The organism is Halomonas sp. EF61, from assembly GCF_040147045.1.
GTDB classification, from domain to species: Bacteria; Pseudomonadota; Gammaproteobacteria; order Pseudomonadales; family Halomonadaceae; genus Halomonas; species Halomonas litopenaei.
The window spans coordinates 803,317-860,368 of sequence record NZ_JAMSHM010000001.1; the positions used below are offsets into that span (position 1 = coordinate 803,317).

Annotated in this window: 50 protein-coding genes (2 of these 50 running past the window's edge); 26 read left to right on the forward strand and 24 right to left on the reverse strand. The window is 65.4% G+C overall.

The genetic code is table 11. The features are described from left to right. The 8 genes from NFI08_RS03535 to NFI08_RS03570 form a co-directional block, all read left to right on the forward strand. A protein-coding gene (locus NFI08_RS03535) for an ATP-binding protein (protein ID WP_349587253.1) crosses the window boundary here: on the forward strand, positions 1 to 1,643 show its 3' portion. It extends 1,354 nt beyond the left edge of the window; the window shows 1,643 of its 2,997 coding nt (coding positions 1,355-2,997); its start codon lies beyond the left edge, outside the window; the stop codon is at positions 1,641 to 1,643. After that, positions 1,621 to 3,015, forward strand: a complete 1,395-nt coding sequence (locus tag NFI08_RS03540) for a sigma-54-dependent transcriptional regulator (RefSeq protein WP_108448695.1) — start codon at positions 1,621 to 1,623, stop codon at positions 3,013 to 3,015. Before NFI08_RS03535 ends, NFI08_RS03540 begins: the two co-directional genes overlap by 23 nt. Before the next feature lie 1,122 nt (positions 3,016 to 4,137). Further along, a complete protein-coding gene (gene pcnB, locus NFI08_RS03545) occupies positions 4,138 to 5,544 on the forward strand; it encodes a polynucleotide adenylyltransferase PcnB (protein ID WP_045993295.1) in 1,407 nt (468 codons plus the stop codon). A 5-nt stretch (positions 5,545 to 5,549) separates the two neighbouring features. Continuing rightward, the gene (gene folK, locus NFI08_RS03550) at positions 5,550 to 6,068 is read left to right on the forward strand and encodes a 2-amino-4-hydroxy-6-hydroxymethyldihydropteridine diphosphokinase (RefSeq protein WP_045993296.1); all 519 of its coding nucleotides are present in this window, start codon (positions 5,550 to 5,552) and stop codon (positions 6,066 to 6,068) included. A 205-nt stretch (positions 6,069 to 6,273) separates the two neighbouring features. Beyond that, positions 6,274 to 7,065, forward strand: a complete 792-nt coding sequence (gene panB / locus NFI08_RS03555) for a 3-methyl-2-oxobutanoate hydroxymethyltransferase (RefSeq protein WP_045993297.1) — start codon at positions 6,274 to 6,276, stop codon at positions 7,063 to 7,065. Positions 7,066 to 7,075: 10 nt separating this feature from the next. Next, on the forward strand, positions 7,076 to 7,924 hold the full coding sequence (gene panC, locus NFI08_RS03560; RefSeq protein ID WP_349587258.1) for a pantoate--beta-alanine ligase: 849 nt from the start codon (positions 7,076 to 7,078) through the stop codon (positions 7,922 to 7,924). 11 nt (positions 7,925 to 7,935) lie between these two features. Next, positions 7,936 to 8,316, forward strand: coding sequence for an aspartate 1-decarboxylase (panD, locus tag NFI08_RS03565; protein WP_045993299.1), 381 nt, complete (start codon positions 7,936 to 7,938; stop codon positions 8,314 to 8,316). Between the two features lie 41 nt (positions 8,317 to 8,357). Then, on the forward strand, positions 8,358 to 8,732 hold the full coding sequence (locus tag NFI08_RS03570; protein ID WP_045993300.1) for a translation initiation factor Sui1: 375 nt from the start codon (positions 8,358 to 8,360) through the stop codon (positions 8,730 to 8,732). 35 nt (positions 8,733 to 8,767) lie between these two features. On the opposite strand, the gene NFI08_RS03575 is transcribed toward NFI08_RS03570, so the two are convergent. Further along, the gene (locus tag NFI08_RS03575; RefSeq protein ID WP_349587261.1) at positions 8,768 to 9,652 is read right to left on the reverse strand and encodes an NAD-dependent protein deacetylase; all 885 of its coding nucleotides are present in this window, start codon (positions 9,650 to 9,652) and stop codon (positions 8,768 to 8,770) included. Positions 9,653 to 9,817: 165 nt separating this feature from the next. On the opposite strand from NFI08_RS03575, the gene NFI08_RS03580 reads away from it, so the two are divergent. Next, positions 9,818 to 10,735 (forward strand): nuclease-related domain-containing protein, encoded by a 918-nt coding sequence (locus NFI08_RS03580; protein ID WP_045993302.1) that lies wholly within the window; start codon positions 9,818 to 9,820, stop codon positions 10,733 to 10,735. On the opposite strand, the gene NFI08_RS03585 is transcribed toward NFI08_RS03580, so the two are convergent. After that, positions 10,732 to 11,475 (reverse strand): ribonuclease T2 family protein, encoded by a 744-nt coding sequence (locus NFI08_RS03585; protein WP_287164032.1) that lies wholly within the window; start codon positions 11,473 to 11,475, stop codon positions 10,732 to 10,734. The genes NFI08_RS03580 and NFI08_RS03585 overlap by 4 nt on opposite strands. A 151-nt stretch (positions 11,476 to 11,626) precedes the next feature. Between NFI08_RS03585 and NFI08_RS03590 the strand changes: the two genes are divergently transcribed. Further along, on the forward strand, positions 11,627 to 12,406 hold the full coding sequence (locus NFI08_RS03590) for an ATP-grasp domain-containing protein (protein ID WP_349587265.1): 780 nt from the start codon (positions 11,627 to 11,629) through the stop codon (positions 12,404 to 12,406). Positions 12,407 to 12,522: 116 nt separating this feature from the next. On the opposite strand, the gene NFI08_RS03595 is transcribed toward NFI08_RS03590, so the two are convergent. The 7 genes from NFI08_RS03595 to NFI08_RS03625 all read right to left on the reverse strand — a co-directional run bounded on the left by NFI08_RS03595 (position 12,523) and on the right by NFI08_RS03625 (position 21,436). Next, on the reverse strand, positions 12,523 to 14,241 hold the full coding sequence (locus tag NFI08_RS03595) for a BCCT family transporter (RefSeq protein WP_045992375.1): 1,719 nt from the start codon (positions 14,239 to 14,241) through the stop codon (positions 12,523 to 12,525). A 260-nt stretch (positions 14,242 to 14,501) separates the two neighbouring features. After that, a complete protein-coding gene (locus NFI08_RS03600) occupies positions 14,502 to 15,839 on the reverse strand; it encodes a deoxyguanosinetriphosphate triphosphohydrolase (RefSeq protein WP_213229398.1) in 1,338 nt (445 codons plus the stop codon). A 173-nt stretch (positions 15,840 to 16,012) separates the two neighbouring features. Continuing rightward, positions 16,013 to 17,509, reverse strand: coding sequence for a tripartite tricarboxylate transporter permease (locus NFI08_RS03605; protein ID WP_213229396.1), 1,497 nt, complete (start codon positions 17,507 to 17,509; stop codon positions 16,013 to 16,015). Positions 17,510 to 17,511: 2 nt separating this feature from the next. Further along, positions 17,512 to 17,991, reverse strand: coding sequence for a tripartite tricarboxylate transporter TctB family protein (locus NFI08_RS03610; RefSeq protein WP_045992378.1), 480 nt, complete (start codon positions 17,989 to 17,991; stop codon positions 17,512 to 17,514). A gap of 5 nt (positions 17,992 to 17,996) precedes the next feature. Next, positions 17,997 to 18,983 carry a Bug family tripartite tricarboxylate transporter substrate binding protein gene (locus NFI08_RS03615; protein WP_222516398.1) on the reverse strand — a complete coding sequence of 329 codons (987 nt, stop codon included), beginning with the start codon at positions 18,981 to 18,983 and terminating at the stop codon, positions 17,997 to 17,999. 175 nt (positions 18,984 to 19,158) lie between these two features. Continuing rightward, complete coding sequence (locus NFI08_RS03620) at positions 19,159 to 20,412, reverse strand: CaiB/BaiF CoA transferase family protein (RefSeq protein WP_306169170.1); 1,254 nt, start codon at positions 20,410 to 20,412, stop codon at positions 19,159 to 19,161. 67 nt (positions 20,413 to 20,479) lie between these two features. Then, positions 20,480 to 21,436, reverse strand: coding sequence for a hydroxymethylglutaryl-CoA lyase (locus NFI08_RS03625; RefSeq protein ID WP_253554310.1), 957 nt, complete (start codon positions 21,434 to 21,436; stop codon positions 20,480 to 20,482). A gap of 301 nt (positions 21,437 to 21,737) precedes the next feature. Between NFI08_RS03625 and NFI08_RS03630 the strand changes: the two genes are divergently transcribed. Then, complete coding sequence (locus tag NFI08_RS03630; protein ID WP_348814967.1) at positions 21,738 to 23,321, forward strand: peptide MFS transporter; 1,584 nt, start codon at positions 21,738 to 21,740, stop codon at positions 23,319 to 23,321. Positions 23,322 to 23,323: 2 nt separating this feature from the next. Continuing rightward, positions 23,324 to 25,141, forward strand: coding sequence for an aminopeptidase P family protein (locus NFI08_RS03635; protein WP_108132164.1), 1,818 nt, complete (start codon positions 23,324 to 23,326; stop codon positions 25,139 to 25,141). A gap of 78 nt (positions 25,142 to 25,219) precedes the next feature. On the opposite strand, the gene NFI08_RS03640 is transcribed toward NFI08_RS03635, so the two are convergent. From NFI08_RS03640 to glnA, 5 genes are all read right to left on the reverse strand, one after another. Further along, positions 25,220 to 26,188 (reverse strand): hypothetical protein, encoded by a 969-nt coding sequence (locus NFI08_RS03640; RefSeq protein ID WP_222516396.1) that lies wholly within the window; start codon positions 26,186 to 26,188, stop codon positions 25,220 to 25,222. Positions 26,189 to 26,356: 168 nt separating this feature from the next. After that, positions 26,357 to 27,772, reverse strand: coding sequence for a nitrogen regulation protein NR(I) (gene ntrC, locus NFI08_RS03645; RefSeq protein ID WP_045992383.1), 1,416 nt, complete (start codon positions 27,770 to 27,772; stop codon positions 26,357 to 26,359). Then, complete coding sequence (gene glnL, locus NFI08_RS03650) at positions 27,765 to 28,814, reverse strand: nitrogen regulation protein NR(II) (protein WP_222516395.1); 1,050 nt, start codon at positions 28,812 to 28,814, stop codon at positions 27,765 to 27,767. The genes ntrC and glnL overlap by 8 nt, the downstream gene beginning before the upstream one ends. Before the next feature lie 299 nt (positions 28,815 to 29,113). After that, on the reverse strand, positions 29,114 to 29,689 hold the full coding sequence (locus tag NFI08_RS03655; protein WP_349587277.1) for a DUF4124 domain-containing protein: 576 nt from the start codon (positions 29,687 to 29,689) through the stop codon (positions 29,114 to 29,116). 230 nt (positions 29,690 to 29,919) lie between these two features. Beyond that, on the reverse strand, positions 29,920 to 31,326 hold the full coding sequence (gene glnA / locus NFI08_RS03660; RefSeq protein WP_045992386.1) for a glutamate--ammonia ligase: 1,407 nt from the start codon (positions 31,324 to 31,326) through the stop codon (positions 29,920 to 29,922). A 514-nt stretch (positions 31,327 to 31,840) separates the two neighbouring features. Between glnA and NFI08_RS03665 the strand changes: the two genes are divergently transcribed. The 9 genes from NFI08_RS03665 (at position 31,841) to NFI08_RS03705 (ending at position 41,963) form a co-directional block, all read left to right on the forward strand. Beyond that, positions 31,841 to 32,371 (forward strand): glycosyltransferase family 2 protein, encoded by a 531-nt coding sequence (locus tag NFI08_RS03665; protein ID WP_045992387.1) that lies wholly within the window; start codon positions 31,841 to 31,843, stop codon positions 32,369 to 32,371. Between the two features lie 166 nt (positions 32,372 to 32,537). Then, a complete protein-coding gene (typA, locus tag NFI08_RS03670; RefSeq protein ID WP_197037093.1) occupies positions 32,538 to 34,364 on the forward strand; it encodes a translational GTPase TypA in 1,827 nt (608 codons plus the stop codon). A 304-nt stretch (positions 34,365 to 34,668) separates the two neighbouring features. Continuing rightward, complete coding sequence (locus NFI08_RS03675; RefSeq protein ID WP_222516393.1) at positions 34,669 to 35,931, forward strand: glutamate carboxypeptidase; 1,263 nt, start codon at positions 34,669 to 34,671, stop codon at positions 35,929 to 35,931. A gap of 89 nt (positions 35,932 to 36,020) precedes the next feature. Beyond that, entirely contained in the window at positions 36,021 to 36,326 is a 306-nt protein-coding gene (locus NFI08_RS03680) for a hypothetical protein (protein ID WP_108132161.1), read from the forward strand. A 170-nt stretch (positions 36,327 to 36,496) separates the two neighbouring features. Continuing rightward, complete coding sequence (locus NFI08_RS03685) at positions 36,497 to 37,942, forward strand: sodium-dependent transporter (protein WP_045992390.1); 1,446 nt, start codon at positions 36,497 to 36,499, stop codon at positions 37,940 to 37,942. A gap of 88 nt (positions 37,943 to 38,030) precedes the next feature. Continuing rightward, a complete protein-coding gene (locus NFI08_RS03690) occupies positions 38,031 to 38,801 on the forward strand; it encodes an ABC transporter ATP-binding protein (RefSeq protein ID WP_045992391.1) in 771 nt (256 codons plus the stop codon). 108 nt (positions 38,802 to 38,909) lie between these two features. Beyond that, positions 38,910 to 39,614: an ABC transporter ATP-binding protein gene (locus tag NFI08_RS03695; RefSeq protein ID WP_045992392.1), complete on the forward strand. Its 705-nt coding sequence runs from the start codon at positions 38,910 to 38,912 to the stop codon at positions 39,612 to 39,614. 28 nt (positions 39,615 to 39,642) lie between these two features. Beyond that, entirely contained in the window at positions 39,643 to 40,647 is a 1,005-nt protein-coding gene (locus NFI08_RS03700) for a branched-chain amino acid ABC transporter permease (RefSeq protein ID WP_045992393.1), read from the forward strand. Further along, positions 40,647 to 41,963: a branched-chain amino acid ABC transporter permease gene (locus tag NFI08_RS03705; RefSeq protein WP_045992394.1), complete on the forward strand. Its 1,317-nt coding sequence runs from the start codon at positions 40,647 to 40,649 to the stop codon at positions 41,961 to 41,963. The genes NFI08_RS03700 and NFI08_RS03705 overlap by 1 nt, the downstream gene beginning before the upstream one ends. 312 nt (positions 41,964 to 42,275) lie before the next feature. Here the strand turns inward: NFI08_RS03705 and NFI08_RS03710 are convergent, their stop codons facing one another. Continuing rightward, a complete protein-coding gene (locus NFI08_RS03710; RefSeq protein ID WP_045992395.1) occupies positions 42,276 to 43,481 on the reverse strand; it encodes an ABC transporter substrate-binding protein in 1,206 nt (401 codons plus the stop codon). 251 nt (positions 43,482 to 43,732) lie between these two features. Between NFI08_RS03710 and NFI08_RS03715 the strand changes: the two genes are divergently transcribed. Both NFI08_RS03715 and NFI08_RS03720 read left to right on the forward strand, forming a co-directional pair. Next, positions 43,733 to 44,506, forward strand: coding sequence for a dienelactone hydrolase family protein (locus tag NFI08_RS03715; RefSeq protein ID WP_222568742.1), 774 nt, complete (start codon positions 43,733 to 43,735; stop codon positions 44,504 to 44,506). Between the two features lie 238 nt (positions 44,507 to 44,744). Beyond that, complete coding sequence (locus tag NFI08_RS03720) at positions 44,745 to 45,998, forward strand: dicarboxylate/amino acid:cation symporter (RefSeq protein ID WP_045992397.1); 1,254 nt, start codon at positions 44,745 to 44,747, stop codon at positions 45,996 to 45,998. Between the two features lie 87 nt (positions 45,999 to 46,085). Here NFI08_RS03720 and NFI08_RS03725 read toward each other — a convergent pair whose 3' ends face one another. Further along, entirely contained in the window at positions 46,086 to 46,319 is a 234-nt protein-coding gene (locus NFI08_RS03725; RefSeq protein ID WP_045992398.1) for a hypothetical protein, read from the reverse strand. A 274-nt stretch (positions 46,320 to 46,593) separates the two neighbouring features. Between NFI08_RS03725 and NFI08_RS03730 the strand changes: the two genes are divergently transcribed. After that, positions 46,594 to 47,763 carry a C45 family autoproteolytic acyltransferase/hydrolase gene (locus NFI08_RS03730; protein WP_349587289.1) on the forward strand — a complete coding sequence of 390 codons (1,170 nt, stop codon included), beginning with the start codon at positions 46,594 to 46,596 and terminating at the stop codon, positions 47,761 to 47,763. Here NFI08_RS03730 and NFI08_RS03735 read toward each other — a convergent pair. From NFI08_RS03735 to NFI08_RS03770, 8 genes are all read right to left on the reverse strand, one after another. After that, the gene (locus tag NFI08_RS03735) at positions 47,734 to 48,012 is read right to left on the reverse strand and encodes a hypothetical protein (RefSeq protein WP_045992400.1); all 279 of its coding nucleotides are present in this window, start codon (positions 48,010 to 48,012) and stop codon (positions 47,734 to 47,736) included. The genes NFI08_RS03730 and NFI08_RS03735 overlap by 30 nt on opposite strands. Before the next feature lie 154 nt (positions 48,013 to 48,166). Next, entirely contained in the window at positions 48,167 to 48,889 is a 723-nt protein-coding gene (locus NFI08_RS03740) for a GntR family transcriptional regulator (protein WP_108132156.1), read from the reverse strand. A 73-nt stretch (positions 48,890 to 48,962) separates the two neighbouring features. Then, positions 48,963 to 50,162 carry a serine hydrolase domain-containing protein gene (locus NFI08_RS03745; RefSeq protein ID WP_349587293.1) on the reverse strand — a complete coding sequence of 400 codons (1,200 nt, stop codon included), beginning with the start codon at positions 50,160 to 50,162 and terminating at the stop codon, positions 48,963 to 48,965. A gap of 61 nt (positions 50,163 to 50,223) precedes the next feature. Further along, entirely contained in the window at positions 50,224 to 50,967 is a 744-nt protein-coding gene (locus NFI08_RS03750) for an aspartate/glutamate racemase family protein (RefSeq protein WP_045992402.1), read from the reverse strand. A gap of 157 nt (positions 50,968 to 51,124) precedes the next feature. Continuing rightward, on the reverse strand, positions 51,125 to 52,405 hold the full coding sequence (locus NFI08_RS03755) for a TRAP transporter large permease (RefSeq protein ID WP_349587296.1): 1,281 nt from the start codon (positions 52,403 to 52,405) through the stop codon (positions 51,125 to 51,127). Beyond that, entirely contained in the window at positions 52,402 to 52,977 is a 576-nt protein-coding gene (locus NFI08_RS03760; protein ID WP_052704322.1) for a TRAP transporter small permease, read from the reverse strand. The genes NFI08_RS03755 and NFI08_RS03760 overlap by 4 nt, the downstream gene beginning before the upstream one ends. Further along, positions 52,974 to 53,969: a TRAP transporter substrate-binding protein gene (locus NFI08_RS03765; protein WP_349587300.1), complete on the reverse strand. Its 996-nt coding sequence runs from the start codon at positions 53,967 to 53,969 to the stop codon at positions 52,974 to 52,976. The genes NFI08_RS03760 and NFI08_RS03765 overlap by 4 nt, the downstream gene beginning before the upstream one ends. Before the next feature lie 478 nt (positions 53,970 to 54,447). Next, complete coding sequence (locus tag NFI08_RS03770) at positions 54,448 to 55,155, reverse strand: GntR family transcriptional regulator (RefSeq protein WP_349587303.1); 708 nt, start codon at positions 55,153 to 55,155, stop codon at positions 54,448 to 54,450. Positions 55,156 to 55,591: 436 nt separating this feature from the next. Here NFI08_RS03770 and NFI08_RS03775 point away from each other — a divergent pair, with 436 nt between their 5' ends. Then, a complete protein-coding gene (locus NFI08_RS03775; protein ID WP_108132154.1) occupies positions 55,592 to 56,326 on the forward strand; it encodes a maleate cis-trans isomerase family protein in 735 nt (244 codons plus the stop codon). A gap of 76 nt (positions 56,327 to 56,402) precedes the next feature. Next, on the forward strand, positions 56,403 to 57,052 hold the 5' portion of the coding sequence (locus tag NFI08_RS03780; RefSeq protein ID WP_108132153.1) for a TRAP transporter substrate-binding protein. It continues 424 nt past the right edge of the window; the window shows 650 of its 1,074 coding nt (coding positions 1-650); its start codon is at positions 56,403 to 56,405; the stop codon falls past the right edge of the window.

Consider the following 57,052-nt stretch of genomic DNA (forward strand, 5'->3'; position numbering starts at 1 on the left):
CGCCGCTGCTTGCGCCGCTGGACGCCTTGCTCGGGCTCCTGGGCGACGAGGCTGCCACCGACTCGCCCGCCTGGTATCCGGTCGCCCTGGTATCGCTTGGCGTCAATGGCCTGAGCCTGATTCTGGTGTCGCTGATCACCCCCACCTCCGCCGGAGAACGAGCGGCCGCCGAGGCCTGCTCGGTGGATGCGGTCATCCGCCCCAAGCGCCTGCCGCTGAATCTGGCCGACGGGGATGACGTCAGGCGGCGCCTGGCCATGGCGCTGGGCGACGAGGTCGCCGAGCGCGAGGTGACCCGGGCGCTGGCAAGCCTGCATCAGTCTGCCAAGGATGCCAGGCCCTACGCGCTGCGGCGTCTGCGCGACCGTATCCAGGCCAACCTGTCCGGTCTGATGGGCCCATCGGTCGCCCAGGACATCGTCGATCACTACCTGCCCTATCGGCGCGACGGGCGAGCGCCGAAGGAAGATATCCACTTCGTCGAAAGCCGCCTGGAGGCCTACCGATCTCGCCTCACTGGCCTCGCGCGTGAACTCGACGAGCTGCGACGCCACCATCGCCGCATGCTGACTCGACTGCCGGTGGGGCTATGTGCCTTCGGTGACGACGGCGAGGTATTGATGTGGAACGACGCCCTGGCCGAGCTCAGCGAGATTTCCGGCGAGGAGATCATTGGCGCCCATCGCCAGGCCCTGCCTGCGCCCTGGGCCGAGCTGCTCGGGACCATTCTGGAAAGCGACAAGGACCACCTCTACCAGGAAGCCGTGGAGCTGCCCCGGGGGTTGCGTTACGTCAGCCTGCTCAAGGCCAGCCTGGTGGACGAGCCTGCGGCAGACGCCGCTGGTGGCACGGTCATCCTGGTCGAGGACCACAGCGAGATGAAATGGCTGGAGAACGAACTCATCCACGCGGCTCGCCTCGCCTCCATCGGCCAGATGTCCGCCGGCGTGGCCCACGAGATTGGCAACCCCATCACCGGCATCTCATCGCTGGCCCAGAACCTGCGCTATGACACCACGGATCCCCACGTGCTCGAGACCGCCGAACAGATCCAGACACTGACCAAGCGCGTGTCGCGTATCGTTGGCTCACTGGTGGGCTTTGCCCACGGCGGTCGCCACGTCACCGGCAGCGACTTCGCGCCGGTATCGGCCAGGCATCTGGCCGACCAGGCGCTGCACTTGCTCAAGCTGGCCCGCAAGAGCGACGATGTTCGCTACGACAATCGCTGTCCGGCGCGGCTCGACATCACGGGAGACGAGCAGCGCCTGCTGCAGGTATTGATCAACCTGCTGAGCAATGCTCGTGACGCCAGCCCGGCCAACGGCCTGGTGGTCATCGACGCCGGCGAGGAGGGTGAGCGTCACTGGCTGTCGGTCACCGACCAGGGGCCCGGCATCGATCCCAGCGTGCGCGAAAACCTGTTCGAGCCCTTCACCACCACCAAGCCGCCAAGCCAAGGTACCGGTCTTGGTCTCGCCCTGGTGGTAAGCATCGTGGCCGAGCACCAGGGCAAGGTCGAGGTGGAGTCTCCCCTGCCGGGGCAGGCCGGTGGCACCAGAATTCAGGTATGGTTACCTTCTCCCGATGTCCATCGACCTGCCGGGGATATGCCGATCCATGAGCCGAATCCTGATCGTTGAAGACGAAGCCATCATCCGCAGCGCCCTGCGCCGCCTGCTCGAACGCCACGACCACCGCGTGTGCGAATGCGAGTCGGTGGAGCAGGCATGCGGGCAGGGCTTTGGCGAGTACGACCTGATCATCAGCGACCTGCGCCTGCCCGGTGCTCCCGGCACCGACCTGATCAAGGCCGCCGCCCCCTGCCCGGTACTGATCATGACCAGCTACGCCAGCATGCGCTCGGCGGTCGATGCGCTGAAACTCGGCGCGGTGGACTACGTCGCCAAGCCGTTTGATCATGATGAACTGCTGGAAACCGTGGCTCGAGTACTGCACCGCCAGGCCAGTCAGCGCAGCACGCCGCCCGCCATCGCCGACGAGGGTGGACGGCGCCACACCATGATCGGCAACTGCCCGGCGATGCAGGCGGTCTACACCCGTATCCGCAAGACCGCCCCGGCAGACGTGACGGTACTGATCCAGGGCGAATCCGGCACCGGCAAGGAGCTGGTGGCCAAGGCCCTGCACCAGCAGAGCCGCCGTGCCGAGGCGCCGCTGGTCTGCGTCAACTGTGCAGCCATCCCCGAGACGCTGATCGAATCTGAGCTGTTCGGTCATGAGAAGGGCGCCTTTACCGGGGCCAGCGCCATGCGCACCGGACTGGTCGAGGCCGCCGACGGCGGCACCCTGTTCCTCGACGAGATCGGCGAATTGCCGCTGGACGCCCAGGCCCGATTGCTGCGGGTGCTGCAGGAAGGCGAGATACGCCGCATCGGTTCGGTGGAGACGCGCCACGTCGACGTTCGGCTGATCGCTGCCACCCACCGTGACCTGCGCGCCCTGTCACGCAGCGGAGACTTCCGTCTCGATCTCTACTACCGCTTGAACGTCATGCAGATCGACCTGCCTCCGCTGCGCGAGCGCGAGGACGACATTCTCGAGATTGCCGACGTGCTGCTGGCCAAGGCCTGCAAGCGCCACGCCCGCGACGGTCTGCACCTGTCTCGCGCCGCACGGCGGGACATCGCCGACTACCCCTGGCCAGGCAACGTCAGGGAGCTGGAAAATGCCCTGGAGCGTGGCGTGATCCTCGCCGAAGGCCAGTTGATCCATCCGGACGACCTGGGCCTGGCAACGGTGCCGGTAACGCGACCGCCCAGTCCCCCCAAGGAGGCGGCCACGTCACTGGAGGCGCCCGCCTCCGAAAGATCCGACACGGCTACCGAGGACGACCTGTCGCTGGAAGACTACTTCCAGCACTTCGTACTCGAACATCAGGACCAGATGAGCGAGACGGAGCTGGCCAACAAGCTGGGAATTTCACGCAAGTGCCTGTGGGAGCGCCGCCAGCGTCTGGGTATCCCGCGCAAGAAGGCGGCGCGGCGCCACTGACGCGAGACCACAGGCTCAACACCCAGGGGCCCTGGCCCCGCGCTTCGCCCCGGCCTCCCTTGGGCCCCTCACCTTGCCCTCCCTTCGACTCACCCCTCGACTCACCCCTCGGCTCGCCCTTGCCTGCCGCTTCCTGCCATGCCCCCTGCTTTGGTTCATTCGACCATGGTGCAAGTGTCTGTAGCGATCAATACAGGCATTGTAGGCCCTGCACGCCAGCTACCTCTTGATGCACCGGTTGTTACCATCCCACACAGGGGAGTGCGCCAAAATGGGTAGCCCGAGGTAACACAAATGACCCGGCGGCTTGCTTCGAACCAACGACAATGAAGCAAGCGGCTGATAAAAAAGAAAAAAATCAAAGTAGGCACGACAACTGCAGTAAGTCTGGGCAAGAACAACAAATTCCGGCGATCGTGGGCAGCCAACAACAATAACCTGCACCGCCACGATCGAATCCGCCGCCCCAACAACAACAACGCTTCCAGGTGAAGCAGGCGGATTGGGCACTAGGCACCGCAGCCTTGACAACAACAATACGGACCTGCGGAGCTATCACTCGTCGAACAACAACAAGACGACGAGGCCCGGAGTACCAGGACGCGACGCGCCAACGATGACCGACCAACAAGAACAACAGGGTCGTCAGAGCGCACTCCCGGCAACAATGCCAATAATCCGGGAGGAGGCATGATCCCATGCCGTCGTGGTTGGACTATTGTTTTGAATACGAGACGGTCGCCGTCAGGAGCGCCAATAACAACAACATCATTGCTTGCCTGAAACTCCTTGGTGACTGTGGTGCGTATTCAAGGCGATGCGCCATCACGAAGAAAAATTAGCAGCACGGACGCTGCATCCTGCTTTGATGGGGAGGCCCTTGGCCTCCCCTTCTGCTGTCTGGCCTCCGAGCGTCAAGCCAGTCGTTGCCCCGCCAGACGAGACAGCCCCCAAGGGCTCAATCGCCATGGGCAACCGGACCTTTTGCGCCTCTTCGCAGCACGAACACTGCGCCGACTGTCGTCCTTGACACCCGAGCGGCTTTGTCCACTGCGCTTTGCAAGGCCGGGAGCGTCCGCTACACTCATCACCTTTCCGTACCCCGCGAGTCCAAATCGCCGCATGATCAAAGGATTTACCCGCTTTCTACAGAGCCCAGGCGAGCACTTGAAGTCGCTGTTCGGCGCTCAGGAAGCCGCCGCAGGACCGCCGATGCCCCGCGTACTCACACGCGACGAACACCCCGTGTCCCGTCGCCAGTTCAGCGAAGCCTCCCTCAAGGTGCTCTACCGCCTGCACAACGCCGGCTACGAAGCCTATCTGGTCGGAGGCTGCCTGCGTGACTCCCTGCTCGGGATCGCTCCCAAGGATTTCGACGTGGCCACCGACGCCACGCCGGAGCAGGTCAAGCAGCTGTTTCGCAATTCACGCATCATCGGCCGTCGCTTCCGTATCGTGCACGTGCGTTTCGGCCGCGAGGTCATCGAGGTCACCACCTTCCGTGGCAAGCCCCGTGACGACCACGGCGAGCATGTCGCCTCCCAGTCCGATGACGGCCTGCTGCTGCGCGACAACGTCTGGGGCAATATCGAGGAAGACGCGCTGCGTCGCGACTTCACCGTCAACGCCCTGTACTACAGCATTGCCGACTTCAGCCTGCATGACTTCGCCGGCGGGGTCGACGACATCGAGTCGCGTACCCTGCGCCTGATCGGCGACCCGGAGACCCGCTACCGCGAGGACCCGGTGCGCATGCTCAGGGCCATCCGCTTCGCCGCCAAGCTCGACTTCGATATCGCCCCGGATACCGAGGCGCCGATCGCCGAGATGGCGCCGCTGCTGTTGCAGATTCCTCCGGCGCGGCTATTCGACGAGATCCTCAAGCTGTTCCTGTCCGGCGAGGGTCTGACCACCTTCCGTCTGCTGCGGGACTATGGCCTGTTCGCGATGCTGTTCCCCGAAGCCGACGAGTGCATGGCCGAGCTACCCTGGGCCGAGCCGCTGATCGAGCAGGCACTGGAAAGCACCGACCGTCGCATTCGCGAGGATCGCCCGGTCACGCCCGCCTTCCTGCTGGCCGCCTTCATGTGGGGGCCGGTGCAGCTGCGCCAGCGTGATCTCGAGGCCGACGGTATGCCTCCCGTTCCGGCCCTGCAGACCGCCGCCCAGCAGGTCATCAGCCGCGAGCTGCAGCACGTATCACTGCCCAAGCGCTTCAGCATGCCGATGCGAGACATCTGGGACCTACAGCAGCGTCTGCCGCTACGTCGTGGCAAGCGTGCCTTCCAGACCCGTGACCATCCGCGCTTCCGTGCCGCCTACGACTTCCTGCTGCTGCGCGAGGCCGCCGGCGAACTCGAACCGGGACTGGGTGACTGGTGGACCGCCTTTCAGGAAGCCGACGAGCACGAACAGCGCCGTCTGCTGGGCAAGGTAGGCGCCGACCCTGCCGGCACCGCCGCCCCGCGCAAGCGCCGTCGCCGGCGGCGCAAGCCGCGCCCGCAACAACCGCCGCAGTCGGACGAGTGAACCAGGTGGGGCGCCATACCCAGGCCTTTATCGGCCTCGGCAGCAATCTCGACGCCCCCCGTCGTCAGGTCGAGCAGGCTCTCGAGGAGCTCGACCGGCTGCCGTTGACGCGTCGAGTCGCGGCCTCTCGGCTGTACGCCAGCCGCCCGGTCGGTCCCCAGGACCAGCCCGACTACGTCAACGCCGTGGCCGAACTCCACACCCGGCTGTCGCCGCTGGCCCTGCTCGACCAACTGCAGGCGCTGGAGCAACGTCATCGACGCGTACGCCAGCGCCACTGGGGGCCCCGCACCCTGGATCTCGACCTGTTGTGGATGGGCAACGCCGAGTGGCGCCACCCGCGCCTCACGCTGCCACACCCGGAATTGGTAAACCGCGCCTTCGTGGTACTGCCGCTGGCCGAGATCGCCACAGACCTCAGATTGCCCGACGGTCAGACCCTGGCATCGCTGGCCGAGCGCTGGAACGGCGCCCTCACCTCGGGTGATCTATCCCCATTGAACGCCACCGAGGCCGTTCGCTGAGCACCTGGAGCCCAGGTGGCCCGAAGCCTCCAGGCACTCACTAGACGCCGATCGACCTCTACCACTTTGGTCGCTGTTACCTTGAACCCTGCTCTGCCTTGGTCAACGTTACCTATCGACACAGATTCACCCATCGGTAACAATCCGCGGTGATCACTCTGGGGCGGTCATAGAAGTCGCCCCACCGCCAACACGAGAACACGCCATGACTTCCGTCACCCTGAGCTCGCTGAAGGCTCGCAAGCGCGCCGGTGAACCCTTCAGCTGCCTGACCGCCTATGACGCCTCCTTTGCCGCCGCCGCCGGGCGCGCCGGCATCGACGTGCTGCTGGTCGGGGATTCCCTTGGCATGGTCCTGCAGGGGCACGACAGCACCCTGCCGGTCACCATGGACGACATCCTCTACCACACCCGCTGCGTGGCACGCGGCAAGGGCGACAGCCTGCTGATGGTCGATCTGCCATTCATGGGCAATCCTAGTCGCGAGCGCCTGCTGGACAACGCCGCCGCGCTGATGAGGGCCGGCGCCGAGCTGGTCAAGGTCGAGGGTGAGGGCTGGATGGCCGATGACATCCGTGAACTCACCCGTCGCGGGGTGCCCGTCTGCGCCCATCTGGGGCTGACCCCCCAGACCGTGCATCAGCTCGGTGGCTACAAGGTCCAGGGACGCGAGGCCGAAGCCGCCAGCCGTATCCTCGAGGACGCCCGAGCGCTGGTCGAGGCCGGCGCCTCGGTGATCCTGCTGGAGTGCGTGCCGGCGAGTCTCGGTCGTGCCGTCAGTGAAGCTCTGGAAGTGCCGGTGATCGGTATCGGCGCCGGCCCCGACACCGACGGCCAGATCCTGGTGATGCACGACGTGCTCGGCGTGACCCACGGGCGGACCCCGCGCTTCGTCAAGAACTTCCTGGCCGAAGCCGAGGACATCGAAGGCGCCTTCCGTCGCTACCACGAAGCGGTGCTGGCGCGGGAGTTCCCGGCTGCCGAGCACTGCTTCTAGGAGGTCTGCGATGCACGTCCATTCCGCCATCGCCAAGCTTCGCGAAGCGCTCGCGCCTCACCGCCGCAGTGGTGCCCGCATCGGCCTGGTGCCGACCATGGGCAACCTTCACCAGGGCCACCTGGCGCTAGTGGAAGCGGCCCGCGAGCGCTGTGACCTGGTGGTCGCCTCGATCTTTGTCAATCCGCTGCAGTTCGGCCCCAGCGAAGACCTGGACAACTATCCGCGCACCCTCGAGGCGGACCTGGCCAAGCTCGAGGCCGCTGGCTGCGACATGGTGTTCACCCCGACCCCGGCGACCATGTACCCCGACGGCCTCGACGGCCAGACCCTGGTGCGGGTACCCGAGGTCAGCGAAGGCCTGTGTGGCGGCGCCCGACCCGGCCACTTCGACGGCGTCTCGACCGTGGTCAGCATGCTGTTCCATATCGTCCAGCCGGACGTCGCCTGCTTCGGCGAAAAGGACTACCAGCAACTGGCGGTCATTCGCCGCATGGTCCACGACATGCACATGCCGATCGAGATCATCGGGGTGCCCACGGTGCGCGAGGCCTCGGGACTGGCGCTATCGTCGCGCAACGGCTACCTGAGCGAGGCCGAGCACGCCACCGCCGCCGAACTGCAGGCCACCCTGGTGACGCTTGCGCGCAGCCTCGAGGCCGGCGCCGACATCGACGCCACCCTTAAAGAGGGACGCGCGCGCCTGGCCTCCCACGGCTTTGCTCCCGACTATCTGGAGCTGCGCGCCCGTGACCTCGGCGCGGTGACCGCCACCACCCGTGACGCCATCCTGCTGGTGGCCGCCCGTCTCGGCGCCACGCGACTGATCGACAACCTCACTGTGACGCTACCTCGATAGGAGCCCCCTAGATGTACACCATCATGCTCAAGGCCAAGCTGCACATGGCTCGCGTGACCCACGCCGTGCTCAACTACGAAGGCTCCTGCGCCATCGACGGTGAACTGCTCGACCTCGCCGGTATCCGCGAAAACGAACAGATCCAGATCTACAACGTCGAGAACGGCCAGCGCTTCACCACCTATGCCATCCGTGCCGAGGAAGGCTCCAAGGTGATTTCGGTCAACGGCGCCGCTGCCCACCTGGCAAGCGAAGGCCAGCGCGTGATCATCTGCAGCTACGCCCACTACAGCGACAGCGAACTCGACCAGCACAAGCCCTCCCTGGTCTACCTCCAGGAAGGCAACGAGATCAGCCACACCAGCAACGCCATCCCGGTCCAGCTGGCCTGATCCGACCGCACCATCGCACCACCCGACAGGAGCGCACCACCATGGCATCGCTGAAGGAACAACTCGGCTCGCTCGTCTACTCCACCGAACACGGCGACATCTGCCCGGACTGCCGTGAACCGAAGGACGCCTGCCGCTGCGACGAGATCCAGGACCAGGCGCGCCTGGCCAGCCTGGATGGGGTGGTGCGAATCCGCCGGGAAACCAGCGGACGCAAGGGCAAGGGCGTCACCACCATCGACGGCGTGCCGCTTGCCGACAAGGAGTTGAAGGCCCTGGCCAAGGAGCTGAAGAAGCGCTGCGGCACCGGTGGCGCGCTGAAGGACGGCGTCATCGAGATCCAGGGCGACCATCGCCAGGTGTTGAAAGACGCCCTGGAGAAGAAAGGCTACAGGGTCAAGCTGGCCGGAGGCTGAGCTCTGGCTCGTCTAAGAAGTGGCTGGGGCGGCGCCTAGCCCAGATCCCGCACCAGCGCTTCCAGCGCCTGATCCGCCGGGGCCTCGAGCTTGACGTCGAACAGTTCATCGGCGCGGGTGCGCCCCAGATTGATGCAGGCCACCGGGCGTCCCACCTTCACGCTTTCGCGCACGAAGCGAAAGCCGGAATAGACCATCAGCGAACTGCCGACCACCAGCAGGGCGTCGCTGTCCTCGAGCAGCCCTCGGGCGCTGGCCAGCGTCGCCGCTGGCACGTTGTCGCCGAAGAACACCACATCGGGCTTCCAGATACCGTCGCCACAGCGGCCACAGGAGGGCACCCGAAAGCTCGAGAAGTCCGCCTCCAGGTCCGCATCGCCATCCGGCGCAGGCCGCACCGGAGACGTTTGCGCCACCCACTGCGGATTGCAGCGTGCCAGCTCATCGTGCAGGGCATGGCGCATCTGGCGCGCACCCCAGCTCATGCACACCACCAGATCCGCCCTGCCGTGCAGATCGATGACCCGCCGGGTCCCCGCGCGCTGGTGCAGACCATCGACGTTCTGGGTGATCACCCCGGAGACCTTGCCGCGCCGTTCGAGCTCGGCGATGGCCCGGTGCGCCGCGTTGGGGCTGGCCTCATTGAGCACACGAAAGCCGATCATCGCCCGCGCCCAGTAGCGCTGACGCGAGGCGTGGCGAGACATGAAGTCGCGATGGTCGATCGGCGGCGAACGCTTCCACTCGCCCTGGGCGTCGCGATAGTCGGGGATACCGCTGGCGGTGCTGATGCCGGCGCCACTAAGCACCGCGATGCGCCGGTGACGACAGACGAGAGCGTACAGCGCATCCATCGCCGACGCTGACGCGTCTCGGTTGACGCAAGTTCGAGCCTCGCTACCGCCGCCGACATTCGTCATTGCTCCTCCCCTTGTGACCGCGCACCAACACCCGGGGCAGGCCCGTCAGCCCAGCCCCCAAGGCCAAGACTACCCCCGGGCGATCGATAAGACCAAGGGCGCCATGGCCCAACAGGCACGTCGTTGTCTACAATGGACGGGATTCTTCACGGGCAAGGAGTGCCGATGGCCTGGCTGGACTACCTGCTGCCGCTGTTCTTTCTGTTCCCCCTCGCGGCGGCCGCCACGGTGGTGGTGGCACTCCGAAGCCTGCACGACGCGCGAGTACGCTCGCCGTTCGACGCCCATCCACTGCGTGAGCCTGGGCAGGCCCTGCGCGATCGGCTGGATCGCGCCTTCGCCACCCTGTTCCTCAACGCCGCCCTCGGCCCCGTACTGGTGCTGACCCCACTGGTCTACGGCATGGGCAGGATGCTGTTCTCGCGCCACCAGAACTGGATCGAATGGGCGCTCTACGGTGTGCTGTGCACACTGCTGGCGATCGTGGTCAGCTTCCGACTGATGCGTGACTACCAGCGTATCCGTCGACTGAAGCTGGGGCTCGCCTGCGAACTGGCCGTGGGCCAGGAGCTCGAACGCCTGATTCGTCCCGAAGCCCACCCCTACTTCGTGTTCCACGACGTACCCGCCGACACCTTCGTGATCGACCACGTGGCGATCACCCCCCACGCCGTCTTCGTCATCGAGACCCGTGCCCGCACCCCGGCCATCAGTCCCGCCGGCGAGACCGAGGACACCGTGGTGGTCGAACACGAGCGCCTGCGCTTTCCCGGCTGGATGGAGCGACGCCCCCAGCGCAAGGCCCGCCAGGCCACCCGCTGGGTCGCTTCCTGGCTATGTCGCGAACTGGGGCAGCCGGTGCCGGTCAAGGGCATCCTTGCCCTGCCCGGCTGGAAGATCGAACGTGAGGTCCCCGACGACGATCTTGCCGTGGTCAGCGGCGAAGGCCTGGCCGCCCATCTGACCGACGCCTGCCCTGGTATCGCACCGATGGATCCGACGCTGCACGACCGGGTCATCGAGGCCTTGAACCGGCGAACACTGACGCGGGAACTTGGCCACCTGGAAGGCCCGTCCATCTAGAAGCGGCGCAGCTCGATCCGGCTGGGGCAGCGTCCATGATCCACCGGTGCGAAACTCTTTCTGGCCGGAAAGTCATCGATATGCTCCGCCTCCAGGCCGATGCGCACCTCGGTGAGCAGTCGGTTGCCCGAGCCCCCGCACTGCAGCGACAGGGAGCTGCCGGTACCCCGGCCGAAAGCCTCCTCGAAGGCCGCGATCAGCGCATTGCGCCTGACCGTCGAGCCTCGATTGTCGCGCATGAAGTCCCCCAGGGCCCCGGCGTTGACGATCTCGGTCAGCGCCAGGGCACCGTCGAAGAAGTCATCATCGCTGATCGACAGGCAGGCACCGTGCTTGGCGTACTCGTAACGGTCGAGGCAGCTGGCCCTGCCGGGCATGGCGTCGTCGAGCTCCTGTTCAAGCGATGAGCCGATATCAATGGCAGGCCCTGCCTGGCAGAAATCGCCCGCTGGCCTCGGGCGTTCAAGAAAGCAGCCCTGGCGGCGCCACTCGCTGACACTGACGCCCTGTGAGATCAGCCTGACGGGGCGTGACGGCCACAGCCCGTGGATCACGAAGCCATCGTCGGCCCCGACCATCAGCGACGGATCCCGGCACTCTCGTGGCGGCTGACGACGGCTGGCGCAGAACCCGGGATGCCAGGTCAGCGCCAGCACATAATGATCGAAGTGCTCTCGCTCGAGATCCTCCAGTGCCTCACGCTGCTCCTGCGGCTCGTGGGCCTGGGCGCCAGCGTTCATGGTGAGGGCCAGCAGCACCGCAGCCAGCGCACGCCATGGTTGCCGTCGACGGGCTCCCCGGTCCCCCTGTCGCCTTGCAATCGGCGACCACAGTTGGCAAGGTGCGCCGCCTCGCTTCAATCCTCTTTCGTCTTTCTCGGATGACTGTCTCATGAACCTGATCACCTTCGATCCGTTACGGAGTCTGGGGGTCCCGGGGGCGCGATACATCAAGCCTGAGCACATGAATGACCATCGCCAGGCCCTGGCCGATGCCGACGCCCTGCTGTTCCCCGAATACTGGCAGATCAATGCCCTGGCCTACGGCCTCAATCCGCGCGTCTTTCCCAGTCTACCCAGCTATCACCTGGGTCACGACAAGATCGAACAGACCCGCGCCTTCCAGGCCTGCTGCCCCGAGGCAACGCCCGATACCGCCATCCTCGGGGTCAATTCAGACGCCATCCACCAGGTGGAGGCGCGCTTCGGCTACCCGTTCGTGGTCAAGCGGGTGCGCAGCTCCATGGGCGAGGGCGTGCGCCTGATTCGCTCCCGCGAGGCGCTGATCGATCACCTGTCCAGCGAGAATCTGCTCTACGCCCAGCGCTACCTGCCCATCGAACGCGACCTGCGCATCGTGGTGGTCGGGCGCAGGGTGCTGGCCGCCTACTGGCGCGAGAGCCCACTGGGCGACTTTCGCACCAATGTGGCACGCGGCGGCGAGATCCGCCACGACCCGGTGCCGGCCTCCGCCATCGAGCTTGCCAACACCCTGGCCCAGCGCCTGGGCATCGATCATGCCGGCTTCGACATCGCCATGGTCGACGACGCCCCGATGGTGCTGGAGTTCAACCGGCTGTTCGGCAACCAGGGCATCGACTCCCCCGAGACCAGCGTGGGAGAGGCGATCATCGAACACCTCGAGCAGGATAGCTGGCGCCAGGCGGCCTGATCCTTGAGCCTTGCTGGTCGCCGCTCTCGGAGCGATCCCCCTTCACAAGATCGACCACAAGAAAACGGGCCACCGTCGCAATGACGGTGGCCCGGGCAGTCGGCGCTGAGCGCTGATTACAGCCGTGAAGGATGGCTCGCCGGGTCGCCCTCCTGGTGGGGCTTGTCGTCATGATCGACACCGTGGTGCTCCCCTTCCGGCAACTCCCAGGTGCCATCCTCGGTCCAGGGGTCATCCTCGGGGAATTCCTCGATATAGATTTCCTTGTCGGTGTAGTCCGGCTGATAGCGCAGATCGTAGTGGGCCGCCCGGACGGTCGAGATGCACAACAACAGCGCCACCAGCAGCAAGGGCACACCCCCTACCACCGAGGCCGTCTGCAGGGTCTCGAGCCCACCGATGAACATCAGCACCGCCGGCATGAACGACAGCGCAAAGGCCCAGAACAGTCGATTCCAGCGCATCGGTTCCTCGTCGACCTCCTTCTGCACCACCGCCGCCAGGATGTAGGAGATGGAGTCGAAGGTGGTGGCGGTGAAGATCAGCGCCAGCAGGGTGAAGGCGAAGATCACCAGGTAGCTCAGCGGCAGGGTCGACAGGGTAGCGAAGATCGCCGCCGTGGGGCTCTGCTCGTTGAGGATGGTGACCAGATCCAGGGTGCCGGACAGCTGCAGGTAGAGACCGTAGTTGCCGAGGATGATGAAGAACAGGGCGCATCCCAGGGTGCCGAAGAAGATCGAGCCCGCGACCATGGAGCGGATAGTGCGGCCGCGGGAGATGCGCGCGATGAACAGGCCGACGCTGGGGGCGAACACCAGCCACCAGGCCCAGTAGAAGATGGTCCAGTCCTGAGGAAAGTGGGTGTCCTGGAAATTCTCGAAGCGGGCGAAGGGCTCGGTCCAGGTGCCCATGTGCACCAGATTGCTGAGCACCCTGCCAAGGGCATCCAGGCCGGTGCTGGCCATGAACTGGGTCGGCCCTACGATGAAGACGAAGGTCAGCAGCGACACCGCCAGCCAGAAGTTGATGTCCGACAGCACCTTGATGCCCTTCTTGAGGCCGACGAAGGCGCTGTAGCCGAAGACAACGGTACACAGCATCAGCACGAAGATGCGCGTCGCCAGGGTCTTCGGAAAACCGAACAGCTCATGCAGCCCCTCGTTGATCAAGGGCGCCGCCAGGCCCAGGGTGGTGGCACCGCCGCCCAGCATACCGAACACGAACAGCACGTCGATCAGCTTGCCCGGCCAGCGGTGGGCACGGCTCTCGCCCAGCACCGGCATCAGCGCCTCGCTGATCTTGAGCACGCTGTGATTGCGCACGTAGTAGAAGTAGGCAATGGGAATCGCCGGGATCAGATAGATCGACCAGGCCACCGGCCCCCAGTGGAAGATACCGTAGGCCGCCGCCCAGCGCGCCGCATCCGGCGACTGAGGTTCCACATGGAAGGGTGGCGCCTGGTAGTAGTAGATCCACTCGATCATCGACCAGTAGAGGATCGAGGCGCCGATACCGGCGCAGAACAGCATCGCCGCCCAGGACAGGGTCGAGAACTCCGGCTGCTCCTCGGGGTCACCCAGCTTGATCTGGCCGATATCGCTGAACACGATGAACAGCATGAAGCCGCTGGCCCCGAGCCCCAGGGCCAGATACAGCACACCGAGCTCATTGGTAATGAAGTTCTTGGCCGCGATGACCCAGGTTGCCCCCTGTTCGGGGAACACCACCAGAGGCAGAGTGACTGCAAGGAGGAGAAACAGCGAACCGAAGAAGGTGGGCTTGTCGATCGCATCAAAGCCTTGATCGGAAGAGGCGGGGGAGGATTTCCTTTTCACGGGCCATACCCTTGTTATCGTTTTCCCCAGTATAAGCAGTCTTGCTGCATCAAACGTCATCCATTGACTTAGGCCGCGCAGCGACAAACGCCCTATCGTCCGCCGCTGGGCTCCCTTGGCCGGAACGCCCTGGTTCAATCGCCCCGCAGCTTGCCGCCCATCTCCTGGGCCAGGTCGACGGCAAGAGAGTCGCGGTCCGTCATCCCGCCGTTACGCTCAAGCATGTACCGGTCGCGCTCGAGCGGCTCGCCTACAACCGTTCAATCACCGCGTAGCTTGCCGCCCATCTCCTGGGCCAGGTCGACCGCGTAGTGGTCCGTCATCCCACCGATAAAGTCGAGCATGCGTCGATAGCTGTCGTACAAAGACCAGGACGGCAGCGGGGTGTTCTCGCCGATCAGCGCCAGCACCCGTTGGTGCTTGAAGCTTGAATGGCCGGTGTGGTGCAGTTCGTGGGCCGCGCCGATAAAGGCCTCGAGCAGAATGCCGAGGGTGGTGTAGGCACCGATCTCCAGCTTGGCCTTGCGGGTATTGCGGAAGATGCGCTTGCGCGCCAGCTGCTTGGCCAGCTTGACCCCCCAGTCCAGATCCGGGTGGCACAGCTCCAGCAGGTCATCCTGAAGCGTCCCGGAAAGCAGCTCCTGCTCATGCTCGACGAACACCTGGCCCACGTCGGTGACCGCTCGCTCCATGGCCGCCCCTCGCAGCGCCGCGATACGCCGGCGTTGAGACACACCGGTACGGTTCATCTCGGCGTAGTCCGACGGCTCGCCACCGGCGATCTGGGTCAGGATCTCGGCCACCTCGTCGAAGGCCAGGATATCCATCTCCACCCCGTCCTCGAGGTCGAGCAGGGCGTAGCAGATGTCATCGGCGGCCTCCACCAGCCAGGCCAGCGGATGGCGACACCAGCGGTGCTCGCCCTGGGGAATCAGTCCCAGATGGTCGGCCACCTGTTCAAGTGCACCGAGTTCGCTCTGATAACAGCCGAACTTGCCGGCCTTGCCACCGTGGGTCACCGTCCATGGATACTTGAGCAGGGTACCCAGGGTCGCTGCGGTCAGGCGCATGCCGCCGCGAAACTGGTTGTACTCGATCTGGGTGACGATACGAAAGCCCTGGGCGTTGCCTTCGTAGGTCAGCAGGTCCTCGCGCTCCAGCGGCGACAGTCCCTCGAGCAGCCCGCTGCCGTTGACCTCGGCGCACTTGAACCAGTCGCGGATGGCGTATTCACCGGCATGGCCAAAAGGTGGGTTGCCGATGTCGTGCCCCAGACAGGCCGCCTGGATGATCACCCCCAGATCCGCCGGAGTGATCCAGTCGGGCAGGCGGTCACGCAGCAGCTCGCCCACGCTCATGCCCAGCGAACGGCCGACGCAGCCCACTTCAAGCGAGTGGGTCAGGCGGGTGTGGATATGGTCGTTGTCGGTGAGGGGATGCACCTGGGTCTTGCGTCCCAGGCGGCGAAAGGAGCCGGCGAAGACGATGCGATCGTGATCCTTGTGGAAGGGACTGCGTCCCACCTCGTCACGAGTCCCGCCGCGCGGATCGTGCAGTCGGCCCGGATCGAGCAGTCGTTCCCAGTTCATGGTCTTCATCGATGGCCCCTCCTTGTGGCCCTCCATTCTGACACCCGGGACGACACCTGCAAGGCCACGACCGCGAGGTCGCCAGGACCCTCATGACAGGCCCTAGGCGCATCGATGGAAAGTCGATGGAAAGGCCCGGTGGATACACCTCCACCGGGCCCTCTTTCTTTAGCGACGCTTCTCTACGCCAGCCGGCGCTTGAGCATCATGGCGTAGACCGCTCCGGCCACGATCAGGGTGGCGGCGAAGGCGTAGATCCCGATCGAGATACCGCTGTTGACCAGGATGTTCCAGTCACCACCGCTGATCGACATCGCCCGGCGCAGATTGAACTCCATCTGCCCGCCCAGCAGCAGGCCGAGCACCACCGGCACGGTGGGAATCTCGAGCTTTCTGAGCACATAGCCGAGCACCCCGAAGGCCAGCATCATGTACAGATCGAAGGGGCTGTTGTTGAGCGAATAGACCCCGACAAAGGCGATCAGAACCACCATCGGCATCAGCAGCCAGCTGGGGGCCTGCAGCACCCGGGCGAACAGTCCCACCAGCGGTACGTTGAGCACCAGCAGCATGATGTTGCCGATAAACAGCGCCGCCACCAGGCCCCACACCATCTCGGGCTGCTGGGCGAACAGCAGCGGCCCCGGGGTGATGTTCATCGACAGCAGCAGGGCCAGCAGAATCGCGGTGGTGCCGCTGCCGGGAATGCCCAGCGACAGCATCGGAATCAGCGCACCACCGGCGGCGGCGTTGTTGCCTGCCTCGGGCGCGGCCACGCCCCGCGGGTCGCCGTTGCCGAAGTCGCCCTTGGCTCCCAGCCAGCGCTTCTCGAGCATGTAGGACAGGAAGCTGCCGAGCGAGGCGCCGGCGCCGGGCAGCACCCCGGAGACGAAGCCGATCAGCGAGCCACGACCGATGGTGCCCTTGCACGACAGCGACGCCTTCATCCCCGGCCAGGCCGAGCCCAGCTTGATATGCGGCTTGTCGGCGTCATGGCGCTGTTCGAGAAACACCAGGCATTCGGAGATGGCGAACAGTCCCACCAGGGCCACGATAAAGTCGATGCCGTCATAGAGTTCGAAGGTACCGAAGGTGTAGCGCGCGACGCTGGACACCGGGTCGATGCCCACGGTCCCCAGCAGCAGGCCCAGACAGGCGGCGATGAAACTCTTGGTAAAGCTGCCGCTGGTCACCCCGCCGATGGTGGCAAAGGCCAGCAGGAACAGCGCGAAGTACTCGGCCGGACCGAACTTGATCGCCAGGTCCACCAACAGCGGTGCGAACAGCGTAAGCCCGATGGTGGCGATGGTGGCGCCGACGAAGGAAGCCACCGCCGACAGCCCCAGGGCCTCGCCACCGCGCCCCTTGAGGGCCATCGGATAGCCGTCCAGGGTGGTCATCATCGCCGGCTCGTCGCCGGGGATATTGAGCACGATGGAGCTGATCCGCCCACCGTACATGCAGCCATAGTAGACGCTGACCAGCAGGATCAGCGCGGCGGTGGGATCCAGGCCGAAGTTGAAGGCCAGCGGGATCATCAGCGCCACCCCGTTGACCGGGCCGAGCCCTGGCAGCGCCCCGATCAGGGTTCCCACGGCGCAGCCGATCAGCGCCAGCAGCAGAAATTCCGGCTGGGTCGCCACGGCGAAGCCCTGGGCAAGAAAGGCAAGCGTTTCCATGATCAGTGTCCCCCTCCCCACCAGGGCACGTCCGGCAAGGGCATGCCGAGGGCAAACTCGAACAGTGCGTACAGCCCCAGCGCCAGTCCTGTGCCGGCGATCAGCGCCTGGCCCCAGGCCGCGCCGAACAGCCGCGTCAGTACGATGGCGCAGGCCAGGGTGGCGGGAACAAACCCCAGCGGCTCGAGCAGGCCAGCGTAGGCCGCCAGCAGCAGCAGCACCGCCAGCTGTCGGGCCAGGCCGGCACGATCCGGCCAGCGCTCGTTGAAGCCCGGGCGCAGGATCAGGTAGGCCGACAGCGCCGCCAGCGGCAGGCTGACCAGCCGGGGGAAAGCCCCCGGCCCCACCGGCTGCATGAAGCCGGTGACGAAGCTATGAGAATGCCACCAGGCCCCCAGCGCCAGCACCAGCAGCACCGCGCCGGCCAGGCGATCGCCGACCTGGGCCGGCCGGCGATGCTGGTGAGCGTCGAGGTCGCTCATCTGACTCATTGAATAACCCCGATCTCGCGCGAGATGGCCTCGACGCGCTGGATGGATTCCTCGACGAAGCTCGAGAAGTCGTCACCGCCACGCCACAGCGGCACCAGGCCATTCTGGGCTGCCACGTCCTTCCACTCGTCGCTGGCGTAGAGGGTCTCGAGGTCTTCGACCATGCTGGCGTAGTCCTCGTCGGAGACCTCGCCGCCGGTGTAGAAGCCGCGCCAGTTGTAGCCGGTGACGTCATAGCCCTGGCTGACCGCGGTGGGCAGCTCGTCGAAGGGCTCGGGCAGCGGGTCATCCGACATCACCGCCAGCACCCGCACGTCACCGGACTCGATGAAGCCGGCGACCTCGCCCAGGTCGGTGGAAACCACGTCCACGTGGTTGCCCATCATCTGGGTTACCGCGGGGCCGCCGCCGTCGAACTGCACCCAGCGCAGGGCGCCGACCTGGTCGCCGGGCAGGCCGGCGGCCTTGGCCAGCATCAATGCCCGAATGTGATCCCAGCCACCGGCACCGCTGGAGCCGGCCATGGCCACCGAGGTCGGATCGGCGACGATCGCCTCCAGCAGTTGCTCGAGGGACTCGTACTCGCTCTCGTCGTCGACCAGGATGACGCCGACGTCGGTACCGAGCATGCCCAGCCAGCGCATGGTCTCGGCACCCCCGGGATAGCGACCCTGGGCAATCTGGGTCATGCCCACGGTGCTGGTGGCGACGATCAGGTTGCTGTCATCGGCACGCTTGGAGGCCACGTTGGAGAAGGCCACCGCGCCGACACCGCCGGGCATGTTGGTGACCTGCACCGAGCCGTCGGTCAGTTCCAGGTCGGTGAGCAGCTTGCCGACGCTGCGGCAGGTGAAGTCCCAGCCGCCACCGGGGTCGGCCGGGGCGATGCACTCGTCGATGGGCAGGGCGCTGGCCGAGGTCGAGACACCGAGGCCGAGCGCGAGCAGCGGCAGGCCAAGGCGAGTGGTCAGAGTCGAGGGCATGGAAGGCTCCTTGTTTTTCGTTGTTGGCGTTTTCGTTGTGGGTGTTGCGGTCCTGCGGTCCTGCATCGTTGTCACCAGCCGGCACCGGCCATCCGGCGGATTGCCTGGCGGTTGTCGAGTCGCCATCTTGCGCGGCCACTCGCCTGGCGTTGTCCGGCGGGGACCGCCACCCAGCCTAGACGATCCCGCGCTGGCGCAGCGCCCGACACTCGTCGGCACCGAAGCCGAGTTCGGCCAGTACCTCGTCGGTATGCTCGCCAAGCTGTGGCGCCGGTCGCTGGATCATCGCCGGGGCCTCGCGCATCTTCACCGGAAAGCCGGTGGTGGCGATCTGTCCGGCCTCGCCCTGATCCAGGGTCAGGCGCATGCGCTGGTCGATGATCTGGGGGTCATCGAAGGTCTCGCGCAGATCCTGCACTCGGCCACAGGGCACGCCGGCGGTGTTCAGGTGTTCGATCCAGTCGTCCACACTGCGCCGGCGCGTCACCTCGTTGAGGATCTCGCGCAGCGCCTCGCGGTGCGCCATGCGCTGGGCGTTGTCGGCGAAGCGCGGCTGCTCGAGCAGATCGACACGACCCAGCGCCTCCAGCAGACGACGCACCATGGTCTCGCTGCTGGGGGCGATGGCGACCTCGCCATCGCTGGCCTCGAACAGGCCGTAGGGGTAGAGCATGGGATGGTCATTGCCGGTACGCCGGGGGACCTCGCCGGTGGCGAAGTACTCCGCCGCCAGATAGCCCAGCATCGCCACCAGACCGTTGGTCAGGGCGGTCTCGAGAATCTCGCCCTGGCCGGTACGCTCGCGGCGCACCAGTGCCGCGCTGACCCCGAAGGCCAGGTTGAGGCTCGCCACCATGTCGCTGATCGGTGGCGCGGCGCGCATCGGCTCGCCCCCCTCGGCCCCGTTGACGCCCATGAAGCCGCTCATGGCCTGGGCGACAAAATCGTAGGCGGGTCGGTCGCGGTAGGGCCCGGTGGAACCGAAGCCATTGATCCGCCCCACCACCAGGCGCGGGAAGCGCTGCCTCAGGGTGTCGTCGTCGAGTCCCATCTTGGCCAGCACCCCGGGGCGGAAGTTCTCCACCAGCACGTCGGCGTCCTCGAGCAGGCGGTTCAGGATCTGGCGTCCTTCGGGCTCGCGCAGATTGAGGGTGATCGAGCGCTTGTTGCGGTTGAACTGGGCAAAGTAGGCGCTGAAGCCGTTGACCATATTGCCCTGGCGGCGCACCACGTCGCCCTCCCCCGGGGTCTCGATCTTGATCACCTCGGCGCCGTGATCCCCCAGCATCTGGCTGGCGAAGGGGCCGGAGATCACCCGGGTCAGATCGATCACACGTATGCCGGCCAGGCTGCCCGGGGCAAGGCCGGTGGCGTCCTGGGTCGATGGCCGCGGGTCGTCGCTGTCATCCCTGCCGGGGCTAGCATCCATAGGTTTGCGTATCCGTCGGTATGTCTGTGGTGGTGTCGTCTGGTCTTGCCAGGTTCAGGGATCTGGCTCAGCCCTTTGCTGTGGGCACCGCATCGGGTCGATGCAGCCTGAGCCGAGTGCCGGCCCGGGCCAGCTGAGAGCCCGGCGCACGTTCCAGTCGCCGCGCGGCAAGCCCCGCCACCTCGATCAAGGACTCCAGCGAGACGCCGGTGTCATGCCCCAGCTCCTCGAGCAGGTAGATCAGCTCCTCGGTGGCCAAATTGCCGCTGGCGCCTGGGGCGAAGGGACAGCCGCCGAGACCACCGACCGCACTTTCGTAACGCGTGACGCCAAGCGACAGCCCCTGCATGACGTTGGCCAACGCCAGACCCCGGGTATTATGAAAGTGAAGGATCGGCCGCGCCGCGGGAGCCTGTTCGGCGATCTCGCCCACCACCCGCGAGACCACGGCGGGCGTGGCCATGCCGGTGGTATCGCCAAGGGTGAGGTCATCGATACCCAGCTCGCCAAGGCGACGCGCCAGCTCACCGATGCGCCCGGCCGGCAGGTCACCCTCGAAGGGACAGCCGAAGGCCGTGGCGATGGCGCCCTGTACCTCGATACCGCTGCCGGACAGGCGCTCGACGATATCGGCGAAACCGGCCAGGGAGGCGTCGATCGAGCGATTGACGTTACGCGCGTTGTGGGTCTCGGAAGCGGACACGAACAGCACCACACGATCGATGCCCACCTCCAGTGCGCGCTCGGCACCGCGCAGGTTGGGCACCAGGGCGCTGAAGCGGGCATCCGCCAACCCCTTGGCGGCGGCCACCAGTTCCGCGGCGTCGGCCAGCGCCGGTACCGCCCGGGGACTGACGAAAGACGTCAGCTCGAAGCGCCTGAGTCCGGCCCGGTGAAGCCCGTGCAGCAATTCGAGCTTGTGCTCGGTGGACAGCACCCGCGCCTCGTTCTGCAGGCCATCACGAAGCCCCACTTCGGTCAGTTCGATTCTGGCAGGTGCTCGCTGGGGCGGCGATGACGTCATGGCGAAGAAGTCCCTAAAAGTCGATATTTCACCAATATAGAGGCTATTGGCTCATGTTGGACATACGCCTTTTCGCTGAGACGTCCGTACGCTGACGGTGCCAGACCGCAGAGGTATTCCCCTTGACCGGTGATTTCCATAGAATTCACCGCCCAAATCGTGATCCACAGCAATTTTTGTTGCGGACTCGCACATTATCGTGTTCTTCACACGTTTTTCTGTTCGCATGCCGCCTCCGTCCCGGGGCGCTTGATGTAGAGGCGTCGACGTTCGCCTTCCCACCCTGAAAAGGCCTGGTTTCATGCAATCCACTTCCTCCGACGGCTCGGCCGCCGACAAGGGCTTCTTTGGTCACCCCCGCGCCCTGGGGCCACTGTTCTTCACCGAGATGTGGGAGCGCTTTTCGTTCTACGGCATTCGCCCCATGCTGGTGCTGTTCATCGCCGCCTCACTGTTCGACGGCGGGCTCGGCTTCGACCCCAAGACCGCCGCCGCCATCGTCGGCATCTACGGTGGCGCCATCTATCTGGCCGCGCTGCCCGGCGGCTGGCTTGCCGACAACTGGCTCGGCCAGCGCCGGGCGGTGTGGTACGGCTCCATCCTGATCGCCTTCGGTCATCTGTCCATCGCGCTGTCGGCCCTGCTCGGTGCCGTCGCCTTCTTCGTCGGGCTGATCTTCATCGTGCTCGGCACCGGGCTATTCAAGACCTGCATCTCGGTGATGGTCGGCAGCCTGTATGACGAAAGCGATGTGCGCCGCGACGGCGGCTTCGCCATCTTCTACATGGGCATCAACATCGGCAGCCTGTTCGCGCCGCTGTTCACCGGGCTGCTGATGGACTCGCTGGGCTGGCACTGGGGCTTCGCCATGGGCGGCCTTGGCATGCTGATCGCACTGCTGCTGTTTCGCCTGTGGGCGGTGCCCGCCATGCAGCGCGCCGACGCCGAGCGCGGCCGCGCCTCCACCTGGGACGCCCCGGCCCAGCGCCGTCGTCACGTCGGCCCCGTCGTGTCGCTGTGCCTGGCGCTGATCGCCGCCCTGGTGGCGCTGGTCGCTACCGGCGTGGTGACCATCCACGCCCGCGCGGTGGCCGAGGCCATGACCAGCGTGCTGATCGTCGCCTCGCTGGGCTTCTTTGCCTACCTGATGCTGTTCTCCGGACTCAGCGGTGACGAGCGTATTCGCGTCACCATCTGCTTTGTGCTGATCGTCGCCGCCGCCTTCTTCTGGGCCGCCTTCGAGCAGCAGCCCACCTCCTATAACCTGTTCGCGGCCAACTACACCGACCGCAACGTGATGGGCTGGGAGGTCCCCACCCTGTGGTTCCAGTCATTGAACCCGGTGTTCATCGTGCTGCTGGGTCCGCTGTTCGGCTGGCTGTGGCCGGCGCTCGGTCGGCGCCGACTGGAACCGGGTAGCCCGATGAAGTTCGTCCTCGGCCTGTTGCTGGCGGCCTGCGGCTTCGGCCTGATGGTGCTGGCGGCGCAACAGGTACTGACAGGCACAGGGCTGGTGTCACCCTGGTGGATCGTCGGCAGCATGCTGCTGTTGACCCTGGGCGAGCTGTGCCTGTCGCCGGTGGGGCTGTCCACCATGTCGGGGCTGTCGCCGCGCCGCACTCAGGGCCAGTTGATGGGCCTGTGGTTCACCGGCGCCGCCCTCGGCAACCTGGTGGCTGGCCTGATCGGCGGTCACGTCAACGCCGAGGAGCTTCAGCAGTTGCCGGAACTGTTCGGGCGGTCGGCCATCGCCCTGGTGATCTTCGCCGGGGTGCTGCTGTTGCTCGTGCCGGTGTTCAAGCGCATGCTGAAGCATCACCGTCTTATCGATCCGGCGGCCGCCCACCGCGCGGACGCCGAAGCCATTGTCAGAACAGGAGTCTGAGCATGACCTCAGCCAGTGCCGATACCGCTCGCCAACGCTTGAGCGATCTGCGCGAGGCGATGCGCCGCCACGCCATCGATGCCTGGTGGCTACCGTCCAGCGATCCGCACAACAGCGAATACCTGCCCGAGCACTGGGCCGGTCGCGAGTGGCTGTCCGGCTTCGACGGCTCGGTGGGTACCCTGGTGGTGACCCAGGACGAGGCCGGCCTGTGGGTCGACAGCCGCTACTTCGTGCAGGCCGAGGCTCAACTCGCCGGCACCGGCATCAGCATGATGAAGCTGACCCAGGGCCAGGCCAGCGCACCGATGCAGTGGCTGGCCGAGCGTCTCGAGGCCGGCGACACCCTGGGCTACGACGCCCAGGTGGTGTCCCTGGCCCACGGCCGCCAGTTCGAGGACATCCTTGGTGAACGGGGCGTCGTCCTGCGCGGCGACAGCGACCTGCTCGACGAGATCTGGCGCGATCGCCCGAGCCTGCCGAGCGGGGCCATCGAACCCCACGCCGGCCGCTATCTGGACGAGACCCGGCGCCAGCGTCTGGACCGGGTACGCACGGCCATGGCCGAGCACCACGCCGACTGGCATCTGGTGTCGACGCTGGACGACATCGCCTGGCTGACCACCCTGCGCGGTGCCGACGTGGGCTTCAATCCGGTGTTCCTGTCCCACCTGCTGATCGGTCGCGCCACCGCCACCCTGTTCGTGGCACCCGGCAAGCTCGCTCCCGAACTGGTCGACGCGCTCAAGGCCGATGGCGTCGAGGTGGCCGACTATGCCGACTGGGCGGCGCGGCTGTCCGCCCTGCCGCGGGACGAACGGGTGCTGATCGATCCGGCCCGGCTGACGCTGGGGACCCGCCAGGCCCTGCCGGACGAGATGACCGTGGTCGAAGCCTTCCAGCCCAGCACCCTGGCCAAGGGCATCAAGACAGCCCACGAGCTCGGCTTCGTGCGTCAGGCCATGGAAGCCGACGGCGCGGCCCTGTGTCGCTTCTTCGCCTGGCTGGAGGCCGCCTTCGCCGCCGGCGAACGGGTCACCGAGCTGGACGTCGAGGCCCGCCTGTACGAGGAACGCGCCAAGGACGAGGACTTCGTCTGCGAGAGCTTCAATACCATCGCCGCCTTCAACGCCAACGGTGCCCTGCCCCACTACCGCGCGACCCAGGAGGCCCATTCGGTGATCGAGGGCGACGGCCTGTTGCTGATCGACTCCGGCGGCCAGTACCGCGGTGGCACCACCGATATCACCCGCATGGTCCCGGTCGGCACCGTCAGTGAGGCTCAGCGCGAAGACTGCACCCTGGTGCTCAAGGGCATGATTGCACTGTCGCGGGCGCGCTTCCCCGAGGGCATCGCCGCCTCGCGGCTGGACGCTCTGGCGCGGGCGCCGCTGTGGGCCACCGGCCGCGACTACGGTCACGGTACCGGCCACGGCGTGGGCTACTTCCTCAACGTCCACGAAGGCCCTCAGGTGATCAGCTCGGGCGCTTCCGTCGCCGAACATACCGCCATGCGCGAAGGCATGATCACCTCCAACGAGCCTGGGGTGTACCGTCCCGGCCAGTGGGGGGTGCGCATCGAGAACCTGGTGGCCAACCGCGCCGCGGCCCCCAGCGACTTCGGCGACTTCCTCGAGTTCGAGACCCTGACCCTGTGTCCCATCGACACCCGCTGCCTGAACCTGTTCACCCTGGATCAGGCCGAGATCGACTGGCTCAACGCCTACCACGACGAGGTCCGCCGCCGGCTGGCGCCGAGGCTCGACGGCCAGGCGCTGGCCTGGCTCGAAGCCCGCACCGAGCCGCTGACGCTTGCCTGATAGCGGGCCTGCTGGTCGGCCGCAGATGCAAAGGGGCCCCGCCATGGCGGGGCCCCTTTGCGTAGGCTGCCAGCGCCGTTACATGAACGGGTTCTTGACCACCGGGATGAACATCAAGCGGAAGTTCCAGTCCGCATCCCACTCATCACCGCGGATCACGCTGTGCTGGATCTCGGCGGCCAGGCGCACCGGGGTGCTGCCCATGCGGACCACGTTGGAATAGCCCAGGCCGATCGGGAAGTTGACCTTCTCGCCGCTGTCGGCCTCCCAGTTGATGCGCACGTTGGGTGTCATGCCCACCAGTTCGGTGCCGCTGAGCCGGTAGTTGAGGAAGTACTGCAGATCGGTCTGGCTGGTGTGCTCGCGGTCATCTTCTCCGGCGTAGGACCACCAGTGCTGAGCCAGCAGGCCCATGTTCCAGCCACCGGGATTGGGCGCCAGGCGCGCGATCAGGGCCGCCGGCCCCGCCTGGAACTTGCCCTGGCCCAGCACATCATGCTCGGCGGTGGGGAAGATCTGGGTCAGACCCAGCCCCCAGATAACGCCATCCTTGCGCGCAGGCCCCATCAAGGTCACCAGGGCGGTGTCGCCCAGACCCTCGGTACGCCCGCGATGGGGAGCATTGCGGCTCCACTCGTCGGGATCGATCTCCAGCGGGCTGCCGCCCCGGGCCAGGGTACCGAAGCTCTCGTCCATCGGGCTCGAGTTGTACTGGAACACCGGGCGCACCACCAGGTTCCAGTTGTCGTCTGCCATCTCGAAGGGGAAGGACATGACCGGCTGGAACTTGAAGGAATTGGACCAGCGACCGTCGAAGTCGTCGCCGTCCAGGTGGGTATAGTCGTTCTGCATCCACAGCATCCAGGCCGAACCCACCGGATTGGTGGTTTCCTTGGCGATGGCAGCAAGATCCTCGCTGCTGGCAGCAGGCTCGCTGTTGGCCGGTACGGTGCGTGGCGAGGACCGCTCCTGGGCAAGCGAGAGGCTCGAGATGAAAACCAGCGACATGGCCACCAGGCCAAGCCGACGAGAGCGTGAAAGGTTCATGGGGGTAGGCCTCAGAATCGTGACGCTACCCCCGACGCCGAGAGTAGCGGTGCAACGTCGCCACCACTCTAGGCCACCGATAACAGGCTGATGATATGCCCCTTGGGGTAGGCCGGTCCGGGCAGGCTGGTTAAACCGGTGCCCCCCGGACTCGCCGCCCCGGCCCGCTCAGACCTCCTGGTCTTCCGCCAGCGACGGCAGCAGCACCTTCAGCTTGCGGGTCAAGGTATTGCGCCCCCAGCCCAGCAGCTCGGCAGCCTCACCCTTGCGCCCGGCGGTGTGCTTGAGCGCGGTCTCGATAAGGATGCGCTCGAAGTCCGGCACCGCCTCTTCGAGCAGGTGGGTGTGGCCCGAGGCCAGGGCGCTGTCGGCCCAGGCGCGGAAGGCTTCACGCCAGTCTCCGCCTGCGGCGCTGTCATCGCCGCCGCGCAGCTCCGGCGGCAGGTCCTCGACCAGGATCTCGCGCCCGGAGGCCATCACCGTCAGCCAGCGACAGGTGTTCTCGAGCTGACGCACGTTGCCGGGCCAGTCCACCCGGGTCAGGAACTCCTCGGCTTCGCGGGTCAGCACCTTGACGTCGGTGGACAGCTCCTTGGCCGCCTCGACCAGGAAGTGCCGCGCCAGCCGGGGAATATCCTCGCGCCGCTGGGACAGCCTTGGCAGGTGCACGCGGATGACGTTGAGGCGGTGGAACAGGTCCTCACGAAAGCGGCCATCGGCGACCAGCGTCTCGAGGTCCTGGTGGGTCGCGGCGATGATGCGCACGTCCACCTTGACCGGCGTATGACCACCGACCCGATAGAACTCGCCGTCGGCCAGCACCCGCAACAGCCGGGTCTGGGTCTCCGACGGCATGTCACCGATCTCGTCGAGGAACAGGGTGCCGCCGTTGGCCTGCTCGAAGCGCCCCTGACGACTGGCGCTGGCGCCGGTGAAGGCGCCCTTCTCGTGGCCGAACAGCTCCGACTCGATCAGATCCCGGGGGATCGCCGCCATGTTGAGGGCAATAAAGGGATTGGCGGCGCGGGGACTGTGCTGATGAAGCGCACGCGCCACGCGCTCCTTGCCGGTCCCGGACTCGCCGTTGATCAACACCGTGATATGCGAGTGCGCCAGGCGCCCGATGGCCCGGAACACCTCCTGCATCGCCGGCGCCTCACCGATGATCTCGGCGTCGAGTCCTTCAGGCACGCTGACCGGCCGCTGGCGCTCGCGCACGTGGGCCACCGCGCGTCGCACCAGGGCCAGCGCCTCGTCCACGTCGAACGGCTTGGGCAGGTACTCGAAGGCCCCGCCCTGATAGGAAGCCACCGCACTGTCCAGGTCGGAATGGGCGGTCATCACGATGACCGGCAGGTCCGGGTGCACCTGGCGCACCTTGGCCATCAGATCGAGCCCGTCGATACCTGGCATGCGGATATCGGTGACCAGTACGTCGGGCGGCTCGGCCAGCAGTCGATCGAGGATACCGTCGGCCCGCTCGACCGCCTCGACCTCAAGGTCCGGCTGCGCCAGGGCGCGCTCGAGCACCCAGCGTATGGCCCGGTCGTCGTCGACGATCATTACACGAGCGGTATCAGTCATGACTCATCTCCAGGGGAATCAACAGACGGAATTCGGTACGTCCAGGCTCGGACTCGCATTCGATCAGCCCTTCGTGCTGGTGCAGCACCGACTGGGCGATCGACAGCCCCAGGCCGCTGCCCTCGGCACGACCGGACACCATCGGATAGAACAGGGTCTCGCGCAGCGTCTCGGGGACGCCCGGGCCGTTGTCGATCACGCTGACGTCGCAGACCAGACGATGGCGCTGGGCGCCCAGGGTGAACTGGCGGCGCGCGCGGGTCCTCAGGGTCATCACCGGGTTCGGTGTCTCGGACTCGACCAGCGCCTGGACGGCGTTGCGGGCCACATTGAGCACCGCCTGGATCAACTGGGCTTCATCGCCGGTCAACTCCGGCAGGCTGGGATCATAGTCGCGCTCGATGCTCACCCGCGGCTGCTCGACCAATAGCAGCGCGCGTACCCGCTCCAGCACCCGGTGGATGTTCAGCGGCTCTCGCCGACTCACCCGGTTGGGCCCGAGCATGGAATCGACCAGATCGCGGAGCCGATCCACCTCTTCGATGATGATCCGGGTGTACTCCTTGAGCGCCGGCGTCTGCTCCAGGTCACGCTCGAGCAATTGCGCCGCGCCACGAATCCCCCCCAGGGGATTCTTGACCTCGTGGGCCAGCCCCCGCGCCAGCACCTTCATGGTTTCCTGGCGCGACTGCAGCGCTTCCTCGCGGGAAATTCGCAACAGCCGATCCCGTGGTTCCATCTCCAGCAGCAGCTCGTCAGGCGACAGCGGCGTCACGGTGTAGTCCACCGTCAAGGGGTCTCCACCGGCGAGGACCAGCCGCGCCTCCCGTTGGGTATAGGGATGCTGTCCATCCCGGGCCCGTATCAGCACCTCGGCGATATCATCCTCGCCGCTGAGCCAGTCGCTCAGCGCCACGCCGGCAACCCGACTGGCGCTGACCGCCAGCAAGGTCTCCGCCGCCGGGTTCATCCAGGTCGGTCGCAGCTCGCCGTCGAGCAGCATGACCGCAGTTGTGAGGTGTTCGATGATGCCAGGCGTCATGGGTCCATCCTGATGGGGCAAAGCGCCCACTCGATAGAGGCCGCCACGGCGCCAAGCCGGCATTCCATGGTGGCGGTCCAGGTCTCGGCCTCGAGCAGGCGTCAGACAACAACATTCAAAGCAAGAAGCGGGCCAGCCTTGGTGCCAGTGGCACACTCCCGCCGCGCAGGCGCCAGGACGGTGCTTTTGTCGAGGAGGCGGGTCACCGTCGGCGCACCTACGCACCATTTTAGTGCACCAACCTGGTGCAGGGCAGTCTCGCCTGGATCACTGTCCGCACAAGGCCCGCAGATCGCGGGTCAAGGCGGCGCAGGACGAAGGGGGTTGGCGGGAAGCAGGCGGCTGGCGCGCTGTACGTGAATGACGATATCGGCACTGCGTTGACGCACCTCTCCCGACGGGGCCAGCACCACCAGGCCCAGGCGATGCTCGCCACGCTCCAGATTGGTGAGCCACAGTGGGCCGATGCCGGTGACGCTGGTGGCGAGCACACCGTCGACCTCCAGGCCGAGGCGATCCCCCGTCGCCGGAGGCGGGCTGATCGCGGCCAGCACCTTCAATCTTCCCCCGGCCCCCGTGGGCAACACGCTGCCATCCGCCGGAGAGGCGATGGCCAGGACATCGTGGGGCTGGAAGATATCGGCGTCGCTATCCGGGCCTGGTACTGAAGGCGCCGTCGGCCTGGAGGGCGCCGCCACATCCAGCGCAGGGGCGCTGGACAACGACGGCGGTGCCAGCTCGCGGGCGCCGGCCGAGGGGGTATCGCTGTAGCGCACGACGCCGTCGGGACCGACACTGCGATAGATGGTGCTCGCCGGCACGGTTTCTGCCACCGGCAACGCCAGCCCGGATGCTGCCAGCAAGGCAATGGCCATCAGTGATGGTCGACTCGGCGACGAGGGAGCGCTCTCGCCCCTCTCCCGGCCTGCCCTGCGCGTCCACCGCTGCATCATCGTGATTGCCCTCGCCGACCTTCCCCTGACGAGGATGACGGCAGCCACGACCCGCGCCAAGGGGATCCCTTGCCCAGGCGCAAGGCCCGCGCAAAAAAAATCGGCCCCGCGATCATCGCGGGGCCGACGGAACGCACGAGGCGCTATGCCGATCAGCAGCTGTAGTACATGTCGAACTCGATCGGGTGGGTCGCCATGCGCAGACGCTCGACATCCTCGTTCTTGAGCTCGATGTAAGCGTCGATCATGTCGTCGGTGAAGACGCCACCTTCGGTCAGGAAGCTGCGGTCCTCGTCGAGGGCTGCCAGCGCCTGGTCGAGGCTCTCGGCCACGGTCGGGATGGCCTTGCCTTCTTCCGGCGGCAGGTCATAGAGGTTCTTGTCCATGGCGTCGCCGGGGTGGATCTTGTTCTTGATGCCGTCGATACCGGCCATCAGCATCGCCGCGAAGCACAGGTAGGGGTTGGCGGTCGGGTCGGGGAAACGCGCCTCGACACGCTTGCCCTTCGGGCTTGCGGTGTACGGGATACGGATGGAAGCAGAACGGTTACGGGCGCTGTAGGCCAGCATTACCGGCGCTTCGAAGCCCGGCACCAGACGCTTGTAGGAGTTGGTAGAAGCGTTGGTGAAGGCGTTCAGGGCGCGGGCGTGCTTGATGATACCGCCGATGTAGAACAGTGCCATTTCAGACAGACCGGCGTACTCGTCACCGGCAAACTGGTTCTGGCCGTCCTTCCAGAATGACTGGTGGACGTGCATGCCGCTGCCGTTGTCGCCGACCAGCGGCTTGGGCATGAAGGTGGCGGTCTTGCCGTAGGCGTGAGCCACATTGTGGATCACGTACTTCATTTCCTGAACTTCGTCGGCCTTCTTGACCAGGGTGTTGAAGGCAACACCGATCTCGTTCTGGCCGGCGTTGGACACCTCGTGGTGGTGCACCTCGACCTTCTGGCCGATGGCCTCGAGGGTGTTGCACATGGCACCGCGCATGTCATGGAAGCTGTCCACCGGCGGAACCGGGAAGTAGCCGCCCTTGACCCGCGGACGGTGACCGAGGTTGCCACCTTCGACGGCGCGGTCGGTGGACCAGGCACCCTCTTCGGAGCTGATCTTGTACATGGCGCCTTCGATATCGGCCTTCCAGTGCACCTCGTCGAAGATGAAGAACTCGGGCTCGGGGCCGAAGAAGGCGGTGTCGCCCAGGCCAGAGGACTGCAGGTAGGCCTCGGCGCGCTTGGCGATGGAGCGCGGGTCACGCTCGTAGCCCTGCATGGTGGCCGGCTCGATGATGTCGCAACGCAGGATCAGGGTCGCGTCTTCGGTGAAGGGGTCGAGGAAGCCGGTGCCGTCCTCCGGACGCAGGATCATGTCGGACTCGTTGATGCCCTTCCAGCCGTTGATGGAGGAACCATCGAACATCTGGCCATTCTCGAAGAACTCTTCGTCGACCTCGGCGGCCGGAATGGTGACGTGCTGCTCTTTACCGCGGGTATCGGTGAAGCGCAGGTCAACCCACTTCACATCATGTTCGTTGATCAGGGCGAGGGTCTTGTCTGACATGTGGTCCTCCAGAGTGGAACTTGTCTCGTGACTCGAGCGTTGCGCAACGGCGCCAATCCCATGTCACCGGTTTGAAACGGGGGATGATCCAGGGAACAAAAGGGGTACCGGGATCCTTTGTAGCACGCTCCCGGGACACTGCCCATGGCAACGTGCGCGACACGATGACACTGCCAACCACAATGCAGATTGCGTGCCAGCATTGCACCAGCATCGACCAAAAAAATCTCAACCCATTGTTTCAAATCTTTTTTATCCAAACAGACCCTTTGCGCCAGCTTAGGGCACAAAGGCCCACCGTCTACAGGAGTCGCCGCCTAATGCACCGCAATAGTGCAACAAAGGCTGCGATGCACCACTTTGGACCTTTGTGACAGGATCTATAAACTCTGCCGGGCCGATCGTGAGGTGTCAGTGGGCGCTGGAACCTTTCGCAACGCAAAGATACACTTTATTACGTTCGACTCCGACCGCCTCTCCTGCCGGCCGGCGTCACCCTCCTCGGAGTGTCGTCGTGAAAATCAGCTTGATCATAGATGTCCGACTTACCGGCAAGGAACTGCCTCGCCGGCTCGCGGAAGCACGCCAGCAGGTCGCCCTCTTCCAGGGAAGAGGCGAGATCCTCGTCATCGACGATGGCGATATGGCGCCACCACTACTGGGCGAACCGGGCGAACACGCCGTCGTCGGCTATCGCCAGGTGCGCAGCCGGCCCGCGCCCATGGGGCGGCGCCTCAACCTGGCCGCCTCCCACAGCAATGGACGCATGCTCGGCTTCTGCCTCGGCCCTCTGGACACCCACTGGGTCGAGCGAATGATGGCAGCCGCCTGCGATGATTCGCGCCCGGTGGTGCGTCCTGCTCGCCCCTGTCCACTATCGCTGCTCAGCCTGCTGCGACGTACACCGACCCGGGCCCTGGGCGTCGAACGTACCTGGTTCGATCGACTGGGAGGCTTCGACCCGTCGCTGGACTTGAGCGCGGTGGAGGACCTCGCCACTCGCCTCAAGGCCTGTCGCGCCAAGATGGTCGTGCAGCGCGCCTGAGCGTCAGATCGTCCTTTCTGTCGATTTCGCCTACTTTTTTCGCCTCGCAGGTGCTTGATAGTTCAGCATCTTGAGGATCGATGCCGAGATTGGCGCCAACAAGGCTGGTCGTTGTCATCGCCCAGGCCCTATAATGCTGCCCCACTTTTTCCAGCAGGATCCCGTCGTGATCGAGAATCTTCGCAACATCGCCATCATCGCTCACGTCGACCACGGCAAAACCACCCTGGTCGACAAGCTGTTGAGTCAGTCTGGCACTCTGGACCGCAAGGCCGAGGGTCAGGAGCGCATCATGGACTCCAATGACCAGGAGAAGGAACGCGGTATCACCATCCTGGCGAAGAACACGGCGATCCGCTGGAATTCCCCCGAGGGACAGGACTACCACATCAACATCGTCGACACCCCTGGACACGCCGACTTCGGCGGCGAGGTCGAGCGCGTGATGTCGATGGTGGACTCGGTACTGCTGCTGGTCGACGCCGTCGACGGCCCCATGCCGCAGACCCGCTTCGTCACCCAGAAGGCCTTCGATCAGGGCCTCAAGCCGATCGTGGTGGTCAACAAGATCGATCGCCCCGGCGCACGCCCGGACTGGGTCATCGACCAGATCTTCGATCTGTTCGACAACCTCGGCGCCAGCGACGAGCAGCTCGACTTTCCGATCATCTACTGCTCCGCCCTCAACGGCATCGCCGGTCCCGAGCCTGACCAGCTGTCCGACGACATGACGCCGATGTTCCAGTCCATCGTCGACATCGTCGAGCCGCCCAAGGTGGAACTCGACGGCCCGCTGCAGATGCAGATCTCGGCACTCGACTACTCCAGCTACGTCGGCGTCATTGGCCTTGGCCGCATCACCCGCGGCGCCATCTCGCCCAACCAGCAGGTGGTGGTCATCAACAAGGAAGGCCAGACCCGCAAGGGCAAGGTCGGCCAGGTCATGACCCACCTGGGTCTCGAGCGGGTACAGACCGAGCAGGCCACCGCCGGGGACATCGTCTGCATCACCGGCATCGACGACCTGGCGATCTCCGACACCATCTGTGATCCGGCCGCCGTCGAGGCACTGCCGGCACTGACCGTCGACGAGCCCACCGTGTCCATGACCTTCCAGGTCAACGACTCTCCGTTTGCCGGCAAGGACGGCAAGTTCGTCACCAGCCGCAACATTCGCGATCGTCTCGACCAGGAGCTGATCCACAACGTGGCGCTGCGTGTCGAGCAGGGCGAGTCCCCGGAGAAGTTCATCGTCTCCGGCCGCGGCGAGCTGCACCTGTCGGTGCTGATCGAGAGCATGCGTCGTGAAGGCTTCGAGCTGGCCGTGGGTCGTCCCGAGGTCATCATCCGCGAGATCGACGGTGAGAAGCAGGAGCCCTACGAAGAAGTCATCATCGACTGCGAAGAGCAGCACCAGGGCGCCATCATGGAAGAGCTCGGCTACCGCAAGGGCGAGCTCAAGAACATGAACCCGGACGGCAAGGGCCGGGTCCGCCTGGACTTCATCATCCCGGCGCGCGGCCTGATCGGCTTCCGTGGTCAGTTCCTGACCCTGACCTCCGGTACCGGCATCCTGACCAGCCGCTTCGACCACTACGGCCCGCTCAAGCCCGACGCTTCCATCGAGCGTCGCAACGGCGTGCTGGTGTCGATGGTTCCGGGCAAGGCCCTGGCCTACGCCCTGTACGCCCTGCAGGAGCGCGGCAAGCTGATCATCGACCACGGCACCGAGGTCTACGAAGGCATGCTGGTCGGCATCAACAACCGCGCCAACGACATGGTGGTCAACCCCACCAAGGGCAAGAAGCTCGACAACATGCGCGCCTCCGGCAACGACGAGAACATCGTGCTGACCCCGCCGGTGCGCTTCACTCTGGAACAGGCCATCGAGTTCCTCGATGACGACGAGCTGGTCGAGATCACCCCGAACCATATCCGTCTGCGCAAGAAGTTCCTGACCGAGAACGAGCGCAAGCGCGCCACCAAGAAGTAAGCGCTGCGTTTTCTCGCTTCATCGATGCCCGCCTCCTGGCGGGCATCGTTGTTTTCGGCCTCTCTAGCGATGCCCGGCTCTTCATGACGGGCATCGTCGTTTTGCGGAATAGACAATATCGATGCCCGGCTGTTCATGGCGGGCATCATCGTTTTGCGGCAATGCTCATATAGACAATATCGATGCCCGGCGCCCGATGGCGGCCAGTGTCGTCTGCAAGTGGAGACATCAGTATTTGGGGTGAGGACGGCACCCTGGCCGGACTGAACTATCCTTTGGTGACCACCCAGCAAGGAGGCTCACCATGGCCGCCCGACGCTTCATCGCCTTACTGTCCCTGCTGCCAGCATTTGCCCTGGCCTCGCCATCCACCGATGACACCCTGCTCGCCAATGCCGAGCAGGAGCGCTCGGCCTTTCTCGAGACCCTGGAGTCGCTGGTCAATCTCGACTCCGGTACCGGCGATGTCGACGACCTCGCTCGCGTCGAGGCGCTATTGCAGGAACGTCTCGTCGAACTCGGCTTCGAGGTCGAACAGCACCCGGCCGAGGCCTTCGGCGGCAACACGCTGGTGGCTCGACACCAGGGCAGCGGCGACGCCGATCTCATGCTGATGATCCACTACGACACCGTCTTTTCCTCAGGCACTGTGGCAAAGCGCCCCTTTTCCAGCGACGCCTCCAGGGCCTATGGCCCCGGCGTCGGCGATGCCAAGGGCGGCATCGCGGTCATCCTGCATAGCCTGGGCCTGCTCGCTGACCTCGGGCTCTCGCCCTGGGGAACTTTGACCGTGGTGTTCAACCCCGACGAGGAAAAAGGCTCCTTTGGATCCCGTGAGCTGATCGCCGAACTGGCCAGCGAACAGGACGCGGTCCTGTCCTTCGAGCCCACCCTGGGCAAGCCCGGCGAGTCAGCGGTCACCACCGTGACCAAGGGCATCAACTACGCCTTTCTCGAGGTCGAGGGACGTGCGTCCCACGCCGGCGGCGCCCCCGAGGAAGGCCGCAATGCGGTGATGGAGCTGGCCCACCAGTTGCTCCAGCTCGATGACCTTGGCGACAGCGACAAGGGCACCACCCTCAACTGGACCATTGTCGAGGGTGGCACCAAGCGCAATATCATCCCGGACTCGGCCAGGGCCGAAGGGGACATGCGCTACTTCGATCATACCGAGTACGAGCGCGTCATGGCCGAAGCCCAGTCGATTATTGCCGAGCAGCGAGTCACGGACACCGAGGTAGCGTTTCGGCTCGAGCGCGGGCGCCCGCCGCTGCCGCCGAATCCGGCCACCGAGCAACTGGCGGCCCTCGCCCAGTCTATCTACCGCCAGGAACTCGACCAGACGCTCGCCCTGGCCGAGATCGGTGGGGGCACCGATGCGGGCTACGCCTACGACCCCGAAACCGGCCAACCCGCGGTGCTGGAGTCCCTCGGTCTGGTCGGGGGGCGCTACCACAGCGACGAGGAATTCATTGAACTCGACAGTATTGTGCCGCGACTGTATCTCACCACCCGTCTGATCCAGGAACTTTCCGGGCCGAGCGCTGCCACAATTGATGCAGACTGATAACCGTTAGGGGTGAAGACGGCGACCGCCCTAGTTGCGGTCTATGCTAATGGGGCACCGTCATCCTTCGCGAACAAGGAGATACGCGAATGCACAAGCACGTCGAATGGGATGATCCCGGCGCTGACAGCGTTCAGCGCTACTTCGCCGACAAGCCCGACGAATACCCCACCGCCCACGTCGGCAGTATCATCGCCGGCCGCTACCATGGCTATTCGGTCAGGGTCAGGGTGGAAGCCAGGGTCGACGACGACACCGCCAGCATCGGCGACGTGGTCGCCCTGATCTCCGTGCGCACAGGCGAGCGCACCAAGAACATCGGCGACCTGTCGATCGGCGATACCGTGCGTCTTGGCGACGATCACCGCGCCCTGGCTCCCCATACCAGCAGCTGACGACGAGTTCCAGAACCCGCCAGTGACGGAAACCCGTCCCGCCAACGCCTGCTAAACGCATCGCCCCTAGTCAGGCGCCATGGTTGTATCGCAAAGTTGACATGTCAGACCGGGCCTCGGCCCGGTCAGCCATTACCGCGTCTCGACGCCGACATGTCGACGGAAGCCCCATGAGCAGCGATAACATCTGGACCCACAAAGGCACCTTCCTGCTGGCCGCGGTCGGCTCGGCGGTGGGCCTGGGTAACCTCTGGCGCTTTCCCTACCTGGCCGGCGAGCACGGTGGTGGCGCCTTTCTGCTGGTCTACGTGCTGTGCGTCTTTGCCGTCGGCATACCGATTTTGATCGCCGAGATCATGCTTGGGCGCAACAGCCGGCGCTGCCCGATCATGGGCATGCGCTTTCTCACCCGTTGTCATCGCACCTCCCGCGCCTGGGAGACCATCGGCTGGCTCGGTGGCCTGTCCGCGCTGCTGATCCTGAGCTTCTACTCGGTGATCAGCGGCTGGGCGCTGCACTATCTTGGCGAGATGCTGACCGGGTCACTGCGCGACGCCGACGCCGCCATGCTGGCCGACAACTTTGCCAACCTGATCGCATCGCCGCTGAAGCTGACGCTCTACCACACGCTGTTTCTCGCCATCTGCGCCTACATCGTCGCCCGGGGTGTCCATCGTGGACTGGAGAGTGCCCTGCGCATCCTGATGCCGACCCTGCTGGTCATTCTGCTGGTGGTGCTGTTCTACGCCGCGACCAGCGGCGACATGGCGGCAGCCAGTCGCTTCATGCTGTCCTTCTCGCTGTCCGAGTTGAGCCTGGAAGGCTGGCTCGAGGCGATGGGGCAGTCGTTCTTCACGCTGAGTCTGGGGATGGGCGCGATCATGGCCTATGGCGCCTACATGCCCAGCGAGACCTCGCTGACCCTGACCGCCTTCGCCATCGCCCTGATCGACACCCTGGTGGCGGTAATCGCGGGGCTGGCGATCTTCGCCCTGGTGTTCGGCGCAGGACTCGCCGCCGACGAAGGGCCGGGACTGATGTTCGTGTCACTGCCGCTGGCATTCTCGGTGATGCCTTCAGGCTCGCTGGTCGGCGCCATCTTCTTCGTGCTGGTACTGGGGGCCGCGATCAGCTCGGCGATCTCGCTGATCGAGCCGGTCGCGGCCTATCTGGTCGAGCGCTTCGACCTCAGTCGCGTACTGGCGGTAGCCCTGGTGTCGGTGCTGGCCTGGGGGCTGGGGCTCGCCACGGTGGCGAGTTTCAACGTCTGGGCCGAGGCCAGCCCCGTGCATGACGTGTTCGGTCGCAGCGCCTTCGCCGTGCTGGAACTGGTGACCCACATCACGCTGCCCCTGTGCGGCCTGCTGGTGGCGCTGTTCGCCGGCTGGTCGCTGACCCAGTCCGAATCGATGAAGGAAATGCACACCCGCTCCAGCTGGCTCAGGCTGTGGCGGTTTCTGGTGCGCTTCATCGCGCCGACCGGGGTCGCCTTCGTCTTTCTGCGGGCCCTGCCCTATGTCCAGGGCTACTGGCTGCCGACCATCGGTGCCTGCGTACTGGTAGGCGCCTTCGCCGCCTACCGGCTGATGGCCGAGCAGCACGCCGCCAGCGGCTGAGGGACGTCGGGAAGCCCGACAATCAAGACCGCAACGACACCAACGCAACAACGCAACAACGACAATAGACAACACGGCGGGACCCAAGATGTCAGCCATCATCGATGTACGACACGTCAACAAGGCCTTCGGCGGCCTTCACGTCATCAACGACTGTTCGATTCAGGTCGAGGAAGGCTCCGTCACCGGTCTGATCGGCCCCAACGGTGCGGGCAAGTCGACCCTGTTCAACATCATCGCAGGCGCCCTGCCGCTGGATTCCGGGCAGATCCTGCTGGACGGCGAGGACATCACCAATCGTCCGGCCAACGAGCTGTTTCACAAGGGCCTGTTGCGCACCTTCCAGATCGCCCACGAGTTCTCCCAGCTCACCGCCCTGGAAAACCTGATGATGGTGCCCCCGGACCAGCCCGGGGAGTCCCTGGCCAAGGCCTGGTTCGCGCCGAAGGCGGTGCGAGCACAGGAGGCCGAGGTCAAGCGCCGGGCCCAGGAGGTGATCGAGTTCATCGGCCTCAATCATGTGCGCAACGAGCTGGCAGGCAACCTCTCCGGTGGCCAGAAGAAGCTTCTGGAGCTCGGCCGCACCATGATGACCGACGCTCGGGTGGTGCTGCTCGACGAGATCGCCGCCGGGGTCAACCGCACCCTGCTGGGGGACCTGATCGGCAATATCGAACGGATGAACCGCGAGTTCGGCTACACCTTCCTGGTCATCGAGCACGACATGGACATGATCGCCAGACTGTGCGATCCGGTGATCGTGCTGGCCCAGGGCTCGGTGATGGTCGAGGGCTCCATCGAGGAAATCCAGAACAACCCCGAGGTCATCGAAGCCTATTTCGGCGCCGGCGCGGCCTGACAGCGGCCCGGCAACAGACACCGCGCCACCCGGGGCACCCTCCCGTTGCAGGCGCGGCGATAACAACAACCAGGGCGCGACAGGCGCTCTTATGCAGAGAACAGGACTATGCCTCTACTCGATGCACGCGAGGTGCACGGCGGCTATGGCGGCATGAACATCCTCAACGGGGTGGACATGGCCATCGAGGCCGACCAGATCGGCGTCATCGTCGGCCCCAACGGCGCCGGCAAGTCGACCATGCTCAAGGCCATCTTCGGCCAGTTGAACGTGACCCAGGGCGATATCCTGCTGCGCGGTGAACCGATCCAGAACCTGCCCACCAACCGCCTGGTAGAACTGGGCATGGGCTTCGTGCCCCAGGAGCACAACGTCTTTCCCAGCCTGACGGTCAAGGAAAACCTCGAGATGGGGGCCTTCCTCAAGCCGGGAAACGTGAAACGCATGCTGTCCAAGGTCTACGAATTCTTCCCGCCCCTTCACGAAAAGCGTCATCAGCCCGCCGGCGAGCTGTCCGGTGGCCAGCGCCAGATGGTGGCCATGGGCCGAGCGCTGATGGCCGAGCCCGAACTACTGCTGCTCGACGAGCCGACTGCAGGGCTGTCGCCCAAGTACATGTACGAGATCTTCGACCGGGTCAAGGAAGTCAACGCCGCCGGCGTCGGCATCCTGATGGTGGAGCAGAACGCCAAGCAGGCCCTGGCCATCGCCGACAAGGGCTTCGTGCTGGCCGCCGGCCAGAACCGCTTCACCGACACGGGGCAGGCGCTGCTTGCCGATCCTGACGTGGCCAAGAGCTTCCTCGGCGGCTGACGCCGAGTCCTAGCGCGGAGATATCGCCTTGAACGAATTCGTGTTCTTCATCAACAACGTGCTGATCGCCGGCAGCGTCACCGGGTCGATCTACGCCATCGGCGCGGTGGGCGTGACGCTGGTCTTCAGCATCATGCGCTTTGCCCACTTCGCCCACGCCGACATGATGACCTTCGGCGCCTTCATGGTGCTGCTGCTGGCGACGCTGTTCCCCCATGCCGGCGACGTCATCGGTGTGCCCACCGCCATCGTCATGCTGCCGCTGGCCATGGTGCTGACGGCGGCGCTGGCGGTGGGCATCGACAAGGCCTTCTACAAGCCGCTGCGCGCCCACGGCGTCAAACCGATCGTGATGGTCATCGGCTCCCTCGGCGTGACCCTGATGCTGCAGGGCCTGATCCGGCTGTTCTCGGGCACCGGCGGCCAGAGCCTGTACGTCGATGACCGCAAGGAGATCTTCCGCCTGGCGCTGCCCTTCGAGGGCGCCCGGGTGCCGGTGGTGATCACCGAGCCGCAGATCTATCTGTTCGTGCTGACCCTGGTGGCGGTGATCGGGCTGCAGCTGTTTCTGTCGCGTACCCGGCTCGGCAAGGCCATGCGCGCCATGTCCGACAACCCGGACCTGGCCCGGGCATCGGGCATCAACACCAACACCATCGTCGCCGTGACCTGGGTGATCGTCGGTGGCCTGGCCGCCATCGCTGGCACCCTGCTGTCGATGGACGTGACGTTCAAGCCGGACTTGAGCTTCCACCTGCTGCTGCCGATCTTCGCCGCCGCCATCGTCGGCGGTGTTGGCCACCCCTTCGGTGCCATCGCCGGAGGCTTCGTGGTGGGCTTCGCCGAGACCCTGGCGGTGTTCAACTGGCGGGTGCTGCTGCGGCCCTTCAGCGACAGCCTGCCCGAGTGGCTCGAGCTGCCCAGTAACCTGGCCTTCGTCGGCACCGAGTACAAGATCGTGGTGCCCTTCTTCATCCTCGTCGCCATCCTGGTGTGGCGCCCCACCGGCATCTTCAAGGGCAAGGTGATCTGATGACGACCAACAACTTTCATCGCCGCGACGACGCCAACACCGCGCCCCAGAGCCGCTTTCCGGTGCGCGAACTCAGCCTCCTGGTGGTCCTCGCCGTCGCCGTCGGCGCGGTCTACATGGCCATGGGTTCGGCCTATTCGACACGCATGCTGGTGGAAGCCAGCTGCTACGCCATCCTGGCCCTGGGCCTGACCATCCAGTGGGGCTACGCCGGCCAGTTCAACGCAGGCGTCATGGGCTTCGTCGCCCTCGGCGGCTTCTGCGCCATGACCTTCAGCGTGCCGGTCAATCCGGCCTTCTGGGATAGCCCGCTGCCCGGTGAGCTGGCCAAGGTGCTGGGGTATCTGGCCGTCGGCATCGCGCTGGTATTCGCGCTGTCGCGCATGACTCGTCTGGGCGTGCCGTCCTGGCTGCGCACCCTGATCACCGTGGTGATCGGCCTCGTCGTCTACATGGTGGTGATCAGTGAACTGCGCGAGGTCACCGACGCCATCGAAAGCCAGATGGGCTTCATCGGCGGGTTCGGCCTGCCGGTGTGGGTCGGCTGGGTGGTCGGCGGAGCGCTGGCCGGCGGTATCGGCTACTTTATCGGCCACGTCTGCCTGGGGCTTCGCAGCGACTATCTGGCCATCGCCACCCTGGGCATCGCCGAGATCATCAAGGCCTTTCTCAAGAACTCTGACTGGCTGACCCGTGGCACCGCTACCGTGTCGCCGCTGCCGTGGCCGGTACCCGATCCCGGCGAGGTCGGCTTCACCCTGGCGCGGGCGCTCTATCTGTCGGTGACGGCGGTGATGATCCTGGGCATCTTCTTTTTGCTCAACCGAGCCTACAACGCCCCCTGGGGCCGCATGATCCGGGCGATTCGCGACAACGAGGTGTCATCTGCCGCCATGGGCAAGGACATCAATCGCCGCCGGCTCGAGATCTTCGTGCTGGGCTGCGTGCTGATGGGCCTCGGCGGCGCGGCACTCGGCAGCTTCAACAGCATCTTCGACCCCAACGGCTACCTGCCGCTCAACCACACCTTCCTGGTGCTGGTGATGGTCATCCTGGGTGGGCCGGGCAACAATCTCGGTACCCTGTTCGGCGCGGTGGCGGTGTACATCATCTGGATCATGTCAGAGCCGCTGGCGCTCTACGTGATGGAGTTGATCGCCCACTTCGGCCAGGCCAGCTTCGGCTGGGAGCTACCCAGCAACCTGGAAAGCCGAGCCCTGCAGGCAAGGGTATTCGTCATCGGGCTGTTGATCACGGTGGTGCTGCGCGTCGCCCCCAAAGGGCTGCTGCCGGAGAAGGTCAAGCACCATGACTGAGGCGTGTCCGTCGACACCGCTACTGCGGACAGTGCCTGACGCCGGTCGTCGTCACTGATGGTCTCATCCTGGCGGCCCAGGGTCGCCAGGGCCCGCCTCTCACGCCTCTTGCCCCATCACTGGCCATCTCGCACGACATCGCCAGCTCGACGCCAATGACAGGCCCCTACCAACGATAAAGCCCCCAGCCAGATGGCCGGGGGCTTTCCTTGAGCGCCTCTGTTGCGAGCATTGGCGCGGTCATTGGGCGGAGGCGACCGCCCGGATGCGTTGTCGTCCGTCGACGACTCGCCTTACTTTACGTCATGGCGGCTATTCAACAAAGCCCTTGCCGGTAAAAGTGCCGTTTTCCACGGCCATTTCCTGTACCACACCAGGCACATCGCCGTTGTCGTCGAAGTCCTGGGTACCGGAGGCGCCTTCATAGTTGATCTCGGTCCCCGCCGCGATCAGCTCCACCGCCTTCTCCCACTCACCGGGCAGGATGACCTCACCGGGGGGAGAGGACACGCTGCGCAGCGCCTCAGACACACCCTCGCGCTCGGCACTGCCGTTCTGCTGGATGGCCAGCCCCAGCAGGAAGGCCGCATCGTAGGCCTGGGCGGCGAATACGGCGGTGGGGTCGATGTCGGCGTTGTTGGCCAGTTCAGTGAAGATCTCGGTGCCGGGAAGATCCGGGCTGCCCGGACGGGTGGCGATCATGCCGTCGAGCACGTCGGCGCCGATGGCCTCGACCAGGCTGTCGCCGACCATGCCATCGGCCCCCACGTACTGGGTGAACATGCCGCTCTCGTAGGCCTGGCGCACCACCGTCTGGCCGGAGGTGTCGGCGTAGGCGAGTACCACCAGGGTCTGGGCGCCGGTGGCCGACAGGGTGCCGAGTTCGCTGCGGTAGTCGGCACGGTTGTCCTCGTGGGCGAGGTTTTCCAGCACGCTGCCGCCGCCATCCTCGAAGGCCGAGCTGAAGGCGTCGGACAGGCCGCGTCCGTAGTCGTTGTTGACGTAGGTGACGGCGACTTCCTCAATGCCCTTGTCGATCAGCAACTTGGCCAGCATCTCGCCCTGGAAGGCATCGGAGGGCACGGTGCGGAACACCAGGTCATTGTCGTCGAGGTCGGTGACCGCCGGCGCCGTGGAGGCCGGAGACACCATGGTCACGCCTCCCGGAATCGCCGCGTTGTTGGCCGCGGCGATGGTGGCACCGGTACACAGCGCGCCAACGATGGCGGTGACCTGCTCGGTGTTGACCATGCGGTCAGCCGCGTTGGACGCCGCCGAAGCGTCGCCGCAGGTGGTGTCGCCGGTCGGCATCACCACGTCCTGGCCATCGAGGATGCCACCCTGGTTGTTGATATGGTCAACCGCCAGCTGGGCGCCGTCGTAGATCGGCGGCGTCAGGCTCTCGATCCCCCCGGTGAAGCCGCCGAGAAACCCGATCTTGACCTCTGCGTGGGCCATGGAGCCGACCGCCAGGGTGGTTGCAGCCACGGCGGTCGCCAGTACGCGCTTTTTCATGATTGTTGGTCTCGCTCTGGTTGTCCTGAGATGAAGCCGAGACGAGCGCGGTCAGCCGCGGCTCGCCCACTCGATCTTCATACCCCCAATCTGGAAGGCCGCCGGGGAAAACTCAAGTCCCCGCCGCCAACGCTAGGCCGGCTGGATGCAACAAGACGGGGTTCAGGACTGGCGTCTGTGGCCAGGCTTCTATACTCAGCACAGGCCCTGCCATCTGGCAGGGCCAACGCCCCTCACTCGCCAAGGAGCACACCATGTCTCGTTGCGCCCTGCTCGCCCCTGCCCTGATCGGTCTCGGCTCTGTTCTCGCCAGCGCCGGCGCCATGGCCGGACAAAACGTTGACTACCAGGTGGACGGTGAAGCCTTCCAGGGCTATTTCGCCCCCGCCGCGTCCTCTTCCAAGGGCAGCGTGCTGATCATCCACGACTGGGATGGCCTCACCGACTATGAAAGAAAGCGTGCCGACATGCTCGCCGAGGCGGGCTACGACGCCTTCGCCGTCGACCTCTACGGCGCCGGCAACCGCCCCGAGGAGATCGACGCGCGCAAGGCCGAGATGGCGGTGCTCTACGATGACCGTGAACGCATGCGCCGGCTGACCCTGGCGGGGCTGACCCAGGCCCGTGAACAGGGCGCCGGCGAAGACACCGTGGTGATGGGCTACTGCTTCGGTGGCGCCGTGGTGCTGGAGATGGCCCGCGCCAACGCCGACGAAGGTGTGCGTGGTTTCGCTACCTTCCACGGCGGCCTCGACACACCGGAAGGCCAGGGCTACTCCGCCGATACGCCACCGATCCTGGTCGCCCACGGTGGTGCCGACGCCTCCATCGGCATGGACCAAGTGGCGGCGCTGTCCGAGGAACTGGAGGCGGCTGGCGCCCCCTACGAGATCCAGGTCTACTCCGGTGCTCCCCACGCCTTCACGGTATTTGGCAGCGATCGCTACCAGGCTCGGGCCGACCAGGCCTCCTGGGCGGCCTTCCACCAGCTGCTGCGGCGCGCCCTGGAACAGCAGGATCAGGGCTGAACCGCTAGCGTCGTCAACAGCCCGGCCACCTGGAAGCCGCGCCCAGGTGGCCTCTGAGCACCAGAAGGTGTGCAACGGATGAAAACACCGAGGCAGATTATTCGGTAGAATCCGCCTCCATCGTGCCGATCGCCCATTCGATAGCAGTCAACGAGAACATTTTGCTGGCTATCGATGGGTATCGCGTCTTCCCACCTTGCACGGCAGGCCATCCACCCTGTCCTTCTGGAGCCTCCCCATGTCCACCCCCGATCGTTCCCCCGGCCTGTGGCGCCGTATCCCGCTATGGCAGAAGATCCTGGTCGGCCTCGCCCTGGGTGTCCTCGTCGGCACCCTGATGGGCGAAAGCGCCAGCGTGTTCAAGCCCATCGGTGACATCTTCATCAGCGCCATCAAGATGCTGATCGTGCCGCTGGTGTTCTCTACCCTGGTGGTCGGTATCACCGCCATGCGTGACCCCCAGAAGATGGGCCGCATCGGCGCGCGGACCATCGCGCTGTATCTGGTCACCACCGCCTTCGCCATCGCCATCGGCCTGGCCGCCTCCTGGCTGTTTCAGCCTGGCGTTGGCCTCGACATGACCTTCGAGGCCAACCCAGACGCGGCCAAGGAAGCCCCCAGCCTGGTGCAGATCGTGGTCGGCCTGGTGCCCCAGAACCCGGTGGACGCCCTGGCCAGCGGCAATATCCTGCAGATCATCGTGTTCGCCATTGGCCTCGGTGTTTCGCTGACCCTGATCGGCGAGAAGGGCGAGCCGGTGGTCAAGGTGTTCGAAAGCTTCGCCGAGGCCATGGTCAAGCTGACCAGCCTGGTGATGGCGCTGGCGCCCTTCGGCGTGTTCGGTCTGATCGCCCACGTCGCCGGCAGCTACGGCGCCGAGGTGCTGCTGCCCCTGGTCAAGGTGATCGGCGTGGCCTACCTGGCCAGCGTCGTCCACGTGCTGGTGGTCTACTCCGGTCTGCTGTCGCTGCTCGGTCGTCTCAATCCGGTGCGCTACCTGCAGGGCATCCTCGATGCCCTGGTGGTGGCCTATTCGTCGGCGTCCTCGTCCGGCACCCTGCCGGTCTCGCTGCGCTGCGCGACGAAGAACCTCGGCGTGTCCGAGGGTGTCGCCGGCTTCGTGCTGCCGGTGGGCGCCACCATCAACATGGACGGCACCGCCATCTATCAGGGGGTGGTGGCGGTATTCATCGCTCAGTTGATCGGCGTCGACCTGAGCCTGGCCGACTACGGCATGATCATCGTCACCGGTACCCTGGCGTCCATCGGCACCGCCGGTGTCCCGGGCGCAGGCCTGGTGATGCTGTCCATCGTCATGGCCCAGATCGGCCTGCCGCTGGAAGCCCTGGCGGTGGTCGCCGGCGTCGATCGCATCCTCGACATGGCCCGTACCAGCGTCAACGTGGCCGGAGACCTGATGGTCACCACCCTGGTCGGCAAGAGCGAAGGCGAACTCGACGAGAACGTCTACAACGCCGCCAACAAGACCTGACCAGCCCCCCGAGCCCCTGCCAGACGACGATGCCCCGGCCAGTTGGCCGGGGCATCGTCGTTCAGGGTTCCGCCAGCATCATCGCTTTCAGCTGTGGCCCTGTTGCTCCTGGCTTGCCGTCTCGCGGGCGTCGAAGTCGGCATCCTGCGTGGCACCAGCGTGTTCAGCCGCGCAGTAAGTGGTGTGATGATTGGCGCAGGGCCCTTCTGCAGGGGCCAGCGGCTCAGCCAGCTTGGCAATCTTGCCGTCGACAACACCTGCCTGAGCGGACAACGGCAGGGCCAAGAGGGCCAATACGAGCAGCGCGTTTCTGGTCTTCATGTTGTGTCTCCTGAGATGGCCGGTAAGGCTCTCTGGCAGCATACAACTTCGCAGACTAATAAAGTGAAACGCTCTGTGGGAGTCTCGCCAGGAATTGTCGAGAAGGGTAGCGAATCGTGTAAAAACTGAACGATATCAATATATTAAAATTCATCCAAGACACCTCGACTGCCACCTCTACGACGCCATGCCAAGCGCAGAACTGCTACGCTGATGGGATATCCACCCATGTCAGCGACCCGGCGCCAGCCGCTTCGATCGCAGGGAGCACTTCATGACCCCCTCCACGTCCTCTCCCACCCCCTCCTGCTCGTCGTTGACACCCACCAGGCTCTCCGGCAGCCGCCTCGACATCGGTCGTGCCCACGGCAGTCAGCACCGTGAGGCGATCCTTGCCAGCATCGACGTCTACGACCGACTGTTTCATGACCTGGCGGGCCTGCACTGGCACGAGGCGCGACGCGACGCCGAACGCTTCCTGCCGATGATCGAGCGGCGCTACCCGGCCATTCTCGAGGAGCTAGACGGCATCGCCCAGGGCATCGGCGGTGATCTGGCCGACGTGCTTACCCTCAACTGTCGCAGCGAGGTGTCGCTGACCCGCGCCGGCGGTGGCTGCTCGGCCTTTTCGCTCTATCACGCCGGCCGCCAGTGGCTCGCCCAGAACTGGGACTGGCGCGCCGACCAACTCGACCATCTGGTGATCCTCGAGATCCAGGCTCCCGGCGCGCCGCCGTTGATCAGCGTGGGCGAGGCCGGCATGGTCGGCAAGATAGGACTCAACGCCAATGGCGTCGGAGTCGGACTCAATGCCATCCGCTCGGCGACCTGTGGCGAGGGTCTGCCGATCCATATCGCCCTGCGCGCCATGCTCGAGTGCGAGACCCTCGACGCCGCCCGGCAAATCGCCCACGACGGTGTCTGTGCACCCGCCCACTTCCTGCTGGCCGACGGCAGCGGCCAGGCGGAAGGGCTCGAGGTTCACCCCGGGCAACCGGGAACCATCGCACCGGCTCGCGGGGTCGTCACCCATACCAATCACCTCGTCAGTGACACCGCCACCCACTGGGTCGAGGACTTCCCCAAGCCGGACTCCTGGTCCCGCCTGAGTCGTCTCGACGCGCTGGTCGGGCAACTGCTCGACGACCTGGGCATGGGTGACTCGGGTGCGGATGAATTGGCTGCGGACGAACGGGGTACAACGAGCACAGCCCCCAACGAGAGCGCCACCCTCGACGCCGAGCGGTTGTTCGACCTGCTCGGCGACCACTCCCCCGGCGAGGACAGCCTGTGTCGTCACTTCGACCCGAGCGTCGCTGAAGCCGAGCGGATGGAAACGCTGTTCAGCGTGGTCATGGACCTGACCGACAAGGTGCTGTGGCTACGCCACGGCAAGCCCTGCCAGACCACCCATTCAATGCGCCTTGTGCCCACCGCCGTGTGACCCTGACGCCTCGCTTCCGTCCCTGCCGAGTTCGCCTTTCAGGTACTGTTCGGTGGTCAGCAGAAACAGCCGCCGAAACAGCTCGTGGATCGCCTCCTCTCGGCGCAGCGAGGCAAGCTCGGGATCCTTCTCTTCGCTGCCCACCTCCTTCGGGTACTCCCACGCCATGCGCATGGAGCCCGAGCTGACGTCGAAGATCTCGAGGGTCGGGTTGGCTCCGTGAAGCGCGGTCTTGATGCGATAGGACATGATGACCTCCTGCAGACGCTGATAGCCCAAAACAATGAGAATCATTAACGTTTGCAATATGGTCGTGTTTGGATGGCCTGTCAAGGCTCGACCTGATCATCGCTGTTCAGCGACCAGAAGAAGCAGGCGACCGTCGCCGTGTCTGTCGCAGGACTCAGCGTGTCAGCAAGGCGCTGATGGCGACACCGGTGTGCATGACGTGTTCGTGCATGTGGCGGCGGGCAAGGTCGGCGTCCCTGGCGATCAAGGCATCGAGGATGGCGCGATGCTCATCGGTGGACTCCTGCCAGCGGCCGAGGCGATTCAGCGCCAGATAACGCGCCCGCTCCAACCGACCCAGCAGGCGCTGGTGGGTTTCCACCAGCACCGGATTGCGCGCCGCCTCGACCAGCAGCGCGTGGATACGGGTATTGGTGGCGAAGTAGCCGTCGCGATCGCCCTTGGCGTGCTGCTTTTCCAGGCGAGTCTGCAGTGAGGCCAGCCGCTTGAGCTCGGTCTCTGTCATGCGCCCGGCCGCCAGTTCTACCGCCATGGCCTCGAGCCCGGCCTCGACCTCGAACAGATGACGCAGTTCGTCACCATCAAGCAGGGTGACCAGGGCGTTGCGATTGCGCCGCAGGGTCACCAGGCCTTCGCCCGCCAGTTGGTTCAAGGCATCACGCAGGGGCGTGCGCGAGATGCCCAGACGCCGACACAGAGCCGGCTCCAGCAGACGCTCCCCCGGGGCCAGCTCACCGTGGACGATCAGCCCCTTGAGCAGGTCGTAGGCTTCATCGGCCAGGGACGGCGCCTGGATGCGGCGGCGGTGAGGCGCTCGCTGACGCGCGCCTCTATCGGAGGGTGAAGCGACGGTGGCGTCGTCGGTTGTCGACGTCATGGGCATGGACCCTGGAAAATTGAAGGAGAGAAAGGCCCAGAGTATATCGCCTGCCCCGGGCCCGACATCCCCTTCAGGACTGCGGTTCGTCGGTCGGGTCGACGAACACACCCGGCGTCGGGGTGCTCGAGGCACGCGCCGCCACCTCGTCCTCGAGTGCTGCGTCGGCTTCGGCGGAGCCTTCACCGTCCAGCGCCGGCAACACATAGTCATTGACCACGTTACGGAAGATGCGCACGTTCTTCGAATGGCGCAGCCCACCGTCGATCGGCAGCATCGCGGTCATCACGACCACAGCGTCACGCTCGGGCAGCGCCGTCACGAACTGGCCCTTGAATCCCATCATGTCGAAGCTCGGCGTGGTATCGACGATATGGCCAAGCCACAGGTAGTAGCCAAAGTCTCGCGCGGCGCGAGGAGTCGTCATCTGTGCGATCCAGCCCTCAGGCACGATCTGCTCGCCATCAAAGCGCCCCTGGTCGATCAGCAATTGGCCCAGCTTGGCCAGATCCATGGATCTGAGCCTCAACCCCCAGCCTGCCGACACCAATCCCTTGTCATCGGCTCGCTGCCAGCTCGCGTTCTCCATACCAAGGGGCTCGAACAGTCGCCGCTCGGCGTATTCGGCAAGAGGCTCACCGGCAGCGGCCTCGAGCATGGCGGCGGCGAATACCGGATTGACGTCGGTGTAGTCGAAAGCGCTGCCGGGTTCCCACGCAACCGGGGTGTCGGCGATCAACGCCAGGCGATCCTCGGCCCCGTAGTAGATGGGGTCACCTTCCGGATCGAAGTCATAAGCAAGCCCAGAGGACATCGACAGCAGGTGCGCCAGAGTGACCTCCTCCTTGTCGGCGACACGCTCGGCCAGATCGGGGCGCAGGGTAGCGATGACATCGGCCACACTGGCGTCCAGGGTGATCTTGCCCTCCTCGATCAGCAGACCCGCCAGCAGCGCGGTCACCGTCTTGGTCACCGAGTAGAGCTCATAGTTGTGCTGCCTGCCGAGATCCTGGGTATAGCGTTCCATGATGACCTGGCCGTCCTTGACCACCATCAGGCTGCGCACGTCGTAGCCCTGGGCGTCGAGCCACGACGACAGCTCGCTCAGCGGGGCCGCATCCACTCCCACTTCGCTGGGTGCGGCACTTGGCAGGTCACTGGCGTTCGCGGTGGCACCGAGTGAACCGCACAGCAGGGTGGCGGCGACGAGTCCTGTGAGGGAACGACGACCGTGGGCAAATCTGGAAACAGATGCAGGAAACTGAAGGTGCATGGTGATACCTCGTTGTTGTACTTGTTGTGGTGATGCCTGCCAGGGTGACAGTAGCGGAGGGTCAGCGCCGGCCGATCAGCGTTGCCAGCTCCCTGCTCAAGCCCTTGTGCGGCTTGTCGGGGGGCGCGGCGTAGCTGCCGACGGTGGCCTTGGCGCGACCGAGATCGACCAGCGCCTGGGCCTGGGTGATGGCGCAGGTCACGCCGTCCAGCGCCGGCACCGGCAGCTCGGCGGCGACCTGGCGGGCCAACCCCGCCAGCGGGGCCCCGGCCAGGATCAGCACGTCGGCGCCGTCCTCTCTGACCGCCTGTTCGGCCAGCTCGATCAGGCGCCCGCCCTGGTCCTGCTGCACACTACCGATGGCCGCAAGGGGTTCGTCCAGGGCGCGGATGCTGGCCAGCCGCGAGCCCAGGCCGTAGCTGTCCACGGTTTCGCGGTACCAGGCCTGGATGCGCTGGGAGATGGCGATGATCGAGAAACGCCCGCCGTACTGACAGGCGCTCATCAGCGCCGCTTCGGTCAGCCCCACCACCGGGATCGGCAGGGCCTCGCGCAACGCGGGCAGACCGGGATCGCCGAAGGCGGCCACCACCACGGCGTCGTGGCCGGGGTAGCGCTCGGCGGCGAGACCCAGGGTCGCATAGCCGCCGATCAGCGCCTCGGCGCGGGTCTCGATATAGGCCACACCGAAGGGCGCGGTGGCGATGCTCAGCTCGCTGCCCGGGCGCAGGCTCGCCCGTGCTTCACGCTCGATCAGCGCGCTGACGTCGTCTGAGATATTGGGATTGATGACCAGAAGCTTCATGGCAGTCTCTTTGTAGTGGGCCGGTCCGAGGCGCCGGATGCGACACCTCGGCCTTTTCGTAGCTTGTCGTTCGGTCGATGCCGTACTTCAGTCGCCAGTACCTCAGACGTCAGTACCTCGATCATTCAGTACCTCGATCATTCAGTACCTCGATCATTCAGTACCCCAGTGCCCGCGGCAGCCAGGTGACCAGCGAGGGGAAGGCGATACACGCCACCAGCACCACGTACTGGAAGACGATGAAGGGCCAGGCGCTCTTCATCAGCTCGTTCAGGCTGATATTGGAGATGCCGCACATCACGAACAGCAGTACCCCCACCGGCGGCGTCATCATGACCACCACCAGGTTCATCACGAACAGAAAGCCGAACAGCAGCGGATCGATGCCGTAGGACAGCGCGATCGGCGCCAGCAGAGGCACCAGCATGATGTAGGCGGCATTGGACTCGACGAACATGCCGACCAGGATCAACAGCCCCATCACCAGCAGCAGGAACATCAGCGGGTCGCTGGTCAGCCCCTGCAGGGCGCTGGTCAGACGCATCGGCACCAGATCGATGGTGAAGGCAAAGGTCATGGTCGAGGCGAAGGCGATCAGCGCCCCCACCATGGCGGCGGTGACCGCGGCGTTGAACATCGCCCGCGGCAGGTGCGACAGGCGTAGCTGGCGGGTGACGAAGAAGCCGATCACCAGCGCGTAGAGCACGGCGATGCCGGCCCCCTCCGTCGGGGTGAAGGCACCAGCGACGATGCCGCCGACCACGACGATCGGCATCAGCAGAATGGGCAGCGCCCGCCAGGTCTGCACCAGCACGTGGCGCAGCCCGATGACTCCGCCGGCCAGCGGATAGCCACGGCGCATCGACAGGAAGCTGGCCAGGCCCATGAAGCCCAGCGCCAGCACCAGTCCCGGCACGATACCCGCCATGAACAGCCCGCCTACCGAGACGCTGGAGCCGGCCATCAAGGCGTAGACGATCATCGCGTTGCTGGGCGGGATGATCGCCCCCAGGTTGGCCGCCGAGGCAACCACCGCGCTGCTGTAGCCGGTGTCGTACTGCTGACGCATGGACGGCACCAGCGAACTGCCCAGGGCGCTGGCACTGGCCACCGCCGCCCCGCTGACCGCCGCCAGCACCATGCCGGCGACGATCGCCACGTGGGCGAGCCCACCGTGGACGCGGCCGATCAACGAGTTGGCGAAGTCGACCAGGCGCTGAAGGATCCCCGCCGCCACCATCAACTCGCCGGCCAGCATGAACAGCGGAATCGCCATCAGTGGAAAGCTGTCCACCGAGTGCATCATGCGCTGTGGCAGCACCGCCAGGTCCATGCCGCCGACGACCAGCCCCACCAGCGAGGCAAGGCCCAGGGCAAAGGCCAGCGGCATACGCAGAAGCGCCAGTACCGCAAAGCTCAGAATAATCGCCAGGGTCATGGGCGCACCTCCTCACCTCGGTCATGGCCTGAGTCGGGTCCAGCCGGGGCGGAAGGCAGCGGCTCAAGCTCAAGGCACTGGGCGATCAGATGCAGCGCACAGTGGATCGCCGAGATCAGCACCGCGATATAGAACACCGCCGCAGTGATCGGCATGGTTGGCATCAGCTGCGGCCACTTGTCGATCACCGCACCGGTTCCCACCACCCCCAGGATCACCATCAGTACCACCCCCAACGCCGCCATCAGCTGGGCCAGCCGGCGCTGGGCGCCGGCGGGCAAGTGGCTGACAAGGGCATCGATACCGACGTGGATGCCACTCTTGATACCGTGGGGAATGGCCAGAAAGATCGCCCACACAAAGCACAACCGGGACAGCTCATCGGCGGAGTCGATGCTGGTGCCGAGCAGGTAGCGTGCCACCACCTGGGCGCACACCAGCACCGTCATCAGGCCCATGGCCAGCAGGATGGCGTAGTAGGAGCCACGGTCCAGCCACGCCAGCAGATGCAGGAAATGGCGCCGAACCGGATGGCCCGCGTGGGCCTCCAGGCGTTGCCAGGCCCGTGTCATGCCCCCAGCTCCTCGAGCACCTTGTCGACCAGCTCAGCGCCGAGTTTTTCGCGCAGATCATCCACTACGCTCTGGCTGGCCTCGCGCAGGGCCGCGCGGGTCTCGTCGCTGATCGGGGTGAACTGCATGCCGCGCTCGATCAGGGTATCGCGGGCCTGGGTATCCTCGGCCGCCGCGGTCTCACGCTGCCAGGCCACCGCCTCGTCCATGGCCGCCATCAGGGTGGCACGCTGGTCATCGCTCAGGTCCTCGAACTTGTCGCGATTGGCGACCACCACGATGTAGTCGTAGAAGTGGCCGGTATCGGACAGGTACGGCTGCACCTCGTCCAGCCGCTTGGTCTCGATGATGCTGTAGGGGTTCTCCTGACCATCGAGTACCCCCTGCTGCAGCGCGCCGTAGACCTCCTTGATGTCCATCGACACCGGATTGGCACCGATGGCGCGGAAGGTGTCCAGGTGGGTCTGGTTGGGCTGCAGGCGGATCTTCAGGTCCTGAAAGTCCTCGATCGACTCAAGCGGCCGCTCGGCGTTGGTGACGTGGCGGAAGCCGAGTTCCATGTAGCCCAGCGCCACGAACCCGGCCTCGGCCAGTTTCTCGTCGAGCAGCTCGCCGACCTCGCCGTCGATCAGCGCAAAAGCGTCCTCGCGGCTGTCGAAGGCGAACGGCAGGCTCAGCGCCTCGAGTTCCGGCACGGTACGCGACAGGTAGGAGATGCCGATCCAGGTGCCCATGATGGCGCCGGAACTGACCTGATCGAGATTCTCGCCGGCACCGCCAAGCTGCATGTTGGGGAACAGCTGGGCTGTCAGATCGCCATCGCTCTGCTCCGCCAGGGTCTCGGCGAAGCGCGCCATGGCGCGACTGCTGGAGTGATCATCGGTGAAGTTGCCGCCAAAGCGCAGGTCTTCTGCCTGGGCCAGCAGCGGTGTGCAAAGACCCAGGGCCAGCGCGCCGGCACCCAGCAGGGAAAGACGGGAGGGAGTCGTCATGTCGCAATCCTTGTTGTTGGTATTGGGTAAGGAATCGGTGATGGAACGCTCAAGCGAGCCCACCTGCTTTGACCTTAGTCGAACACACTCAAGAATTCCAAATCTTGAATACTATTTTTTTTAAACACTTTATTTATCAAATAGTTGTTGTTTTCCAATCCAGTATGAAGCGACTTATGACATGAGGGGGCCATGCGACAGGAGATCTTCCGGGCGCCGAGCCGTGGGTGGCGAACCATGGGTGGCGAACCATGGGTGGCAAGCCGTGCACGGCGGGGAGTGTCCGGTAGCAAGGAGCAGTGCACCCAAGCCCCTTGATGCAGAGCTTGAGGGGGGGCTCGAAGGGAAAAGAGCCCTGGGAAAAGGGGCTCGAGGGCAAAGGTTTGGGAAAAAGCGTTCGGGAGAAAGCGTTCGGCAGAAAGGGTTCGGGGGACGGCGCGGCCAGCACCTCCGGCCCCGCGCCAGGCAACGCTCGCGGTCAGTCGTCGCCAGCGTTGTCGGGCAGCCCCTGCAGCACGGCCTGGCCGGTCTTGCGCATATGCAGGCTCAGGGCCTCGGACAGCGCCTGGGCGTCCCGCGCCTCAAGCGCCTCGACGAAGTAGCTGTGCTCGCGAGCGGACTCCTCCCAGCGGCTGGCGTCCAGGTTGGCCATGTAGCGCGCCCGGGTGATACGCAACGTCAGCGATTGCTCCAGGTCCTTCAGCACCCGATTGCCGGACAGGTCCGCCAGACGCTGGTGAATGCGTTGATTGAGGGCAAAGTAGCGCTTGCGCTGATTGTCCGCGAAATAGCCCATCATCTCGTCATGGAGTCCGCGAATCTCGGCGATGTCGGCGTCAGAGGCGCGCACCGCCAGCAGGTTGCCCGCCAGCGATTCCAGTGCCGCCATGACCTCGAACAGATCACGTACCTCGTCACGATCCACCCTGGTCACCCGGGCCCCACGATGGGGCAGCATCTCGACCAGGCCTTCGCTGGCCAGCACCTTGAGCGCCTGGCGCAGTGGCGTCGGCGACACCCCAAAGGCCTCGCACAGGGGTTTTTCCGCGATCCGGCTGCCGGGGGCCAGCTCTCCTTCCAGTACCATTTCGCGCAGGCGCTCGGCCACCGCCTCGTAAAGGCTCGAGCGCTTGAGCGGCGCCGGGCGAGGCGGTGACAGCACGTCCTGATCCAGGGACTCGTTCATGGCGGCTCCTTTTGCTCCTCGGTGCTCCTGGGTGCTCATGCTGGCTGCTTGCGGAGGACTGGGGCGTCGCTTCAGCCCACAGCGCCCTGGAGCGGGCACCCACTGCTCAGCACGCCGACCATCGACCACCAGCACTCAACAAAGCGCTGAAATCAAAGTTGTTTCCACACCCCATCGAAGATCCCAAGGCGCGGATTCCACGACGGTCGCCAGGTGTTCAATGCCACCTTCACAGCAAGATGTCATGGCGATTGATGCAGTGTACTTGCAAAAACTCGACGTTATGCAATGCTGAAAAGGTCGTAGAAATTTGGAATTCCGAATTTCTTTCAAGATCCAGTGTAGCGCGCCACAGGCAAGACCGGCCACCGCCGATCCACCTCCGGGGCGCGCCACACACAACAACAACACGACCTTGCACAGGATCGCCACGCCCATGCAACGCACCCTTCTCGGAATGCTGACCCCCTCGTCGAACACCGTGCTGGAGCCCTACACCAGCGCCATCCTGCGAGACCTCATGCCAGCGGTCAGTGCCCACTTTCAGCGCTTCACGGTCAAGGAAATCTCGCTGAGCGAGGCGGCCCTGGCCCAGTTCGACCCCGCACCACAGCTTGACGCCGCCCGCCTGCTCAGCGATGCCCGCATGGACGTGATCGCCTGGAATGGCACCTCCTCGAGCTGGCTCGGGTTCGACGCCGACCGCCGCCTGTGCGCCGCCATCACCGAAGCCACCGGCATACCGGCGACCAGCAGCGTGCTGGCGCTCAACGAGGTGCTCGAGCGCACCGGGGTCAAGCGTCTAGGGCTGGTCACCCCGTACCTTGACGACATCCAGACCGCCATCGTCGACAACTACCGGCGTGAAGGAGTCGAGGTGGTGGCCGAGCGTCACCTCAACGACCGCGGCAACTTCTCGTTCTCCGAATACGATGAGCAGACCCTGGCCGAGATGGTCCGCGAGGTCGCCCGAGCAGAGCCGGAGGCGATCACCATCCTGTGCACCAACCTGCGCGGGGCCGGCATCGTCGAGGAGCTGGAGCGAGAGCTCGGCATCCCCATCTACGACTCGGTCAGCGTCACCGTGTGGAAGAGCCTGCTGCTGGCAGGCCAGGACCCCAGCGCCATCAACGGCTGGGGCCAGCTGTTTCACGACCCTCGGCTCGGCTGACACCCCCTGCCCCTCTCGACAGCAACAGCAACATCAGCACCTGCAACAACCACCAACAACAAGATGAGGTTCTCCCATGACGACTCCCACCCTCGTGACGGCGACCCGCCGGCTTACCCTCGGCGCCCTGATCGCCGCCCCCCTGCTGGTGGCCACCAGCCAGGCCCAGGCCGAAACCCTGCTGCGAGTGGCCGGCAATTTCTCCGGCAACAAGCTTCACGTGGACAACGTGGAGCGGCCCTTCTTCGCCGAGCTCGATGCCCGTGACGACCTGGCGGTGAGCTACAACCCGATGGACGCCATCGGCGTGGAAGCCGCGGACGCCCTGCGCAACATACGCTCCGGTGCCTTCGACGTGATGTCGGTGCAGATCGGCATGGCCTCCCGCGACGAGCCGTTCTTCGAGGGCATCGACCTGGCCGGGGTCACCGCCGACCTGGACCAGCAGCGCGAGGCGGTGGACGCCTTCCGCGCCGACTTCGACGCCCGCCTGCAGGAACGCTTCAACGCCAAGCTGATGACGCTGTGGCCATTCGGCCCGCAGATGATGTTCTGCAACGGTGACATCAACGGTGCCGACGACCTGGCTGGCAAGAAGGTGCGGGTGTTCACGCCGTCGATGTCACGGCTGGTGGAAGGACTCGGCGCGGTGCCGGTGACGCTACAGTTCAGCGAGGTCTACCTGGCGCTGCAGCGCGGCGTCGCCGACTGCGGAGTGACCGCACC

What these genes read in the sequence shown, in the direction of transcription:
- NFI08_RS03675 (WP_222516393.1), top strand. Translation starts at nt 34,669, where the DNA reads ATGGCCGCCCGACGCTTCATCGCCTTACTGTCCCTGCTGCCAGCATTT.
- NFI08_RS03705 (WP_045992394.1), top strand. Translation starts at nt 40,647, where the DNA reads ATGACGACCAACAACTTTCATCGCCGCGACGACGCCAACACCGCGCCC.
- NFI08_RS03690 (WP_045992391.1), top strand. Translation starts at nt 38,031, where the DNA reads ATGTCAGCCATCATCGATGTACGACACGTCAACAAGGCCTTCGGCGGC.
- NFI08_RS03615 (WP_222516398.1), bottom strand. Translation starts at nt 18,983, where the DNA reads ATGCCCTCGACTCTGACCACTCGCCTTGGCCTGCCGCTGCTCGCGCTC.
- NFI08_RS03685 (WP_045992390.1), top strand. Translation starts at nt 36,497, where the DNA reads ATGAGCAGCGATAACATCTGGACCCACAAAGGCACCTTCCTGCTGGCC.
- panB (WP_045993297.1), top strand. Translation starts at nt 6,274, where the DNA reads ATGACTTCCGTCACCCTGAGCTCGCTGAAGGCTCGCAAGCGCGCCGGT.
- glnL (WP_222516395.1), bottom strand. Translation starts at nt 28,814, where the DNA reads ATGACGCCTGGCATCATCGAACACCTCACAACTGCGGTCATGCTGCTC.
- NFI08_RS03695 (WP_045992392.1), top strand. Translation starts at nt 38,910, where the DNA reads ATGCCTCTACTCGATGCACGCGAGGTGCACGGCGGCTATGGCGGCATG.
- NFI08_RS03585 (WP_287164032.1), bottom strand. Translation starts at nt 11,475, where the DNA reads ATGAACGCTGGCGCCCAGGCCCACGAGCCGCAGGAGCAGCGTGAGGCA.
- NFI08_RS03730 (WP_349587289.1), top strand. Translation starts at nt 46,594, where the DNA reads ATGACCCCCTCCACGTCCTCTCCCACCCCCTCCTGCTCGTCGTTGACA.
- NFI08_RS03580 (WP_045993302.1), top strand. Translation starts at nt 9,818, where the DNA reads ATGGCCTGGCTGGACTACCTGCTGCCGCTGTTCTTTCTGTTCCCCCTC.
- NFI08_RS03770 (WP_349587303.1), bottom strand. Translation starts at nt 55,155, where the DNA reads ATGAACGAGTCCCTGGATCAGGACGTGCTGTCACCGCCTCGCCCGGCG.
- NFI08_RS03605 (WP_213229396.1), bottom strand. Translation starts at nt 17,509, where the DNA reads ATGGAAACGCTTGCCTTTCTTGCCCAGGGCTTCGCCGTGGCGACCCAG.
- NFI08_RS03740 (WP_108132156.1), bottom strand. Translation starts at nt 48,889, where the DNA reads ATGACGTCGACAACCGACGACGCCACCGTCGCTTCACCCTCCGATAGA.
- NFI08_RS03655 (WP_349587277.1), bottom strand. Translation starts at nt 29,689, where the DNA reads ATGGCCATTGCCTTGCTGGCAGCATCCGGGCTGGCGTTGCCGGTGGCA.
- NFI08_RS03745 (WP_349587293.1), bottom strand. Translation starts at nt 50,162, where the DNA reads ATGCACCTTCAGTTTCCTGCATCTGTTTCCAGATTTGCCCACGGTCGT.
- panC (WP_349587258.1), top strand. Translation starts at nt 7,076, where the DNA reads ATGCACGTCCATTCCGCCATCGCCAAGCTTCGCGAAGCGCTCGCGCCT.
- pcnB (WP_045993295.1), top strand. Translation starts at nt 4,138, where the DNA reads ATGATCAAAGGATTTACCCGCTTTCTACAGAGCCCAGGCGAGCACTTG.
- NFI08_RS03630 (WP_348814967.1), top strand. Translation starts at nt 21,738, where the DNA reads ATGCAATCCACTTCCTCCGACGGCTCGGCCGCCGACAAGGGCTTCTTT.
- NFI08_RS03750 (WP_045992402.1), bottom strand. Translation starts at nt 50,967, where the DNA reads ATGAAGCTTCTGGTCATCAATCCCAATATCTCAGACGACGTCAGCGCG.
- NFI08_RS03610 (WP_045992378.1), bottom strand. Translation starts at nt 17,991, where the DNA reads ATGAGCGACCTCGACGCTCACCAGCATCGCCGGCCGGCCCAGGTCGGC.
- NFI08_RS03540 (WP_108448695.1), top strand. Translation starts at nt 1,621, where the DNA reads ATGAGCCGAATCCTGATCGTTGAAGACGAAGCCATCATCCGCAGCGCC.
- NFI08_RS03570 (WP_045993300.1), top strand. Translation starts at nt 8,358, where the DNA reads ATGGCATCGCTGAAGGAACAACTCGGCTCGCTCGTCTACTCCACCGAA.
- NFI08_RS03625 (WP_253554310.1), bottom strand. Translation starts at nt 21,436, where the DNA reads ATGACGTCATCGCCGCCCCAGCGAGCACCTGCCAGAATCGAACTGACC.
- NFI08_RS03775 (WP_108132154.1), top strand. Translation starts at nt 55,592, where the DNA reads ATGCAACGCACCCTTCTCGGAATGCTGACCCCCTCGTCGAACACCGTG.
- NFI08_RS03760 (WP_052704322.1), bottom strand. Translation starts at nt 52,977, where the DNA reads ATGACACGGGCCTGGCAACGCCTGGAGGCCCACGCGGGCCATCCGGTT.
- NFI08_RS03715 (WP_222568742.1), top strand. Translation starts at nt 43,733, where the DNA reads ATGTCTCGTTGCGCCCTGCTCGCCCCTGCCCTGATCGGTCTCGGCTCT.
- NFI08_RS03635 (WP_108132164.1), top strand. Translation starts at nt 23,324, where the DNA reads ATGACCTCAGCCAGTGCCGATACCGCTCGCCAACGCTTGAGCGATCTG.
- NFI08_RS03640 (WP_222516396.1), bottom strand. Translation starts at nt 26,188, where the DNA reads ATGAACCTTTCACGCTCTCGTCGGCTTGGCCTGGTGGCCATGTCGCTG.
- NFI08_RS03575 (WP_349587261.1), bottom strand. Translation starts at nt 9,652, where the DNA reads ATGACGAATGTCGGCGGCGGTAGCGAGGCTCGAACTTGCGTCAACCGA.
- panD (WP_045993299.1), top strand. Translation starts at nt 7,936, where the DNA reads ATGTACACCATCATGCTCAAGGCCAAGCTGCACATGGCTCGCGTGACC.
- NFI08_RS03620 (WP_306169170.1), bottom strand. Translation starts at nt 20,412, where the DNA reads ATGGATGCTAGCCCCGGCAGGGATGACAGCGACGACCCGCGGCCATCG.
- NFI08_RS03725 (WP_045992398.1), bottom strand. Translation starts at nt 46,319, where the DNA reads ATGAAGACCAGAAACGCGCTGCTCGTATTGGCCCTCTTGGCCCTGCCG.
- ntrC (WP_045992383.1), bottom strand. Translation starts at nt 27,772, where the DNA reads ATGACTGATACCGCTCGTGTAATGATCGTCGACGACGACCGGGCCATA.
- NFI08_RS03590 (WP_349587265.1), top strand. Translation starts at nt 11,627, where the DNA reads ATGAACCTGATCACCTTCGATCCGTTACGGAGTCTGGGGGTCCCGGGG.
- NFI08_RS03680 (WP_108132161.1), top strand. Translation starts at nt 36,021, where the DNA reads ATGCACAAGCACGTCGAATGGGATGATCCCGGCGCTGACAGCGTTCAG.
- glnA (WP_045992386.1), bottom strand. Translation starts at nt 31,326, where the DNA reads ATGTCAGACAAGACCCTCGCCCTGATCAACGAACATGATGTGAAGTGG.
- NFI08_RS03720 (WP_045992397.1), top strand. Translation starts at nt 44,745, where the DNA reads ATGTCCACCCCCGATCGTTCCCCCGGCCTGTGGCGCCGTATCCCGCTA.
- NFI08_RS03755 (WP_349587296.1), bottom strand. Translation starts at nt 52,405, where the DNA reads ATGACCCTGGCGATTATTCTGAGCTTTGCGGTACTGGCGCTTCTGCGT.
- NFI08_RS03735 (WP_045992400.1), bottom strand. Translation starts at nt 48,012, where the DNA reads ATGTCCTATCGCATCAAGACCGCGCTTCACGGAGCCAACCCGACCCTC.
- NFI08_RS03765 (WP_349587300.1), bottom strand. Translation starts at nt 53,969, where the DNA reads ATGACGACTCCCTCCCGTCTTTCCCTGCTGGGTGCCGGCGCGCTGGCC.
- NFI08_RS03600 (WP_213229398.1), bottom strand. Translation starts at nt 15,839, where the DNA reads ATGAAGACCATGAACTGGGAACGACTGCTCGATCCGGGCCGACTGCAC.